44 protein-coding genes and 1 other annotated feature (1 of these 45 only partly in view) are annotated in these 57,671 nt (G+C 42.8%); of the genes, 36 read left to right on the forward strand and 8 right to left on the reverse strand.

Annotation, left to right across the window (positions count from 1 at the left end):
* The first annotated feature begins 170 nt into the window (after positions 1–170).
* From WKT01_RS07810 to WKT01_RS07825, 4 genes are all read left to right on the forward strand, one after another.
* Entirely contained in the window at positions 171–1,535 is a 1,365-nt protein-coding gene (locus WKT01_RS07810) for a hypothetical protein (RefSeq protein WP_059066460.1), read from the forward strand.
* Between the two features lie 99 nt (positions 1,536–1,634).
* Positions 1,635–3,551, forward strand: a complete 1,917-nt coding sequence (locus WKT01_RS07815; protein ID WP_270395019.1) for a sigma 54-interacting transcriptional regulator — start codon at positions 1,635–1,637, stop codon at positions 3,549–3,551.
* A 32-nt stretch (positions 3,552–3,583) separates the two neighbouring features.
* Positions 3,584–4,861, forward strand: coding sequence for a 3-oxo-tetronate kinase (otnK, locus tag WKT01_RS07820; protein ID WP_059066461.1), 1,278 nt, complete (start codon positions 3,584–3,586; stop codon positions 4,859–4,861).
* On the forward strand, positions 4,854–5,438 hold the full coding sequence (locus tag WKT01_RS07825) for a class II aldolase/adducin family protein (protein ID WP_059066462.1): 585 nt from the start codon (positions 4,854–4,856) through the stop codon (positions 5,436–5,438). Before otnK ends, WKT01_RS07825 begins: the two co-directional genes overlap by 8 nt.
* 100 nt (positions 5,439–5,538) lie before the next feature.
* On the opposite strand, the gene WKT01_RS07830 is transcribed toward WKT01_RS07825, so the two are convergent.
* From WKT01_RS07830 to WKT01_RS07850, 5 genes are all read right to left on the reverse strand, one after another.
* A complete protein-coding gene (locus WKT01_RS07830) occupies positions 5,539–6,495 on the reverse strand; it encodes a D-2-hydroxyacid dehydrogenase (protein WP_340311917.1) in 957 nt (318 codons plus the stop codon).
* Between the two features lie 87 nt (positions 6,496–6,582).
* Positions 6,583–7,425 carry a class I fructose-bisphosphate aldolase gene (locus WKT01_RS07835; protein WP_059066464.1) on the reverse strand — a complete coding sequence of 281 codons (843 nt, stop codon included), beginning with the start codon at positions 7,423–7,425 and terminating at the stop codon, positions 6,583–6,585.
* A 27-nt stretch (positions 7,426–7,452) separates the two neighbouring features.
* On the reverse strand, positions 7,453–8,805 hold the full coding sequence (locus WKT01_RS07840; protein ID WP_270395012.1) for a GntP family permease: 1,353 nt from the start codon (positions 8,803–8,805) through the stop codon (positions 7,453–7,455).
* A gap of 120 nt (positions 8,806–8,925) precedes the next feature.
* On the reverse strand, positions 8,926–10,437 hold the full coding sequence (locus WKT01_RS07845) for an FGGY-family carbohydrate kinase (RefSeq protein WP_340311919.1): 1,512 nt from the start codon (positions 10,435–10,437) through the stop codon (positions 8,926–8,928).
* A 50-nt stretch (positions 10,438–10,487) separates the two neighbouring features.
* A complete protein-coding gene (locus WKT01_RS07850; protein ID WP_059066467.1) occupies positions 10,488–11,345 on the reverse strand; it encodes a MurR/RpiR family transcriptional regulator in 858 nt (285 codons plus the stop codon).
* 425 nt (positions 11,346–11,770) lie between these two features.
* On the opposite strand from WKT01_RS07850, the gene WKT01_RS07855 reads away from it, so the two are divergent.
* The gene (locus tag WKT01_RS07855) at positions 11,771–12,736 is read left to right on the forward strand and encodes a 2-keto-3-deoxygluconate permease (protein WP_059066468.1); all 966 of its coding nucleotides are present in this window, start codon (positions 11,771–11,773) and stop codon (positions 12,734–12,736) included.
* Positions 12,737–12,791: 55 nt separating this feature from the next.
* Complete coding sequence (locus WKT01_RS07860; protein ID WP_059066469.1) at positions 12,792–13,949, forward strand: amidohydrolase family protein; 1,158 nt, start codon at positions 12,792–12,794, stop codon at positions 13,947–13,949.
* A 296-nt stretch (positions 13,950–14,245) separates the two neighbouring features.
* On the opposite strand, the gene WKT01_RS07865 is transcribed toward WKT01_RS07860, so the two are convergent.
* Positions 14,246–15,112 carry an MFS transporter gene (locus tag WKT01_RS07865; RefSeq protein WP_117974527.1) on the reverse strand — a complete coding sequence of 289 codons (867 nt, stop codon included), beginning with the start codon at positions 15,110–15,112 and terminating at the stop codon, positions 14,246–14,248.
* 282 nt (positions 15,113–15,394) lie between these two features.
* Here WKT01_RS07865 and WKT01_RS13750 point away from each other — a divergent pair, with 282 nt between their 5' ends.
* The 8 genes from WKT01_RS13750 (at position 15,395) to WKT01_RS07900 (ending at position 23,505) form a co-directional block, all read left to right on the forward strand.
* Positions 15,395–15,745 (forward strand): HAD hydrolase family protein, encoded by a 351-nt coding sequence (locus tag WKT01_RS13750; RefSeq protein ID WP_445299688.1) that lies wholly within the window; start codon positions 15,395–15,397, stop codon positions 15,743–15,745.
* Between the two features lie 155 nt (positions 15,746–15,900).
* Complete coding sequence (locus tag WKT01_RS13755) at positions 15,901–16,002, forward strand: HAD family hydrolase (RefSeq protein WP_331481478.1); 102 nt, start codon at positions 15,901–15,903, stop codon at positions 16,000–16,002.
* 117 nt (positions 16,003–16,119) lie between these two features.
* A complete protein-coding gene (locus tag WKT01_RS07875) occupies positions 16,120–16,359 on the forward strand; it encodes a hypothetical protein (RefSeq protein ID WP_059066472.1) in 240 nt (79 codons plus the stop codon).
* Positions 16,360–16,531: 172 nt separating this feature from the next.
* A complete protein-coding gene (locus tag WKT01_RS07880) occupies positions 16,532–20,005 on the forward strand; it encodes a DNA polymerase III subunit alpha (protein ID WP_117974533.1) in 3,474 nt (1,157 codons plus the stop codon).
* A gap of 125 nt (positions 20,006–20,130) precedes the next feature.
* Entirely contained in the window at positions 20,131–21,162 is a 1,032-nt protein-coding gene (pfkA, locus tag WKT01_RS07885) for a 6-phosphofructokinase (RefSeq protein WP_059066474.1), read from the forward strand.
* 20 nt (positions 21,163–21,182) lie between these two features.
* A complete protein-coding gene (gene murI / locus WKT01_RS07890) occupies positions 21,183–22,004 on the forward strand; it encodes a glutamate racemase (RefSeq protein WP_205408518.1) in 822 nt (273 codons plus the stop codon).
* 3 nt (positions 22,005–22,007) lie between these two features.
* A complete protein-coding gene (locus tag WKT01_RS07895; protein WP_059066476.1) occupies positions 22,008–22,475 on the forward strand; it encodes a DUF1934 domain-containing protein in 468 nt (155 codons plus the stop codon).
* Between the two features lie 352 nt (positions 22,476–22,827).
* Positions 22,828–23,505, forward strand: coding sequence for a GIY-YIG nuclease family protein (locus WKT01_RS07900; protein ID WP_059066477.1), 678 nt, complete (start codon positions 22,828–22,830; stop codon positions 23,503–23,505).
* Positions 23,506–23,616: 111 nt separating this feature from the next.
* Here the strand turns inward: WKT01_RS07900 and WKT01_RS07905 are convergent, their stop codons facing one another.
* Positions 23,617–24,714, reverse strand: coding sequence for a glycerol dehydrogenase (locus WKT01_RS07905; protein WP_340311923.1), 1,098 nt, complete (start codon positions 24,712–24,714; stop codon positions 23,617–23,619).
* Positions 24,715–25,003: 289 nt separating this feature from the next.
* Here WKT01_RS07905 and WKT01_RS07910 point away from each other — a divergent pair, with 289 nt between their 5' ends.
* The 8 genes from WKT01_RS07910 to WKT01_RS07945 all read left to right on the forward strand — a co-directional run bounded on the left by WKT01_RS07910 (position 25,004) and on the right by WKT01_RS07945 (position 38,148).
* The gene (locus WKT01_RS07910; protein ID WP_340311924.1) at positions 25,004–28,225 is read left to right on the forward strand and encodes a UvrD-helicase domain-containing protein; all 3,222 of its coding nucleotides are present in this window, start codon (positions 25,004–25,006) and stop codon (positions 28,223–28,225) included.
* Positions 28,200–28,946 (forward strand): YkgJ family cysteine cluster protein, encoded by a 747-nt coding sequence (locus WKT01_RS07915; protein ID WP_117974538.1) that lies wholly within the window; start codon positions 28,200–28,202, stop codon positions 28,944–28,946. The genes WKT01_RS07910 and WKT01_RS07915 overlap by 26 nt, the downstream gene beginning before the upstream one ends.
* A 104-nt stretch (positions 28,947–29,050) precedes the next feature.
* A complete protein-coding gene (locus WKT01_RS07920) occupies positions 29,051–29,905 on the forward strand; it encodes a YARHG domain-containing protein (RefSeq protein ID WP_059066481.1) in 855 nt (284 codons plus the stop codon).
* 82 nt (positions 29,906–29,987) lie between these two features.
* A complete protein-coding gene (locus WKT01_RS07925) occupies positions 29,988–30,821 on the forward strand; it encodes an N-acetylmuramoyl-L-alanine amidase (RefSeq protein WP_340311925.1) in 834 nt (277 codons plus the stop codon).
* A gap of 21 nt (positions 30,822–30,842) precedes the next feature.
* Positions 30,843–33,380, forward strand: a complete 2,538-nt coding sequence (locus WKT01_RS07930; protein WP_340311927.1) for an FAD-dependent oxidoreductase — start codon at positions 30,843–30,845, stop codon at positions 33,378–33,380.
* Positions 33,381–33,384: 4 nt separating this feature from the next.
* A complete protein-coding gene (gene brnQ / locus WKT01_RS07935; RefSeq protein ID WP_340311928.1) occupies positions 33,385–34,722 on the forward strand; it encodes a branched-chain amino acid transport system II carrier protein in 1,338 nt (445 codons plus the stop codon).
* A gap of 86 nt (positions 34,723–34,808) precedes the next feature.
* A complete protein-coding gene (locus tag WKT01_RS07940; RefSeq protein WP_059066484.1) occupies positions 34,809–35,957 on the forward strand; it encodes an AI-2E family transporter in 1,149 nt (382 codons plus the stop codon).
* 190 nt (positions 35,958–36,147) lie between these two features.
* A complete protein-coding gene (locus tag WKT01_RS07945; RefSeq protein WP_340311931.1) occupies positions 36,148–38,148 on the forward strand; it encodes a prealbumin-like fold domain-containing protein in 2,001 nt (666 codons plus the stop codon).
* A gap of 91 nt (positions 38,149–38,239) precedes the next feature.
* On the opposite strand, the gene WKT01_RS07950 is transcribed toward WKT01_RS07945, so the two are convergent.
* Complete coding sequence (locus WKT01_RS07950; protein ID WP_340311933.1) at positions 38,240–38,851, reverse strand: TetR/AcrR family transcriptional regulator; 612 nt, start codon at positions 38,849–38,851, stop codon at positions 38,240–38,242.
* Positions 38,852–39,009: 158 nt separating this feature from the next.
* Between WKT01_RS07950 and WKT01_RS07955 the strand changes: the two genes are divergently transcribed.
* From WKT01_RS07955 to WKT01_RS08020, 14 genes are all read left to right on the forward strand, one after another.
* Positions 39,010–41,103: an efflux RND transporter permease subunit gene (locus WKT01_RS07955; protein ID WP_340311935.1), complete on the forward strand. Its 2,094-nt coding sequence runs from the start codon at positions 39,010–39,012 to the stop codon at positions 41,101–41,103.
* A gap of 17 nt (positions 41,104–41,120) precedes the next feature.
* Positions 41,121–43,349, forward strand: coding sequence for a hypothetical protein (locus tag WKT01_RS07960; protein ID WP_059066488.1), 2,229 nt, complete (start codon positions 41,121–41,123; stop codon positions 43,347–43,349).
* 192 nt (positions 43,350–43,541) lie between these two features.
* Positions 43,542–43,691, forward strand: a complete 150-nt coding sequence (rpmG, locus tag WKT01_RS07965; RefSeq protein ID WP_059066862.1) for a 50S ribosomal protein L33 — start codon at positions 43,542–43,544, stop codon at positions 43,689–43,691.
* Positions 43,692–43,712: 21 nt separating this feature from the next.
* A complete protein-coding gene (gene secE / locus WKT01_RS07970) occupies positions 43,713–43,910 on the forward strand; it encodes a preprotein translocase subunit SecE (protein WP_059066489.1) in 198 nt (65 codons plus the stop codon).
* 27 nt (positions 43,911–43,937) lie between these two features.
* Positions 43,938–44,456 carry a transcription termination/antitermination protein NusG gene (gene nusG / locus WKT01_RS07975; protein ID WP_059066490.1) on the forward strand — a complete coding sequence of 173 codons (519 nt, stop codon included), beginning with the start codon at positions 43,938–43,940 and terminating at the stop codon, positions 44,454–44,456.
* A 55-nt stretch (positions 44,457–44,511) separates the two neighbouring features.
* Entirely contained in the window at positions 44,512–44,937 is a 426-nt protein-coding gene (gene rplK / locus WKT01_RS07980; protein ID WP_059066491.1) for a 50S ribosomal protein L11, read from the forward strand.
* A gap of 53 nt (positions 44,938–44,990) precedes the next feature.
* A complete protein-coding gene (gene rplA, locus WKT01_RS07985; protein ID WP_059066492.1) occupies positions 44,991–45,683 on the forward strand; it encodes a 50S ribosomal protein L1 in 693 nt (230 codons plus the stop codon).
* A 99-nt stretch (positions 45,684–45,782) separates the two neighbouring features.
* Positions 45,783–45,920 (forward strand) — a sequence feature (ribosomal protein L10 leader region).
* Between the two features lie 58 nt (positions 45,921–45,978).
* Positions 45,979–46,548, forward strand: coding sequence for a 50S ribosomal protein L10 (gene rplJ, locus WKT01_RS07990; RefSeq protein WP_059066493.1), 570 nt, complete (start codon positions 45,979–45,981; stop codon positions 46,546–46,548).
* Between the two features lie 66 nt (positions 46,549–46,614).
* Positions 46,615–46,989 carry a 50S ribosomal protein L7/L12 gene (gene rplL, locus WKT01_RS07995; protein ID WP_059066494.1) on the forward strand — a complete coding sequence of 125 codons (375 nt, stop codon included), beginning with the start codon at positions 46,615–46,617 and terminating at the stop codon, positions 46,987–46,989.
* A 367-nt stretch (positions 46,990–47,356) separates the two neighbouring features.
* Complete coding sequence (rpoB, locus tag WKT01_RS08000) at positions 47,357–51,214, forward strand: DNA-directed RNA polymerase subunit beta (RefSeq protein ID WP_059066495.1); 3,858 nt, start codon at positions 47,357–47,359, stop codon at positions 51,212–51,214.
* Between the two features lie 14 nt (positions 51,215–51,228).
* Entirely contained in the window at positions 51,229–54,858 is a 3,630-nt protein-coding gene (gene rpoC, locus WKT01_RS08005; RefSeq protein ID WP_059066496.1) for a DNA-directed RNA polymerase subunit beta', read from the forward strand.
* 255 nt (positions 54,859–55,113) lie between these two features.
* Positions 55,114–55,761: a GntR family transcriptional regulator gene (locus WKT01_RS08010; RefSeq protein ID WP_242866574.1), complete on the forward strand. Its 648-nt coding sequence runs from the start codon at positions 55,114–55,116 to the stop codon at positions 55,759–55,761.
* Between the two features lie 78 nt (positions 55,762–55,839).
* On the forward strand, positions 55,840–56,844 hold the full coding sequence (locus tag WKT01_RS08015; protein ID WP_330382126.1) for an asparaginase: 1,005 nt from the start codon (positions 55,840–55,842) through the stop codon (positions 56,842–56,844).
* A gap of 30 nt (positions 56,845–56,874) precedes the next feature.
* Positions 56,875–57,671, forward strand: partial view of a purine-cytosine permease family protein gene (locus WKT01_RS08020; RefSeq protein WP_059066498.1) — the 5' portion only. Its footprint extends 622 nt past the window's final position; only the first 797 of its 1,419 coding nucleotides appear in the window; its start codon is at positions 56,875–56,877; its stop codon lies beyond the right edge, outside the window.

Raw genomic sequence — 57,671 nt, forward strand, 5'->3', positions numbered from 1 at the left:
ACGCTGCAAGCGTTGCAACAAATGCGTTATATAATGTGTTTGTGCAACGCTTGCAGCGTTTTATGATAAGGCAGATATAAGCAAAAGGGGATGCGAAAAGTTGGCACACAAATTGCTATATATTTTAATGTAAGAAAAACACATTGTATATATAAAGGAGAGTGGATAGGATGGACTATACGAATTTGTGGGCAGGCTGTGCAAAGAAGAAGTCGATTGTAGGTATTATTGGAGCAACTCGTGGATATGGTTATACGTTGTTGGCGCAAATTCCAAAAGTAGAGTATATGGAACTGCGTGTCATCTGTTCCAGACATTCGGAAGAATGTTTTGATGTCCTCACAGAAATTGGCTATGAGAAAGATAATATGGTACTCTGCCGTAGCAAAGAGGAAATTTTACAGGCGGGAGAAAATAAGATCCTTATAGTGGAGGATTATAAACTCGTTATAGAGTGCGGTATTACAGCTCTTGTTGAATGTACCGGAAACACAGAAATCAGTTCTGCAGCTGCGATGATGGCACTTAAGCGAGGTATTAATGTGTACATGGTCTCAAAAGAGACAGACAGTGTATGTGGTCCTGTATTGAATAAAACGGCAGAAGAAAATCATGCGGTATATGCCTTAGTAAATGGAGATCAGCCGCGGAATTTGTTAGATCTTTATTCTTGGGGCCGAGCGCTTGGTCTGGAGATTATTGCGGCAGGAAAAGCAAGTGAGTACGATTTTGTCTGGGATTATGAGACAGGGGAACTGACGTATACAGACGGAACAGACAATATGAAGATTCTTCCAGAGATGAAGGAGTGCTGGAGATATGGGGGAATAGAGACTTTGCAGAAGAGAAAGGAACTCTTAAAGAGCTATACGGAAGTGATTTCTGCGGATCTCTGTGAGATGAATCTGGTATCTAATGTAACAGGGTTGATTCCATCTTCTGCTTTTTTGAGTTATCCGATCGCTAAGACCAGTGAACTGGCAGATATCTTTATTCCGGAAGAAGATGGTGGAATTTTGAAGAAAACAGGCGTGGTAGATGTCTTTTATAATCTGCGGGGAAAGGATGAGGCAAGTTTTTGCGGTGGAGAATTTATCATTGTAAGATGTGAAAATAAGAAAATGTGGGATTTGTTAAGGAGTAAAGGACATGTCATGAGTAAGAACGGAAAGTATGCGTGCATATATCTGCCCTATCATTATATGGGATTGGAGACGCCGCTGTCTATTCTGCTGGGAGATTTAAGCGGTCTCGGTACACATCCGGAATGCAGGCAGATTTCTGTGATGGCAGGAGTAGCTCAGAAAAATATAGAAAAGGGTACTGTGCTGAAAGTGGCAGGACATCATCACTCTATAGAGGGATTAGAGCCAGAGTTGATCGAGAGAAAGTCTGCGGATGATCTGGCGCCCTTCTATCTTTTGAATGGAGCAACACTGCTTAGAGAGGTGAAAAAGGGGCAGCCTGTTACTCTGAGGGATGTAGAACTGTCAGGAAATGCGTTTGAGATTTACAAGCAGGGATTAAAACTGTAGAATAGAAGGAAGGCAGCAGGGAGCACGCTTTGAGCCGGCAGAGGGGAGAAGGGGATCCCTGCTTTGTTGACGGCAGTATCTGGAGAGGAGGAATTTCTGGTGAATATATTATTGATCGTTCCATACCCGAAATTGGAAAAGACGGTGAAAAAAATTTATGAGGAATCTTTTAAACGGAAGAATCTACAGGTGGATATTCGCGTTTTAAGAGATAGAGAAGTGGAAGAAATAGATGCCGGCGGAAGATATGATCTGTTAATCGGAAGGGGCAATACGGCTGCGATTTTGAAGAAAAAATATCCAGATAAGTCTATTTTAGAAATTCCTATTACCGGGTACGATATCATGCGCAGTATTTTAGCAGCAAAGTCCCGTTTCGAGTCAAAACGGATTGCTATTATTGTTTCTTCTGCATATAATCATGACGAGAATGTATTAAGTATGGTGTTCGGTTCTCGCATTACAGTGCGGAAGGTATCGGATTACAGCAGGACAGCAGACTTAGTTGACGGATTGATACAGGAAGGATACGATACAGTAATAGGAGGCTATTCGGTAGAGTCGGCTGCAAAAGAGAAAAATATCCATGCGCTGACCGTTGAGACAGGAGAAGAGGCTGTTACACAGATTTTAAATGATGCGGTTAATATGACAGAGGTCATACAGACAGAAAGAGAAAAAAAGACGCTTTATGAAACGATCACACAGTCGTCTAAGGAAGGAATCATATATGTAGGAAGGACGGGGCTGATCGAGCTGGTGAATCAAAAGATGCTGCAGCTTGGAGGAAACAGTAAGAGGATGGTAAACGGAGAAAAATTGTCAGAAATTTATCCCTTCTTTAGAGAAGGATGCGAGACAGTGCTACAGAAAGGAACAGCGCTTAACAACGAAATAGCAAGAACAGGCTCCAGTGTCTTTTCGGTAGATTATATGCCTGTGAGCGTGGGAAATAAGGTGATGGGCGTTGTGATCACCTGCCAGAATGTAAAGAAAATCCAGCAGATTGAATCACAGCTTAGAAAAAAATTGTCTGAAAAAGGACTGGTGGCCAATTATACGTTTGCTGATATTATTCGAAAGAGCGAATTGATGGAAAAAACGATTAAAAACGCAGAAAAATATGCACAGGTTTCTTCCAGCATTTTGATTGTTGGTGAGACGGGGACGGGAAAAGAGTTGATGGCGCAGAGTATCCATAACGCCAGCAATAGACATGACGGCCCGTTTGTAGCTGTAAACTGTGCGGCGCTGCCGGAAAATCTTTTGGAAAGTGAATTGTTTGGTTATGTGGACGGAGCGTTTACCGGAAGCAGAAAGGGCGGAAAGATTGGTTTTTTTGAACAGGCGCATACAGGGACATTATTTTTGGATGAAATTTCAGAGCTGCCTTTAAGTTTTCAAGGAAAATTTTTACGTGCCCTGCAGGAAAAACAGATACGTCGTATAGGCGACGACAAAGTGGTAAATGTAAATGTGCGTATTATTGCAGCGACAAACAGGAACCTGGCTCTCATGGTGAAAGAAAAGAAGTTTAGGCAGGATCTGCTGTACAGGTTAGATGTTTTGAAAATATATATTCCTCCCCTCAGAGAAAGAAAAGAAGATATTCTTCCATTATTTTATTCTTTTATACAAAAGTATAATAAAAAATTTGACAAGGAGATCCGCTTTTGTACGAAGGAGGCAAAACATTTGTTGGAGAGTTATGCGTTTGAAGGAAATATTAGAGAATTGAGGAATCTGGCGGAAAGAATCGCCGTAATCTGTGAAGAAGAACAGATTACAGAGTATATGGTAAAGACAGCATTATATCCGGAGGATATATTTGCTGTGCAGGAACATCTCAGTCAGAAGGAAAAAGTAGATCCATATATACAAAAAGAAATGTCAGAACAGGAAAAAATTGCACAGGCATTGCATATCAGCGGCGGAAAGAAGAAAGATGCGGCTGCTTTATTGGGAATGGACAGAACAACGCTTTGGAGAAAAATGAAGTTTTATCATATGGAATAAAGAAGGACTTAAAGTCGGTTTGGAGGAAAGTGATGGATAAAAATCAAAATAGAATATTGCTAGGCTGTGTGGCGGATGATTTTACAGGAGCATCGGATGCGGCGAGCTTTTTGCAGGAGGCAGGAATGTGTACGCTTCTGACAAATGGAATCCCTGCAAAAGCAGAGATCCCTGCGGAAACAGAAGCAATCGTAGTGGCGTTAAAATCTCGTACCCAAAAGACGGCGCAGGCAGTGCAAGATGTGCTTGAAGTCATAAAGTGGTTGGAAAAGAAAGGGGCGGAGCAGTTTTATTTTAAATATTGTTCCACCTTTGATTCGACGAAGGAGGGGAATATAGGTCCTGTTACAGATGCTGTCTTAGAATATCTGAAAGCAGGATATACAATTTTGTGTCCGGCGCTTCCAGTGAACGGACGGACGGTAAAAAAGGGATGTCTCTATGTGCATGGAACACCTTTGCATGAAAGTTCCATGAAGGATCATCCGCTTACTCCTATGTGGGACAGCCGTATTAAATATTTGATGGAAGCCCAGGGAAGATATACTGCTTTCGAGCTTTATAAAGAGTCTATGGAAGATATTTATGCCAAGACATCCGGAGAGAAACATTTCTATGTAATTCCGGATTACGAGACAGAAGAAGACGGCAATACGATTGCGGCGGAATTTGGAGATTTGAAATTTCTTACAGGTGGTTCGGGACTTTTGAAACCTTTAGGAAAATATTTGCTGGATAAAAATAATAGAAAGCAGATGAAACGAGATAAAGAAAAGAAATACGATTTTACAAAAGCAGCGCTTTTTGCAGGCAGTTGTTCCGCGGCGACATTGGAGCAGATTGCTGATTATCAGATAAAAGGCGGAGTGTCTGTTCAGATTTCACCCTTAAAGCTGTTGGAGGGAACGCAGACAAAGGAAGACATTCTTAAGTTTATACGTACACACTCTGACAGAGACGTGCTGGTCTATTCTTCTGATACTGCTGATAAGGTGAGAGAAATACAGAAAGCTGGGAGGGAAAAAATCGCAGAGCTGATAGAAGATACCATAAGCGGTACAGCAAAAGAATTAGTGAGAGAAGGCTACAGCGGCATTATATCCGCAGGAGGAGAGACATCAGGAGCAATTATGAAAAAACTGGGATTTGATACATTTTTGATCGGAGACTCCGTTGCTCCAGGCGTGCCGGTCATGATGCCGCTCGATTGCCAAGAACTGAAACTTGTCTTGAAATCAGGTAACTTTGGACAGCCGGACTTTTTTACAAGAGCATTGAGAATACTGAAAGGGAAGGAAGAAAATGACTGAATTAGAGAAGAAGATAGAAGATGCCATATGGGTGGCGAAGGAATTATTTGAAAGGGGAAAAGCGACAGGGTCTTCTGCGAATTTAAGTTTTAAACATGACGGCTGCATTTATATTACAGGAAGCGGCACTTGCTTTGGGCGGCTGACGCCGGAGAGCTTTTCAAAAGTGGATGAAACCGGCGCATGGGAAGGGGAAAAGCCGAGCAAAGAACTGCCTTTGCATAAAATATATTATGAAAAATCAGAAAATATTAAAGCAGTCATCCATACGCATAGCTTTTATAGTGTCATGTATACATTTTTACAGCATAGCCAAACGAAGGATATTGTACCGGATCATACGCCTTACCTGAAAATGAAGGTAGGAACAATTGGGCTTGTGCCATATGCGGCTCCGGGAAGCGAGGAACTGTTTTCCTATTTTAAAAAGGCAGTGCCGTACAGTGATGCATTTCTCTTAGCGCAGCATGGTTCTGTAGTTGGGGGAAAAACAATCATGGATGCATTCTTTGGGATTGAAGAATTAGAAGAGAGTTGTAAAATAGCATGGACTCTGCGAGGAAATAAAATATTATAGGAACAATAAACAGACAGAAAAGGTAAACAGTACCCTAATATAAGATACAGAAAAAGAAATTGTGCTGAACTATTAGGGTACTGTTGAGTATGTTTGATTTTCATACCATGTTAATTGGTTCTCCGTTTAAAAAACTCTGTACATTGTTTATTGCTATATCCATCAAACGTTTTCTGCTTTCTTTTGCAGCCCATGCTATGTGAGGGGTAATAATACAATTCTCTGTTTGTAGAAGGGGATTATTTGCCAGTATTGGCTCTGTGGATACGACATCCACTGCAGCAGCATACACCTTTCCACTTTCGATTGCATGTGACAATGCCTGTTCATCTATAAGTGCACCTCGTGAGGTGTTTAAAAGAATAACTCCCTGTTTCATTTTTTTCAATGTAGATTCTCTTATTAAATTTTCTGTTTCCTTTGTTAATGGACAATGTAATGAGATGACATCTGAACACTTAAAAATAGTATCAAGATCTACATATTCTGCTATATCTTTTCCTTGCAGATTGGGATGTGCATCATGGGCATATACTTTCATACCAAATGCTTTCATTCGTTTCCCCACTGCTTGTCCAATTCTTCCGAAACCAATAATTCCGGCTGTTTTTCCAGCCAGTTCAATGAGTGGATAATCCCAAAAACACCAGTCTTTACATTGTTGCCACTTACCGCTTTTTACTGCTGCATTGTGATGACCGATATGATGACATATTTCAAGCAGCAATCCAATTGTATATTGTGCAACCGCATCCGTTCCATATGTAGGAACATTTGTCACCACAATACCTTTCTGATGGGCAGCTTCTACATCAATAACATTATATCCCGTTGCTAAAACACCTATATATTTTAATTTTTCACTATGCTCTATCACATAGTTTGAGATAGGTGTTTTATTAGTCAATACAATTTCAGCATCTTTCATTCTCTGTATAATTACCTCGTTATCATTTCCTGTCCGATCATATATTTCCAACTCTCCTATACATTCAAGCTCGCTCCATGAAAGATCCCCCGGATTTTCTGTATATCCATCCAAAATAACTATTTTCATAAGCCATATCCTCCAATCACTAATATTAAAAACTAGTAAAAAGTACTTCGAAGCGGATTCAACCATCCGCTTCGAAATATAAAATTTTTAAAATTTATCATAGTCTTTTTTATTTTCAAGGTGTTCTAACAATTCTTTTGCCTCTTTTACACTATATTTTTCATGTATGAGATATCTAAGTACAATGACAAGAGCTGTAACATCTTTATAATCCCAAATAAAGCGACCCATTGTAACACCTCCGACCCCACAATCCATAGCATCTCTTATCATATTAAGATAATCATCTAATGTATGACAAGCATCACCGCCTTGAATAACGACTCTAAACGATGACGGTACACAAGATATTGCCTTTGCCATAGAATCAGGATCACCTGTATAAGTTGTTTTTACAATATCCATGCCTAACTCACAAGCGCTTCTAACACAATATGCGATATTTTCCCAAGCTGTTCTCTCTTGCAATGGTACATTTTCACCTTTTGGATAAACATGTCCGATCAAAGGCATTCCTTTTCGCATACATTCCTCTGATATTTTTCCGATTTCTTCAAATTGTTTTCCCTGAAAATCTCCCATAGTGATCGCGCCAACGGATACTCCATCCGCTCCCATTCTAATGGCCTCATCTACAGTGCCAAATACCACATCTCTGGTTAGATTGGCTGGAGCCGGATTAGATATTTTCATTAATATGGACGCCTCTCCGACATGTTTCCACATACAATGTTCTGCGATTCCTTTTGTCATTGTAAGCGCATCTGGTTTTCCGCGTAATATCTTATCTATTGCGCTCTGAATATCTTGGATTCCTGTCATATTAGCAATCCCTCGTGATATTGCATGATCGACTGTAATAGCCATCATTTTATTACTTTTGGGATTCACCAATCTACTCATACGCACTTCTTTTCCAAGCATTGCCATCTTTTTTCCTCCTAACTTTATCATCTATTATGTTAACGGCATTAATGTAGCTCCGATTAAGCAAAGAATAAATGCCATTCCATTTAAAGTAACTGTATTTAATGTATATGTTTTAAATCCGCCAGTAACACTTGCCCCTGACATATTAGTTACAACCCAAAAACCGGAATCGTTTACATGTCCTATAAAATTACCTCCTGCCAATGCGGCAATCGCTATATACACGGGATGACATCCAGCTGATCCGGCTACAGATGCCATAATTGTCATCGCGGTAATTGAAGCGACTGTTCCTGACCCTTGAGCCACTCTGAACAAAACGCCAATTAAGAATGTTACACACAAAATTAAAATGGTTGATGTTTCCCCTTCTGTTAAGCCGGAGACAAGTACTTCTCCTATATTTGTTGCTTGGATAACAGATCCAAATGCTCCGCCGGCACCGGTAATAAGAAGAACAACGCCGGCTTGTTTCAATGACTTGCTTACAGAATCTCCAATGGAAGATAAGCCCATTCTCTTAACAAGAATTAAATAAGCAGCTAATAGTCCCACCAAAATAGCAATAGTCTTTTGCGCAAAGAAGGATACTAAAGCCGGTGCCTCATTTCCGGTTACAACTGGCCAAAAAGATCCAATTAAAATACATATTACGGGAAGAATAATTGGAATAAAGGCACTCCATGGTGAAGGCAGATTTTTGTCATCATTATTTGTTACCGTTATTTCTAACATACCCGTTTCATCTTTTTCGACATTCCAAAATTTGGGACGGTCCAGCAGTTTAAACCAGATAAACATTGCTACCATAGCAGAAAGAAGTCCTACGAGCATTCCCACAACTATAATATAAGATAAATCAAATCCCAAAATGCTTGCCGACGCCAAAGGGTTAGGAGTTGGCGGCACAAATGTTTGTGAACTTACTCCGCCTATCGCGATAGCTCCTGCGAAATAAGGCAATGGTTTTTTGGTTTTTTTGGCAACCGCTATTCCTAATGGGATTAAAATAACAAATGTTACATCAAAAAAGACTGGAATTGAAAGTAAAAATGCTGTAATACCTAAAGCCCAGGGTGCTTTCTTTCCTGGAAAGATTTTTAATATAAACCTTGCCAAAGATTCTGCAGCTCCGGAATCTTCTAATATTTGACCCATCATAATTCCAAATCCTATTGGAAAACCAATTCCTGTCATAAGGTTTCCAAAACCACTATTAATTGACTCTACAGTACCAACTAATCCCAGTTTACATGATAATCCCATATAAAGACTTGCAATAACCATGGAAATAGTCGGATTTACTTTAAATTTCAATATTAATATTAAAATGATCGCAATCGATACAATTAAATTAATGGTTAAAAATCCAGCACTCATTATACATACCTCCTCATGTTGTATTAACACACAATCAAGAAAGTATCATAAATCATCTGTTCACTCATTTTATATGTTTCATATTAAAATAAAATTTGACAAATATTTACATTCATTTTATTATGATAGAGTGCGGCTAGAGATTTTATGATTCACTTTCTTTAGTCCCTCATATATATCCTGATATTCAGATGCTCTTACCCCATATTCATTTAGCATCTGTTTATCAGGATAAAAAATTCTTTTTACATGTATCATATTACTTATTGCTTCTTTAAAATCTTTATAATATCCCTTTGCTACCGCTCCTATTATAGCTGCACCTAGCGATGCTGTCTCATCTGTTTGCAGTGTGACGATTTTTTTGTTAAATATATTAGCCTTTATTTGCACCCATTTGGCGGTTTTAGCTCCTCCACCTATCATTCGAATCTCGTTTATTGGGCAATCCGTTGATTTTTCTATGACTGCTAAATTCATTTTCATTTCATATGCCAAGGATTCTAAGACAGCTCGTGTAATATCTTGCTTCGTGTGTCCTACTCTCAAGCCTATAATTGCTCCTAATGATTTTGGATCATTATATGGTGTACCAGCTCCTTCTAAATGCGGAAGGACATAAATATCCGATGGAGTGTCTGTAGATTCTTCTATCATTTGTGTATATACATCTTTTCCATCTGCTGCACTTTTGCAATATAAAGTATTCTTATACCATTTTAAGAACAATCCGCCATTAATATTCATTCCCATCGTAATATAATTCGTATTATCTACATGACGATAGCAAGACAAACCATTCTTTTGCATTTCATGTTTCAATGTGACTTGAGGGAGAACTGTTACCATTGCATCAACCGTTCCGCATGCATCCATTAACATGCCTGGTTTTACAACTCCACTTCCAAGTGCTCCACATGCTTGATCATGCCCTCCAATCACAACTTCACAACGAGTGTCCAAACCACATAATTCTCTAACTTCTCTTGTCAGACTTCCTACAATAGTTATTGATGATACGGGGGTTGATAACTTGCTCTCACTAATATCGGCTGCGTCTAATACTGTTTTATTCCATTCAGGTTTCTCTACAGACAGCATCATGGTTCTGCCAGCCATTGAATAATCAATGTACGGACCTTCACCGGTTAACTTAAATGCGATATAATCTTGTACACAACAAAATTTCCATGCTCGATTATAGATATCAGGTTCATTTTGTTTGTGCCACATTATCTTATTAACTGTGTAAATTGAGCTAAAAGCATTTCCTGTTTGTTTATACAATTCGTTTTCCTCAAAATGCTCTTTCCAAAACATATATTGAGGTACAGTACGATTGTCCATTGTCACTATAATATTGTACAATGGTCGTCCTTCCTTATCGATAGGAAGCACAGCTTGTGCCTGCGATGAAATTGTAATGGTTTCCACTGACGCTTTTGAATCGTGAATCGCTTTCTTTATTGCGGCAAGCACTTTATCTGCATAATCATAAGGATTAAGTTCTGCCCATCCCGTTTTAGGTGTTATTAATTCACATTCATAACGTGCGCATGAAAGAAGAGTTCCCTGTTCATCATAAACTGCCGCCTTTATGCTTGAAGTTCCTAAATCAATTCCACAAAACATATCTATCACCCTCTTTCTACTTTTATAATAAAATTTTGTTATTTCACCTCCTATATTTTTGTTGAGTCAAGAGCTTTTCTCGTTTTTACGATGTTGTTATAAGCTTCATCGTATTTTTTAAATGCAACACCTACATATAACATATCAACAATAGCTAATTCGGCAATTCGTGATGAGAGTGCATCACTATTAAATGCAGTTTCGCTTGATGATGTATAAAGCACGATGTCTGCTTTTTTCACTATTGGAGATTTTCCATAATTCGTAATTGCAATAGTTTTAGCGCCTGCCTGTCGGGCAATATCCAATGCTGTCAAAATATCTTTAGAGGCACCTGAATGGGATATCGCGATCACGACTGATCTTTTATTCAGCACTGATGCCGCCATTGCCTGAAGATTGCTATCAGTAAAAGCCAAAGCTAAATAGCCTATTTTAATAAACTTATGCTGACAATCTAATGCAATGCTTCCAGATCCTCCTATACCAAAAAAAAGCAATTGTTCACTTTCTCGGATCATATTGATGGCACATTCTATCGCATCTTGATCTAAAATCTCATGTGTTGCCTTTAATGACTGAATATCAGACTCTATAATTTTATCTACTATAGCAGAAATAGTATCTGTTTTTGCCAGTCTGCTGTAAATTTGCTGCTCAGGTTCGATCGTTTCCTGCGCAATGCTGATTTTCATTGCCTGATATCCCTTGTACCCCAATTTTTGAGCAAATCTTACAATTGATACTTTGCTAACACCACAAGTTTCTGCCGCTTCATCAATAGACATATGGATAATCTCTTTTTTGTTTTTTTCAATAAACTCGTAAATCTTTTTTTCATTCTCCTTTGTGATACTAGAAAGCACTCCACGAATTCTAACTTGGTAACTTGCATTTATTTGGGTCATCGCTCTTCCTCCTTTAACCAGATTATACATGATTTGAAATATATTTTCAATATATTTTTTAAATAATGAAATTTTTATTCAAACCTGCATGCTATATTTACTGTCTGTAAAATTTTATGAGTACATAATATTAATTGTTATAACAAATTTTTAAATGAAGCAAGTGGATGTTGTGAAAATAGAAAGCAGGCAGAAATGTTGCAACAAATACAACGAAATGCAGCAATTGTGCAGCACAACAGGAGATACTTTTAAAATCAAGTTTTAAACAGCTGGTAAAAAGTGCATAAACAGAAGGTTTTACTGATACACAGCAGAGAGTTCCGGAAAAAATAAATTGGCATGAAGTTTGCTTATACATTATATAACAAAACATATGCTGCGCGGCTGTGAAAATATAGTAGGACGAAAGAGAGGTAAAGGATATGAAGATATGTGCGACAATGAAGAAATTTCCAGGAGGGATGATGGTAATTCCATTGTTGATCGGATGTCTGGTTAATACATTTATTCCGCAGTGTCTGGAGATCGGAGGATTTACGACGGCATTATTTAAGAGTGGACAAGCGACGCTGGTAGGGCTGTTTATCTTCTGCAGCGGGGCTACAATCAATGTGAGACAGGTAGGAATGCCGCTTTATAAAGGTGTGGTACTGACTGCTCTGAAGCTGGCCATTGGCGTGCTTATAGGGTATTTGTTGAATATGGCATTTGGGCCGGCGGGAATACTGGGGCTGACGCCATTTGCAGCAATTTCGGCGATCACGAACTCGAATGGAGCAATCTATACTGCATTGGCAAAGGAATTTGGTGATGACACAGATATGGGAGCGATCGCGGTATTGTCTTTGAATGACGGACCATTTCTTACTATGATTGCATTAGGGACCACAGGGCTTGCGTCCATTCCTGTTATCGACATTGTAGCGGCCATCATACCGCTTATCATAGGGATGATACTTGGAAATCTAGATTCGGATTTCAGAGAACTTCTTTCCAAAGGTTTAAATATGATACTTCCAGTTAATGGTTTTGTATTCGGAGCAAATATGAGCTTGATCACGATTGCCAAGGCAGGGGTACCGGGAATTATTCTAGGGATTATTACAGTTCTTTCAACGGGAGTACTCACGTATTTTATTTACAGCGCCATCAGAAGAAAACCTGACCCTATGGGAATGGCAATTGGAACAGTAGGCGGTAATGCAGTTGCGACACCTGCTGCTGTAGCTGCGGTAGATACGAGCCTTGAACCATATGCGGCATCCGCCACAGCACAGATAGCGGCATCTGTCGTTATTACAGCCATTCTGACTCCTTTGCTGACTGGTTTCGTAGCAAGGCGAAGCCAGAAAAAATTACAAAAGAAGGCAGAACAAAAGAACGAGTAAGTGTAAATCATATACGGATTAAAATAACGTTACATGAGGAAGAAGGAGGATGAAGATGGAACAGTATATAGTAAAAGCAAAGAATATAATAGCAGGACGTAAGCTACAAGTACTTCAAAATGCGGCCGTAGAAGTGAAAGATGGAAAGATCGAAGAAATTTATGAGTCGGAGACACAGATACCGGAAGAACTCAAAGACAAAGTGACGGATTTGGGAGACGTTACCTTGATGCCGGGGATGATCGACTGCCACAACCATCTTGCTCTTGATACTCGTTTAGAAAATCATCTCATAAAAATGAATGACTGCGAATGTGAACAGACGATCCGGGCATTGAAGACCATGAAAGACGATCTGGAGGCGGGTGTGACAACGTCCAGATGTATGGGAGACAGATACTATATAGATGTCACCTGCAAAAAAGCGCAGCAGGATGGAAGAATAGCAGGGCCGAAACTGGTCGTAAGCGGAATCGGAATGCGGGCGTCACACGGACACGGGTATGTGGGAATGCCTTTTGACGGACCAGAACAGTTCAGAAAGCAGGCAAGAGAAAATATTGCACATGGAGTCGATTTTTTGAAAGTTTTTACGACCAAGGTTATCAATGCGACGCCGTTTATTTATCATTTTATGAGTCCGGAAGAACTTAAAGCGGTTGTACAGGAGGCAAAGAGTGTAGGAATTACGACTGCCTGTCACTGTTCAGGAGGGCAGGGGCTGGAAGATTGTCTGGAAGCAGGTATTGACTGTCTGGAACATGTGTATTATATCACGCCCGAGCAGGTAGAAAGAGTAAAAAAAGCAGACAAATGGGTGGTATATACGCCAAGCTATGCTTTAAATGATACCTTATTGTTTAAGTTTTCGCCTCAGGGTAGAGAAGGAAGTCTGAAAGAAAAAGAAATTATCTGTCGCTGTCTTGAGGGAGCTATTTCGGGTGGATTAAAGTTTGGGATTGGAACAGACGGAATTCATACAGGTCTTCCCCAAGAAGCAGAATATATTGCTTCTTTAGGCGCATCGAATGAGCAGGTTCTTGCCGGTATTACAGTGAATGCAGCAAAGCTGTGCGGTGTGGATGATAAGACAGGGGCGATTGAAAAAGGTCTAGCAGCAGATTTTGTGGTACTTGCAGGAAATCCACTGAAGGATATAAGTGCATTAAAACAGGTAAGATCTGTATACCAGGATGGGAAGAAGATACGGTAGAAAAAAGATATTTAAAATGTAAGATTTTGGAGAAATGGCGTTTGCTCTTTATAAAGGAGTGAACGCCATTTTTTGTGAGATATACTGTTTTGTCTTGATGACAATTTTAAATTAAATTCAATACAGCTTTTTTCTGTGTCTTAGTATTAGGGTACAGCTTACCTCTTTCTTAACTGATAATAGAAAAATTAGTCTTCTCTTTCAATATTGAGTTCAGTTCGAAAGGCTCTGATTGATAATTTGTTGGAAAGATAAAACAAAAATGTTAATATTACAGCAATAACAGCATAAATAAACTATGCGGCACGATAACTGCCGGTTATATCGAAAATTCCAGCGCAAAGAGGAATTCCGAAAGAACTTCCGAGGAATAGGATAGTTGTGAATAAGCTGACATTTGCAGCATAATCAATTCTGCCAAATATGCGCTGTGTTGTAAATGTTGGCAGGATTACAAGTTCAGCAGTTACGATACCAAATAATACGCTTGGAACAAAAGCACTTATATCCCCGAGGCATAATGCGAGTGAAACGAAAGCTACAGCACATATAACACCACATACGATAATGGATTTAGAACTTCCAAGGCGATCAAAGACATTTCCAAGCATAATTTTGGCTACGAGTCCAATGATCATAACAAGGGAGTATAAAGCAGCAGCTTTCTCGGCAGAGATCCCTTCAGAAGTCCAATATGTTACAAGTTGCTGAGATGTACCAGATACAATTAATCCAATCAAAAAGATACCAACTGTATAGAGCCAAAACCAGGATTTTTTCATGGCATCTCTGCGCATAAAACCGGTAGGTTGTATCTCAGCCTCTGTCTTACCAGCAGTGCCATAAGGTTTTTGTCCAATGTCTTCTGGTTTTAGACGAATTAAAAGTATTGTAATACATACGATGACTATGATAGATATAGCAAGAATACGATAACTTGCGCGCCATCCAAATTCAATAATCAACTTCGATACAATAGGAGAAAGCAGGGAAGTGATTAAGCTGGACCCGGTATAGGCGATTCCGGTCATAGTTCCACGTTTGTCATAAAACCAGTTAGAAAGTAATAAATTCATTGGAATTGTTCCAAATAATCCAGAAGAGGCACCGGCAAGAATTCCGCCAATATAGAAAAACCATACATTAGGAGCCGATGAATAGATTAAATGTGCACAAGCTTAAACCAATGACAGAAGAGGATATCAGAGAGATATTGAACAATTGTTGCAAATAGAAGAAAGAGTCGGAATCTAGTGTCTGTTTCACATACGTCTGGAATTTTACAAGATAAAAAGTGGGGTATTGCTGTAGATTTGAGCAATACCCCATTCTATACAGGGAAAAGAAGGAATAAAATGAGAGATAAAATAAGAATGGTAGGATGAGATTTAGATGGTACACTGTTGAACGGCGAAAAGAAGCTGACATCTTATACACGGAAGATTTTGGATAGAGCAATAGCAAAAGGAACGGAGATAGTGATTGTAACGGGACGAAATTGGGAAGAGGTACCGGAAGATATTAAAAATTTTTCGGGAATACATTATATGATCACTGCGAATGGTGCCAGAATTACAGAAGTAGAGACAAATAAAATATTGGGGAACATTTACTGTCCTATAAGAAAGCAAAAAAAGCATTGGAAATGGTCCAAAAATACCAGTCTATACAGGATCTATATTATAAGGGGGAAGGTTATGTTTCGGAAAAACAATATTGGGAAATCGAAGAATATTATCAGGACCCGAAAATATGTCAGTATCTGCGCGCGACAAGAAAACGGGTACCGGATTTAATTGCCTTTTTGGAAGAAAAAAGATGTGAACTCGATAAAGTGGAAATTTTATTTAAGAGAAAAGAAGAAAAAGAACAAGCATGGCAGGAACTGAAGACTATAAAAGGAATTCGTCTTCTTAGCCTGCCGCAATTTAATAATATAGAAGTCAATGATATGGAGAATGCAGTCAAAGAAGTAAAAGCTGCCTCAGATTATGTTACAGATAGTAATGAAGAAGAAGGGGCGGCTAAAGCAATAGAAAAATTTGTTCTGTAATATACTTGCAATCCCTTTCAAATAGGGTATAATAGCAATATAGGCGTAGTGGCAGAAAGTGTTTGCCTTGTACAGCGCCGAGTAAAACCCAATGAAAATATGAAAGGAGTTTAAGAAATGAAAGTACAAAATATTACAGACATAGACGCGTTCTTTAAGGTAGTAGATTCTTGCAAGGGAAGAGTAGAGTTGGTAACAGGAGAGGGAGACAGACTGAATCTGAAGTCCAAACTTTCCCAGTATGTATCTATGGCGAATATCTTTTCTAATGGTGAGATTCCGGAACTGGAAATAATCGCATATGAAAAAGAAGATACAGATAAATTGATCAATTTTATGTTAAACGGCGGACAATAGAAGTACGCGTTAACAGGAAAAGGCTGGTTCGGTTTTTGAAGCAGGTATGTTATAAGGGCAGTTCCCCGACGGGACCGCCCTTTTTGTATCGTAGGATCTAAACGGGGAAAAGGAGTTTGCTTTTTCGTACTCCCGGATGATCTGAGTCAGGAAGAATGGCAAGGGGTGAAACATGAATTTTACACATTTACATGTCCATACAGAGTATAGTCTGCTGGATGGTTCTAATAAGATAAAAGAATATGTAGCCAGAGTCAAAGAGTTGGGGATGGACAGCGCTGCGATTACAGATCATGGTGTGATGTACGGTGTGATCGATTTTTACAGAGAAGCGAAAAAGCAAGGCATTAATCCCATACTTGGGTGCGAAGTCTATGTGGCGCCGGGTTCCAGGTTTGACAGAGAAATTTCCGGTGGAGAGGACAGATATTATCATCTGGTACTATTGGCGGAAAATAATACGGGATATGCAAACTTGATGAAGATTGTTTCGAAAGGCTTTGTGGAGGGATATTATTATAAGCCCCGTGTAGATAAACATCTGCTGCGCGAATACAGCGAGGGGATCATTGCCTTAAGTGCCTGCCTGGCGGGGGAAGTACAGCGCTATCTGACTAAGGGGCTGTATGAAGAAGCCAAAAAAGCGGCGTTTGAATACAAGGAAATTTTCGGAGAGGGAAATTATTTCCTAGAACTGCAGGATCATGGAATACCGGAGCAGAAAATGGTAAACCAGCGTCTGCTGAAAATGTCAGAAGAGCTGGGGATCGAATTGGTAGCGACAAATGATGTCCACTATACCTATGCGGACGATGCACAATCCCATGATATCCTTCTGTGCATACAGACGGGGAAGAAGCTGGCTGATGAGAACCGGATGCGCTACGAAGGCGGACAATATTATGTGAAATCTCCGGAAGAGATGCGTGCCTTGTTTCCCTATGCCGTACAGGCGTTGGAAAATACGCAGAAGATTGCAGACAGGTGCCATGTGACGATCGAGTTCGGAGTGACAAAACTCCCCAAATATGATGTGCCGGATGGATACACGTCCTGGGAATATTTGCAGAAACTTTGTTATGAAGGGCTGGAAAAGCATTATGCGGATCCTTCAGAGGCATTGAAAGAGCGTCTGCAGTATGAGTTGACTACCATAAAAAATATGGGGTATGTTGATTATTTTCTGATCGTGTGGGATTTTATCAAATATGCTAAAGATCATGGCATCGCGGTGGGACCTGGCAGGGGAAGCGCGGCAGGAAGTATTGTGTCTTACTGTCTGGAGATCACGACGATCGATCCGATCAAATATCAGCTCTTGTTTGAACGTTTTTTAAATCCGGAGCGGGTATCCATGCCGGATATAGACGTGGATTTTTGTTACGAGCGCAGACAGGAAGTCATTGACTATGTGGTGCGAAAATATGGCAAAGACCGGGTCGTTCAGATCGTTACATTCGGTACTCTTGCCGCACGGGGCGTGATCCGTGACGTAGGCAGAGTGATGGATCTTCCGTATGCGTTTGTAGACACGATAGCCAAAATGATCCCTACAGAATTGAATATCACGATTGACAAGGCACTGCGGGGAAATCCGGAATTAAAAAGAACATACGAGAGTGATGAACAAGTCAAATATCTGATCGATATGGCAAAACGTCTGGAAGGACTTCCTAGGCACAGTTCCATGCATGCGGCAGGCGTTGTGATCTGTCAGAAGGATGCGGATGAATATGTGCCTCTTTCCCGTGCTTCAGACGGAACGATCACGACGCAGTTTACGATGACAACGCTGGAAGAACTGGGACTTCTCAAGATGGATTTCTTAGGGCTTAGAACGCTTACAGTTATCCAGAATGCAGTGCAGATGGCGAGGGCGAAGACGCCCGATCTGGATATGACGAAAATCGATTACAATGACGCAGATGTATTAGAGTATATCGGAACAGGCAAGACAGATGGGATCTTCCAGCTGGAAAGCGGGGGGATGAAAGGGTTTATGAAAGAATTAAAGCCCCATAGCCTGGAAGATATCATTGCCGGGATTTCTTTGTACCGCCCGGGACCTATGGACTTTATCCCACAGTATATCAAGGGGAAAAACGACGCGTCGTCGATCACTTATGATTGTCCGCAGTTGGAGCCAATCCTGGAACCTACCTATGGCTGCATCGTATATCAGGAACAGGTCATGCAGATCGTGCGGGATCTGGCTGGTTATACATTGGGAAGAAGTGATCTTCTCCGTCGTGCGATGTCAAAGAAAAAAGGGGACGTGATGCAGAAAGAACGCCAGATCTTCGTACATGGTGATGAAGAGACGAACGTGCCGGGCTGTATCAAAAATGGGATAGATGAAAAGACGGCGAATAAGATTTATGACGAAATGATCGATTTCGCGAAATATGCTTTTAATAAATCTCATGCTGCCGCGTATGCGGTTGTAGCATATCAGACGGCATATTTGAAATATTATTATCCGGTGGAATTTATGGCGGCTCTTATGACATCGGTGATTGAAAATCCTTCTAAAGTGGCAGAATATATTTATGCATGCCGGCAAATGAATATCCAGATACTTCCGCCGGATATCAACCAGGGAATTGCGCGTTTTTCCGTGGACGGAGGAAATATCCGATATGGGCTGGCGGCGATCAAAAGTATCGGAAAACCGGTGATCGAACTGATAGAGCAAGAAAGAAAAGAGTTTGGATCTTTTAAAAATCTGGAAAACTTTATCAGCCGTATGTCGATAAAAGAGACATTGAATAAGAAGGTCATTGAAAACTTTATTAAGTCTGGGGCTTTAGATTGCCTCGGAGGAACGAGAAAGCAGTTCATGAGTATCTATATACAGATCATGGAGCACGTCAGTCAGGAGAAAAAGTATGCTATGACAGGCCAGATGACTCTGTTTGATCTAGTAGATGAGGAGCAGAAGAGTGAATTTGAGATCAAACTGCCGGATGTAGGAGAGTATACAAAGGAAAATCTGCTCGCCTTTGAAAAAGAAGTGCTCGGAATCTATATCAGCGGTCACCCATTGGAAGAGTATGAAGAAAAGTGGAAAAAAGTAATTTCTGCAACCACATTGGATTTTCAGCCGGATGAGGAGACTGGAAGGACAAAAGTACACGATGGGGAGAAGGAGATCATTGGAGGGATGATCACAGACAAAACAGTGAAACATACGAAGACAAACCAGATGATGGCATTCGTCACGGTAGAAGATCTGCTGGGGACGGTAGAAGTCGTAGTTTTTCCTCGTGATTATGAGAAAAATAGAGAATATCTGGAAATAGATAATAAGGTCTTTATACGCGGGAGAGTGTCAGAGGAGGACGAGCGTGCCAGTAAGTTGATCTGTGAGAAAGTGATCCCTTTTGAAAAAACAAAGAAGGAACTCTGGATCCAGTTCCCCGACAAAGCGTCTTATCTGGAAAATGAACAGATCGTCTACGGATATCTGGCTGATACAGAAGGAGAAGATGAAGTGGTGATCTATTGTGCGAAAGAGCGTGCTGTGAAACGTCTGCCTAAAAATCGTAACATTCAGATCAGTCAGGAAATCTTAGGGAGACTGATGAACCATTATGGCGAAAACAGAATAAAAGTGGTAGAAAAAGCTATTGAAAACCATTTCTAAATGGGGTAGAATATTACCCAAAGTGTTAAAAAATAATCAATGAAGCCAATGTATATAGACAAAGGCTGCTTTTAAAGCAAAAAAATGGGTTTAGGTTATTATTTTGGGAAAGGTGGAATTGAAACATGGCAGAGACAAAAGAAAACAAAACAGCAGCGGATAAGGCAAGAATGTTGGATGAGATCGAAGACAGGATCCGTACCATCGGCGTATTGACAAGTGGGGGAGATGCGCCGGGGATGAATGCAGCTATCCGCGCGGTAGTCAGAACAGCGTTGGCAAGAGGTCTCAAGGTACGTGGTATCCGCAGAGGCTATCATGGGCTTTTAAAAGAAGAAATCATCGATCTGTCTGCCCGTGATGTTTCCGATACGATCCAGCGAGGAGGAACGATCCTGCAGACAGCCAGATGTCAGTCTATGAGAACAGAAGAAGGGCAGCAGAAAGCCGCGGCAATCTGTAAAAAATACGGGATTGGCGGATTAGTCGTTATTGGAGGTGACGGCTCTTTCGCAGGTGCGCAGAAGCTGGCAAATCTTGGGGTAAATACGATCGGGATCCCGGGGACGATTGATCTGGATATCGCATGTACAGATTATACGATCGGCTTTGATACAGCTGTTAATACGGCGATGGAAGCCATTGATAAAGTGCGTGATACATCCACTTCTCACGAGAGATGCAGTATCATTGAAGTTATGGGAAGAGATGCGGGATACCTTGCATTGTGGTGTGGGATCGCAAACGGTGCAGAGAGGATCCTTATGCCGGAAGAGAAAGATTTTAATGAAGAAGAATTGATCGCTGATATTATGGAAAATAAAAAACGCGGCAAAAAGAATTATATCATCATCAATGCAGAAGGCATTGGAGATTCTATTAATATGGCAAAAAGGATTGAGGATGCAACCGGGATCGAGACGAGAGCAACGATCCTCGGACACATGCAGCGCGGCGGAAGCCCTACATGTAAAGACCGAGTGTACGCGTCTACAATGGGCGCCATGGCGGTGGATCTTCTGTGCCAGGGAAAGAGCAACCGTGTGGTAGGCTACAGAAATGGACAATTCGTGGATTTTGATATGGAAGAGGCGCTGGCCATGAAAAAGAATATTCCAGAATATCAGTATGAGATTTCAAAAGTATTGGCAATCTAGGAGAGAAAAATAAAGTGAAGGTGACAGGAAAGAAGGCGGCGCCGATCGGTGTATTTGATTCCGGAGTCGGCGGCCTGACGGTAATGCGGGAAATCTCCCGTCAGCTGCCCAGTGAGAATATTATATATTTTGGAGATACGGCGCGTGTGCCTTATGGGAGCAAATCCCAAAATAATGTGATCCGTTTTTCAGAACAAATCATCCGTTTCTTAAAGGCGAAACAAGTAAAAGCCATCGTGATCGCCTGCAATACAGCTAGTGCGCTTGCGTTGGAAACAGTGCAGAAAGAGTTTGATATTCCCATTATGGGGGTGGTGATCCCAGGAGCTCGCGCGGCAGTTGAAGCGACACAGAACCGGAAGGTAGGCGTTGTAGGGACAGATGCGACGGTGCAGAGCCGGATGTATACGAGGATCATCCACGAGATGGCGCCGGATATTACGGTATTAGAAAAAGCATGTCCGCTATTTGTTCCGCTTGTGGAGGAAGGCTTTAAAGAACACGTTGTGACAGAAGAAGTTATAGAGTACTATCTGACTTCTATGCGAAATACGGAGATCGACGCCATGATCTTAGGGTGTACGCACTATCCGCTGCTTCGCTCTAAAATTCGCGCTTTTATGGGAGAGAAGATACAGATTGTAAATCCGGCCTATGAAACGGCTATGGATCTGAAAAAACTTTTGAAAGAGTCGGGATTGGAAAATGACGGAACGACAGAAGAATGCAGACATTATGAGTTTTATGTCAGCGACGCGGCAGAAAAGTTCCGAAAATTTGCCAATACGGTGATGCCGTTTGATGTCCCGACGACAAATGTAGTAAATATTGAGGAATATTAAGATATGACAAAAGATGTAATCGTAAGTATTTCTGGTCTTCATATGGATATGATGTCCACTGCGTTCAAAGACGAGGAAGATGCAATTGAAGTTGTAACTCCGGCAAATTATTACTGTAGGAACGGAAAACACTATATCCTCTATGATGAAGTGCTGGAAGGTATGGCGGGAACGATTAAAAATAAAATAAAAATCACCGGTACGGACAGCCTGGAGATTATGAAAACAGGCGTGTCCAACACGCATATGGTTTTTGAGAGAAATAAGAAAAACCTTACTTATTACCGTACTCCATATGGTCAGATGCTGGTGGGAGTCAATACCCGCGATATGGAAATTAAAGTGACAGATGAAAAAATAGATATATTCGTAGATTATGAGCTGGATGTCAATCATGAGCCAATGGCAGACTGCCGGATTAAAATGAATATCATGCCTAAAGAAAGTAAAGATTTCTCCGTGTTGAGTTAAGAGAGCACGGAGAAATCTTTTTTTCATAGGAAATTACTCTGTAATGTTTCTATGAGAGAAAAATGTTCTGCAAGGATCACGTTGCAGCGTAGAGGTATTGCATTAGTTGAAATGAAGAGGATATAATAGAAAAGATTTGTGATAAGTGTTTGTATATGGACACAAATACCATAGCGTATATAAAAAATTAGAAAAACAGCATGCCAGAAAGTGCGGTTTCTTCTGAAAAATAGATTCTTGTACAGAAGCCCTTTTGCATGTTAGAATATAAAAAAGATATTGCAAAAGTTTTCTTTCCTCCGGGGATTGGCGTATGATCTGCTGTCGGAAAGAAACGTGAGGGAGATTTCAGATGGCAAAAGGCTTTGTTTATATACTTACCAACCCTTGCCTTGATGGATGGGTTAAAATTGGCATGACAGAACGCAATGATATTGAGAGCAGGCTGCGCGAGCTGAACGCGCCGCCCAACATCCCTCTTTCGTATCGCTGCTATGCTGTCTATGAAGTGGAAGATCCACTGGAGGTAGAAAGAAGAATACATAGTATTATTGACAGAGTAGATGATTCTTTGCACGCAAGGGAGCATCTGGAAAACGGCAGAGTCAGGATACGTGAGTTTTTCAAGATCTCCCCGGAAACGGCCTATGGCATATTTAAGGATATAGCAAGTTTGCGTGGAGATACAGATAAGCTGCAATTATATACACCGACTTTAGAACAATCGCAGGAACAGGAAATAGCAGAGAGAAAGACAAAGCGCTCCAACAATTCATTTAAGCTGCTGAATATCGCTGTTGGGGAAGAAATTTTCTTTTTGTATGATGAACAGGTCGCGGCAAAGGTGGTAAATGACAGAAACCAGATCGAATATGAGGGCGCAAGGTATTCTGTTACCGCTCTGGCTCGTAAGCTGTTGATCGAGAAACATGGATGGTCTGAAAATTTACATGTCAATGGTTGGATGTATTTTATAAAAGACGGGATTTCTTTAAGCGATTTGCGTGATCGTATAGAGAATACAGAGTAAAATTCAGCGTGAAGCCGATATTTCAAATGAAAGATCAGCCTCACGCTGTTGCTTTTTCCTGACGGAAGTCAGTTTGCCATTTGCATTTTATCCTAAGAAGAAATCCAGGTATTATTCTCCTAAGAAATATCTGCCGTAGGCGTCAGCCGCTTTAATGGCAGCACATACGGAATCTGGAGTTACAGGGAAAGGCATATTGTGCAGGGTATCATTCTCGGCACATGCCGCTTCTGCGACTTGCATGAGCTTTTCGTCTGTGACTTCTGTGATACCTAATTCTTTTAATGTGACCGGAAGTCCCAGTTCGATGCACCAGTCGATGATGTCTTCCAATTCCTCAGCAGGGATATTTTCCAGGACAAGCTGTGTGATCGTGCCAAAGGCTACTTTTTCACCGTGATACATATGGTGACATTCCTCCAGCACAGTGAAACCGTTGTGGATCGCATGAGCTCCGGCAAGACCGCCGCTCTCAAAACCAATGCCGCTTAATAGTGTGTTGGCTTCGATGACTTTTTCTACTGCGGGAGTTAAAGCGCCGGTTTCCAGTGCGAGTTTTGCCTTTATGCCTTCTTCCATGAGCGTGTCAAAACAAAGCTTTGCCAATGCGATCGCGGCGGAAGTGATCTGCCCACCGGCACATGTTGTAGCGCTGCTTGCCTGACAAGCCCTTGCCTCAAAGTAGGTTGCGAGTGCGTCTCCCATGCCGGATACTGTCAGTCGGACAGGAGATTTTGCAATGATGTCGGTATCCATAAGCACCATATTTGGATTCGCCGGAAGGAAGAGATATTCTTCAAATACACCGTCATCTGTATAGATCACAGAAAGCGCGCTGCAAGGTGCATCTGTAGAAGCGATCGTAGGACAGATCAGCACAGGCAGGGATTTATAATAGGCGACAGCTTTGGCTGTGTCCAGAATTTTCCCTCCACCGATACCAATGACCATATCACAGTTTTCTTTTTCAACAATAGCTGTTAGTCGGTTGATCTCATTTTTACTGCACTCTCCGTTGAAATAGTCAAATACGATCTGTGCGCTGCTGTCTTTAAAACCTGCCTCTACTGTGCCGCCGCATCTTTTGTATCCGGAAGCAGTGATGAGGATCAATGCCTTTTTGCCGTATTTTTCAGCGTATGCTCCCAGTTTTTTCAGTTCTCCTGCACCCTGCACATATTTGCTGGGGCTGATTAAAATATTTGCCATAACAGGCCCTCCTTTGTGGACAAAATAAGCTTTCTGAGAAAAGGATCGAGATTGCTTATATTGTCATTTTTATAACAATGATTTTATTTTAATCCCCGCTTGCTCTGCTGTCAAGCGGCAGTGAATTGCTATGCAGGATAAATCTGCATAGTAAGCGGGTCTGCAGCAAAATCAGAAGCTGAACGTGTAGGACAACATGTAGGATAAAGAGAAAAATGATATACACAAAAAAGAAAAATAGTTTATAATAAGAACAGGATTTTATCCATACAGGAGAGAAGGAAATAAGATGTTGATTGCTGATCTGCATATACATTCCAGATATTCCCGTGCTACCAGCAGGGAGTGTACGCCGGAACACTTGGAACTATGGGCAAGGAAAAAGGGGATACAGATTGTCGGAAGCGGCGACTTTACACATCCGGCATGGCGGGAAGAATTAAAAGAGAAGTTAAAACCTGCGGAAGATGGAATGTATGTATTAAAAAAGGAGTACCGGCTTCTGGATGACGCAGCGACAGACGCCTTTGAGCCGCGGTTTGTGATCACTGGAGAGATCAGTTCGATCTATAAAAAGAACGGGCGTGTGCGCAAGGTACATAGTCTGCTTATACTGCCGGGATTGGAGGCGGCGGAAAAAATAGCGGAAAAGTTGGAGGAGATTGGAAATATCCATTCTGACGGCAGACCCATACTGGGTGTAGACTGCCGAGATTTATTGGAAATTGTCTTGGAGATCTGTCCCAATGCGATGTATGTTCCAGCTCACATATGGACACCGCATTTTTCATTGTTCGGAGCATTTTCCGGGTTTGATACAGTGGAGGAATGCTTTGAAGATTTGTCTGCCCATATCCATGCGATGGAGACCGGTCTGTCCTCTGATCCGCCGATGAACTGGAGGATTTCCGCATTAGACGGGTATCAGCTCCTTTCGAATTCGGACGCGCATTCTCCCGCAAAGCTGGGAAGAGAGGCAAATATGCTGGATATAGAGTTGTCTTATGCGGGGTTGTATAAGGCAATCCAGCAAGGAGAAGGTCTGGTCGGAACAATCGAATTTTTCCCGGAAGAGGGGAAATATCATATGGATGGGCACCGGAAATGTAATTTGTGTCTTACTCCTTTGGAGACGGAGAAATATAAGGGGATCTGCCCGGTATGCGGAAGGAAGATCACGATCGGAGTTTCGCATAGAGTAGAGCAGCTGGCAGACCGTGCGGAAGGATTTATAAAAGAAGGAGCAAAGCCTTTTGAAAGTCTTGTGCCGCTTCCGGAAGTAATCGGAGCGTCCATGGGATACTCTGCGGCAAGTGTGAAAGTGCAGAAAGAATATCAGCATATGCTGCATTGTCTTGGACCGGAGTTTGAGATCTTGCGGACGATCCCGGCAGAGGAGATCATGCGAGTATCGGGACGGCGGCTTGCAGAGGGGATTAAACGGCTGCGAAGCGGCAAGGTAGAGAGGATTCCGGGATTCGATGGAGAATATGGGACGATACAGCTTTTTGATGCACGGGAAATAGAAGAACTGGATGGACAGATGAATTTTTTTGACACTCTTGGCATTGGATCGGAAAAGCCAAGAAGAGAGCGGATGACGCCTGTGAAGGCAGATAAAAACGGCAGAAAAGCAGAGCCAGAAACGATACAGGCACAGACGATACCGGCAGATAGGACAAAAGGGCTGAACTCTAAGCAGAAGAAAGCTGTAGAAACGTCGGGAAGAGATATTGCCGTGTCGGCAGGACCGGGCACAGGGAAAACAAAAACCTTAGTTTCCAGGATCGTCTATCTGTTAAAGAACAGAAAAGTAAAACCGTCGGAGATCACAGCTGTGACATTTACTAATCTTGCGGCAGCACAGTTATATGAAAGAGTACAGAAAGAGATGGGGAAAAACAGGCGCCTTTCTCATTTACAGATCGGAACCTTTCATGCAGTGTGTCTTACGCTTCTAAAAGAACAGGGAATGGAATTTACACTGATCGACAGAGCGGAGGCGCAAGAAATCGCTGAACAGGTATTAGAGGCACAGACATATCCGATGTCGGCTCGTGAATTTTTGGAAGCAGTCTCCAGACAGAAGGCTGGTATAGAGCAGCGCGTGACAGAAGAGGAAGAATGGCAGGCAGTATATAAGAGTTATGCGGAGGAACTTGAGAACAGGCGGCTTTTGGATTTTGACGACTTACTTGTAAAGACAGTGGAGAAGATACGAAGTAAAGAGATGGTTCCGGGATGGGAAAAAAGGTTTTCTTATCTGTTGATCGATGAATTTCAGGATATGAATCCTATACAGATGGAATTGATGTGGCTATGGAGAAGTGCGGGCAGAGAACTATTCGTGATCGGAGACGCGGATCAGTCGATCTATGGATTTCGGGGCGCAGATGCAGGCTGTTTTGAGAGGCTTAAGAAGGCAATGCCAGATGTATGTGTGATAGAACTGGAAGAAAATTATCGGTCATCTCCTGAAATCTTATCGGCAGCATTTGCGGTTATTTCGGAAAATCCAGGCGGCAGACAGGCGCTGCGCGCAAATTGCCCTTCCAATATCCCGGCGCGTCTTGTCCATGCGCAGTCCGATATGGCAGAAGCGATTTTTATCGCAAAGGAGATCGGAAGCCTTACAGGAGGGCTTGGTATGTTAGAAGCGCAGAGGCATGCGGAACATAGGCAGGAGAGAAAAGTGAGGGGGTTTGATGAGATTGTGGTACTTTACCGTACGCACAGACAGGCGCAGCTTTTGGAAACCTGTCTGAAAAAGGAAGGGATTCCTTATATTGTAGCAGGAAGAGAAAGTTTTCTTGAAGAAGAAAATGTGCAGGGAAGTATCCAGTTTTTTAGATATATACAGAATCGTGAGAATCTATGTGCCAAGGAGCAAAGCCTTGCCTGGCTGTGGAAATTGGAGAATTCTGTGTTGTCTGAGGAGATCGTGGATAAGACGGCACAGAGATTTGCCTCGCTTTATGCGCAGAAATCTCCACAGGAGTTTATACAGCTCTGGATAGAGGAGATGGGGCTTGTGGAGAATGCAGCTATGAAAAAACTGGCCAAGATGGCTGTGTTCTATGATAAAATGGATGATCTTATGCAGGCGCTGACTTTTGGCGTGGAGAGTGATCTAAGACGCTGTGGTGATAAAGAGTACAGCGCCGGCGCTGTTACGCTTATGACCTTACATGGCGCGAAGGGGTTGGAATTTCCGGCGGTATTTATCTGCGGAGTGAAAAAAGGGTGTATTCCGCTGGAAAACGGAAAATATCCTGTAGATGTAGAAGAAGAGAGACGTCTGCTCTATGTGGGAATGACAAGAGCAAAAGAGGAATTGATCCTCACATTTGCAGAGGAAGAGTCTGGATTTTTAAAAATACTTGATCCAGGTATGCTTAAAAAAGAAGAGGCAGTCAGACGCAGAAAAGAAATCGGTTATCAGCAGTTAAGTCTGGCCTTGCCCGGTGGAGAAAGTGAGGGGAACAATGAAAAGACAGGTGGAATTGTCTGAGATTTCAGATGGAAGGCTCTATACGGCCAATGACATGGTAAGGGCAGACTGCCGGGGATGTGAAGGCTGTTCTGCATGTTGCCGCGCAATGGGAACGTCGGTCGTATTGGATCCGCTGGATATCCATAGGTTGTGCAGAGGACTGCATGTTAGCTTTGCGCAGCTTCTGGAGACTGGTGTAGAGCTGCATGTAGTGGATGGGCTGGTCCTTCCAAATCTGAAAATGACAGGGGAGACAGAGGCGTGTACATATTTGGATGCACAGGGCAGATGCAGTATACATGCGTTCAGACCGGGTATATGCAGGCTGTTTCCTCTGGGACGCTACTATGAAGAAGATGGATTTAAGTATTTTCTGCAAATACATGAATGTAAAAAGGGTATGCGGGGCAAGGTAAAAGTGAAAAAGTGGCTGGAGACGGAACAGATAAAAGACTATGAGTCATATATTTTTAAATGGCACAATTTTTGTCTGGCATGTGAACAGGCACTGCAAACATTGGATGAAGAAAATGCCAGGATCTTGACGCTGTATATCCTGCGGACATTTTATCAGACGCCTTACGGGCAGCAGGACCTAAAGGAAATGCCTATAGACGGCGGTTTCTATCCTGAATTTGAAGAAAGGCTCAAAGAGACGGAAAGGAAACTGGGGCTGTCAGCACAGGTAAATAGGATGAACTTAGGGCAGGACAAGAAAAAATCACCCGGGAGATCCTAAGCAAAAGAAAATTGCAAAATATACTCGAATTGTCTCGTGTAATATGAGACAATAGATGTATATGGTATAGCAGCATTTAAAGAAGGAGTAGGAGGAACAATCAGATGAAATGTCCAAATTGTGGCAGTAAAGTAACAGAAGGATCTGCGTTTTGTGAGAATTGCGGAGCAAAGATCCCGCCAAAAGAAAGCAAAAAGAAAGAGAAAGGGAGTTTTTGTCCTTTCTGCGGTGCATGGAATGAAGGAGACGACCGGTTCTGCGCAGAATGTGGAAGGGATCTGGCAGAGATAGAAGATGAGATACAAGATTTTCAGGAAGAACAAGTTACAGGAAAAGGCGGAAAGAAAAAATCGCGCGGTCCGTTGATTGCCGTAATCTGTATCCTTGCGGCGTTTATCATAATCGCCGGCGTGGGCGGCGGTGTGTATTATGTACACATGAAGCAGGAAAAAGCAGCTGAAGAAGAACGTAAAGAAAAAGAGGCGAGGGAAGCGGAAGAAAAGAAAGAACAGGAAGAAAAAGAGAAAGCGGAGAAAGAAGCAGAGGAAAAAGCGGCTGAAGAAAAGGCGGAGAAAGAAGCAGAAGAAAAGGCAAAGGAAGAACAGGAAAAGAAAGATAAGACGAAAGATAAAAAAGAGACGGCGGACAGATTGGAAGCAGACTATATCTTGCCGGATAGTTCTACGAAATTGCTGACCCAGTCTGACATTTCTGATCTGACATTACAGGAGCTTAATTATGCCAAAAATGAAATTTTTGCCCGCTATGGAAGAAAATTTAGCTCTCCGGAACTGCAGGAATATTTTAATAGTAAGAGCTGGTATCACGGCACTATCAGTCCGGAAGAATTTGACGCGAATTATGCGGATTCTTTGAGCGAGACGGAGAAGAAAAATATAGAACTTTTGAAAAGTGCAGAGTATGCAAAGGATGCAAACGGTTACCAACTGGATCAGTAAGAAGTAAAAAGCGGCAGTATGGGAAAGAGGGAAGGAAAAGACAGTGGAAGTAAGAAGAAAACGGAGAATAAGGGGAGGCATTTTGTGTGCGGTATTGTGTGCTTCCCTTGTGCTCTTTGGATGCCATAAAGCAGAAGAAACTTCTGAAAAGGAGAAGGAAGAAGAACAGCAAAGGGAAGCAGAACAAAAGGCGGCGCAGGAGGAAGCGCGCAGAAAGGCGCGAGAGGAAGAACAGGAGAAAGCAGAACAAGCCAGAAAAGAAGCGGAAGAAGCAGCAAAGAAAAAAGGAATCACGATCGTTATAGATCCAGGGCATTCCAGTGTGGTAGAAGAAAAGCAGGAACCGGTGGGACCTGGCGCGCAAGAGTATAAGGCGGGAGACACATATGGAACAAGCGGCATCAGCACAGGTATGCCGGAATATGAACTTACGCTTGCTTTGGCGCAGCAGCTGAAGGCGGAATTGGAAAACAGAGGGTACACGATTGTGATGACACGGGAAAACAATGAAGAACCGCGAAGCTGTGTGGAAAGAGCAGAGATCATGAATAATGCCGGAGCTTCTGCATGTGTACGTATACATGCCAATGGTTCGGAGGATACATCGGTACAGGGAGCGATGACGATCTGTACGACACCGGATAATCCATATGTACCGCAGTTATATCAGTCTTCCAGGTATTTGTCAGACTGTGTACTTAACCATCTGGTAAATGCAACCGGATGTATCAGTCAGGGGGTATGGGAGACAGATACTATGAGTGGAAATAACTGGAGCCAGATACCGGTTACAATCGTAGAGGTAGGGTATATGACGAATCCAGATGAAGACATGCGTATGTCACAGCCGGATTACCAGGCACAGATCATACAAGGAATCGCAGACGGAGTCGAAGAATTCGCAAATACTATTTGAAGATGATAAAAGGAGGATTCTATGAAAGCGGTAAAATTAAGAGATGATTTTTATTGGACAGGAATTGTGGATGATCAGTTAAGAGTATTTGACATCATCATGTATACAGAATTTGGTACGACGTATAATTCCTACGTGATGAAGGCGGGAGATAAGATCGTTTTATTTGAGACGGCAAAGGCGAAATTTTTTGAGGAATATCTGGAAAAGTTAAAAGAAGTGATCGATGTCACAAAAATCGATTATCTGGTAGTCAGCCATACAGAACCGGATCATGCCGGCAGTGTGGAGCGGCTTTTAGATTATAGTCCGCAGATGAAGATTCTTGCTACAGGATGCGCGATCGGATTTTTGAAGGAAATCGTGAACAGAGATTTTGTCAGTATCGCAGTAAAAGACGAACAGACAATGACGATTGGCAATAAGACGCTGCGTTTTATGTTTGTGCCGAATCTGCACTGGCCAGATACAATGTATACTTTTATTGAAGAGGAGCAGATATTGGTAACCTGTGATTCTTTTGGCGCGCATTACTGTCTGCCGGAGGTCGTATCCACAAAGAGCACAAAAGAGGCAGATTACCAGAAGGCACTGAAATATTATTATGACTGTATCATCGGACCATTTAAGCCGTTTATGTTAAAAGCGTTGGACAGGGTGGAACATATGGATATTACAATGGTCTGCACAGGACATGGTCCTGTGCTTGTAGGCGAACGTATCAAAGCAGTGATGAAGCAATACAGAGAATGGTCCACAGTTGTCAATCCTAATCCTAGAAAGACAGTCATCATTCCCTATGTAAGTGCATATGGCTATACGAAAACACTGGCAGAGAAGATAGCGGAAGGGGTGAAAGACAGCGGAGACATTGATGTACGTTCTTATGATATGGTGGAAGCGGACGAGGTAAAAGTAAATGAAGAATTGTTGTTTGCAGATGGTATACTGTTCGGGACACCGACAATCGTAGGTGAAGCGCTCAGACCGATCTGGGAACTGACCTTGAATATGTTTGCGGGTACCCACGGAGGTAAACATGCCTCAGCGTTTGGAAGCTATGGATGGAGTGGAGAAGGAGTTCCCAATATCATACAGCGGCTAAAGCAGCTTAGGATGAAAGTGTGTGAAGGCTTTCGGATACGTTTTAAGCCGTCGGAGGCCGATCTGGTAAGTGCTTATGAATATGGATATCAGTTTGGGTGTCTTGTGCAGGAAAAAGAACCTGTGCGTCCGCAGAAGAAAGGGACAAGGAGTCTTGTGAAATGTTTGGTATGCGGTGAGATATTTGACGCTTCTCTGGAGATCTGTCCGGTATGCGGAGTGGGAAAGGAAAATTTCGTTCCGGTTGAGGCAGAAGAGACTGGGTTTGAGAACAATACAGAAGAATATTATGTGATTCTTGGAAATGGCGCGGCAGGCTTCAATGCGGCCAAAGCTATCCGGGAGAGAGATAAAACAGGCGCGATCACGATGATCTCGAATGAGCCCTATCTTTCCTATAACCGGCCTATGCTGACAAAATCAATCGTTGCGGGACTTACTGCAGAGCAGATCGCCATAGAGAGTGCAGGCTGGTATGAGGAAAATAAAATATACCAGATACTGGGCAGACAGATCGTATCGGTAGATACACAGAAAAAGGAAGTCTGCCTGGACGATGGGAGCAGGATACATTTTACGAAGTTGATCTATGCACTTGGAAGTGAGTGCTTTGTGCCGGATATGAAAGGAAGCAATCTTCCGGAAGTGGTTGCTATCCGACGCCTGGCAGATGTAGATCAAGTAAAAGAATTGATGAAGGAAGCGAAAAACGCAGTAGTGATTGGCGGCGGTGTTCTGGGACTGGAAGCAGCCTGGGAATTGAAAAAGGGCGGTTTGCATGTAGAGGTGCTGGAGGTGGCTCCGGTACTCATGGGACGTCAGCTTGATGCGGGTTCGGCAGAACTGCTGAAGAAGGTCGCAGAGAAAAATGGGGTGCGGATCCATACGGGCATTTCTGTGGAGGCGATTGAAGGAAGCGAGCACGTGACCGGTGTACGTACAGCAGACGGCATGTCTTATCCGGCAGATCTGGTGATCGTATCGGCAGGTGTGCGTGCAAATGTGGAACTGGCAAAGGAAATCGGACTGGAGACAGAACGTGCGGTGGTCGTTAATCAGCAGATGGAAACAAATGTGCCGGGAATCTATGCGTGCGGCGACTGTGCGCAGTATCAGGGGACAAACTACGCAATCTGGCCGGAGGCGTCAGAAGAAGGACGTGTTGCCGGGGCGAATGCGGCAGGAGAGGCAGTAGAATATACACCGGTATCAGCGGCGCTTACATTCCACGGAATGAATACAGCAGTATTTGCGGCAGGAGATAACGGCAAGAATCCGAATCTGCTGTATAAAACGGTAGAATTCCAGGATATGGGAAAAGGACAGTACCACAAATATTACTTTTTAAATAATCGACTGTGCGGTGTGATCTTACTGGGAGACTTAACGGATATGGCAAGACTTACTATGGCTTTGGAAAAAGGCGCTTCTTATAAAGAGGTCATGGAAGGGTGAAGACGTGAAACTGCATTTGAAAAATAAAATACTGATTGGGATTACATTGTTTTCTATGTTTTTTGGGGCGGGAAATTTGATTTTCCCGCCATTTCTTGGCAATATGGCGGGCAGAAGCATAGTGCCTGCATTTTTAGGCTTTGCTTTAAGCGCAGTGTGTCTTCCTGTATTAGGGGTGATCGCTGTGACGAAATCCGATGGGTTAGAAGCTCTTGCTTCCAAGGTGCATCCTCTATTTTCCAAGGTATACATACTGCTTTTATATTTGGCGATCGGCCCTTGCCTTGCAATCCCCAGGACGGCAAGTACGTCGTTTTCGATGGCGGTTCCGCCTTTCCTTTCAGGAGGAAACATGATCTGGCTGATCCGGAGTATCTATACGATATTGTTTTTTTCGGCGGCATTTGCCGTGGCGCTCCATCCTGAAAAACTGACAGAATATCTAGGGAAAAAGTTGACACCTGTACTTCTTATTTTAATCGTAATTGTATTTGCGGCAACCGTGTTTTCGTGGGACGGAAGTGTGGCTGTACCGGCAGCAGACTATATCAAACAACCTGCCGTGAAGGGCTTTTTAGATGGGTATCAGACAATGGATACACTGGCAGGGCTGAATTTTGGTATGATCGTTGTTATGAACCTGCGTGAAAAGGGGGTAAAAAAAGAAGAAGATCTAGTCAGGGAAACCGTGTCAGCCGGCTGGATAGCAGGAGGCATACTGTTTTCTGTGTATGCGATGCTGACATTCATTGGCGTGAATGCAGGATCGTGGTTTGGGGCGGCGGCAAATGGAACAGAGACATTGACGGAGATGGTTTCCGCCTTGTTCGGACAGGCGGGAACGGTACTGCTGGCTTTGATTTTTGTGATTGCCTGTTTTAATACTTGTGTGGGACTTTTAAGCTGCTGCGGGAAATATTTTCAGGGGGTGTTTCCGCGGATCAGTTATAGAAAATGGGTATTTATCTTCGCTTTTGTCTCTATGCTGATCGCCAATGCAGGACTGGATACTATATTGAAATTGTCTGTACCTGTATTAAACGCGATCTATCCACTGGCGATACTGCTGATCTTTCTCTCTTGTATGCAGCGTCTGCTTGGAAGATACCGGGCGGTATATCCGAGTGCGGTTTTGTTGTGCGGAGGCGCCAGTGTGATTACGGTAATGGATATGCAAGGACTTCAAATCCCACTGCTGACACCACTGGTTAGAAATCTGCCGGCATATGACGCAGGATTTGGATGGCTGGTTCCGACTGTCGCAGGGATCGGTCTTGGTATACTGCTCTCCACCGTACATAGAAAGAGACCGAAAAACGGAGATCAATACAGGAAAGTCTAAAAAGAAAAGGAAGTACCTTGTGGCGTCAGGTATGCTGTGGTAGAATAAGGCAATACTGAAAGCAGAAAGTTATAAAGGAGATAAGAATGAAACTGGACAAAGAAACAATAAAAAAACTCAGAGGACTGATTGTGTTTACGATCGTTATCTTGATCTTGCTTTGGAAATATGAGGCAGTGCTGGAATGGATCGGTTATTTGTTTGGGATTGTATTTCCTTTTTTTCTGGGCGGCGCTATTGCATTTATTTTAAATGTGCCTATGAGTTTTCTGGAGGAAAAGATCTTCCGCAATAAACGATGGAAAGAAAATAAACACGTGAAAAGGATGGCGCGTCCGGTCAGTATGGTACTGACGATCCTTTTAGTATTTGGGATCATTGTGCTTGTTATGTTTGTGGTTGTGCCTGAATTAGGAAAGACATTTTTATCTCTTGGAACGAGTATCAGTGAATTTGTGCCGCGAGCACAGAAATGGTTGGAGGAATTATTTGTTGATAATAAAGAAGTGCTGGCGTGGCTGGAAGAACTTAATATGGATTGGGATAAAATCATCAACAGCATAGTCGGCTTTTTTCGCAGCAGTGCGGGGAATGTAGTGAATTCGACTGTATCTGCCGCCACAGGGATCATAAACGGGGTGGCTACCTTTGTGATCGCCTTTGTATTTGCCTGCTATATTTTGCTGCAGAAAGAAAAATTAAGTATACAGATCAGAAAGGTTATGTTTGCCTATCTTCCTCAATCCCGTGTGGAATGGATGCTGGATATTTGTTCTTTGACTTACCGTACATTTTCCAGTTTTCTTACGGGACAATGTCTGGAAGCGCTGATTTTGGGGGTTATGTTTTTTGTTGTGATGACAATCATCCAGATGCCGTATGCATTGTTGGTGGGAGTCTTGATTGCGTTTACAGCGTTGATACCGATTTTTGGAGCATTTATAGGCTGTTTTATAGGGACATTTCTGATCCTTATGGTAGATCCTTTGCAGGCGCTGATTTTTGTAATCATGTTTTTGGTCCTGCAGCAGATAGAAGGAAATCTGATCTACCCCAAAGTAGTTGGAAGTTCAGTGGGTCTGCCGTCTATCTGGGTATTGGCGGCAGTCAGCATAGGCGGCAGTTTACTGGGAGTGGTAGGTATGCTGATCTTTATTCCGCTCGTATCTGTGGTCTACAGCCTGCTGCGCAGAGATGTATATAAGAGGCTGGATAAAAAACAGATCAAGATTTAAAGGGGTATGGCATATGAAGATGGGCTGCCTGTACTTGTAAATATCTTTTATTCTTTGTAGAATTCACGCAAAATAGGTATAAAACTGTGCGGATTGATAGACGCACAGTTTTATTTTTGTAAAAATAAAGATTATAAAAGTGTGCTTGTGTACTTTTATAAATAAGTGCGAAAGGATAGAAGTAAGGGGTATGTTTAAGAAAGTAAAAAGAAGGTATAGTGCCGCTGCTTTGGCGGTGATTTGTTTGCTGTTTGTTTGGGGAACAGCAGTTTTTGCTCAAGAAGGAGCGACTGCTGAAGAAAAGGATTTGTCTGTGCTTCTGGAGGCGGCAGCAATGACAAAGGATGGCGCAGATTTGTTTGACGGGGTGACACGCCCTTTTGATGGGGGAAATTTAGAAGTTAAGCTTATGTATGATGTGGATGAAGAAGATGCTCCTGTTATTTCGGAAGGAGATGTGCTGTCGGTTCAGTTAGTTCCGACAGATACCCAAAAAGATTTTATCCAGATCGATTATCCTACAAGTCAATTGAGAATATTGGAAGATGAAGGAATAAAACTGGCGGATTTGGATCTGACAGGGAGAAAAGGAGTTGTTTTTACATTTGCTGATATACAGGCATCTTTTACAGCAAAGCTGAATATGCCTTTTGTGGTAAATAAAACACGTCTTGTAAAATATTTTCAGGAACATCCCGATGAGGAAAACGTAGAATTTCAGTATACACTGCAGTATAACGATTCTGACACCGGCAAAATGGCAAGGTTTTCTTTGCAAAAACCTGAGATACAGCCGGCCCAAGCCAGATTTGTCAAAACAAGAGGCATTTATGAGCAGTCTGGTGATCTGGGACAGGGAAATATATTATATAATATATTTCTAGGTACAGAACTTAATAGGATGAATGAGTTTGTTATTTATGATACGCCGGATGTCAATATAGGATTTGATGGAAACATGAAAGTGTATATTCCCACAAATTATGGAAATCTGGATAATGTAGTTTTGCAGAATGGTAATTATTATGCGGAACCAGGGAATATGGATGACGAAGGCAAGATGGAGATTTATATCTATGATCTGTATTATCTGACAGAAGAGGCAAATGCTGTTTCGATGCCAAGACAGGCCGGGTATACAGAAGAATATGTGACATTTTCGCGCAGGGACATTACAACAGGCGCAGATTCGATCAAAAGTATGGAGGCTGTAACAGTACCTAAAAATATCCTTCTTGAAAAACTGGCGGGAGAGGAACTGACAGAGGCGGAAAAACAGCTGATAGATGCCAATGGGGGCTTGTATAAGAAAGTGGGCAAAGGCTTTAAAATACGGATCAAAAACTTTAAAGGGAATCAGCAGGATCCGGGAGGGTATTTGACGTTTGTCTATACATTGAATATAAAGAATAATTCTCCGAAAGTAGATGAGAACAAGTTTCCGATCTATCTGAATACTGGCAGTTATTATGCGCAGGAGATTCCGACTTGTACAGCGGATGATGAAAACTGTGTCCCGATCAAAAATGAAAAAACACAGCTTGACGCAGTACTCAGCGGAAATTATACAACAGAAGGTAAAGTGACACCGGGTAATGTCAGCGCAGAGGTAGATAAATTCAGCAGAGTGGAGTTTCAAAAAGTGGCAGAGGACGACAAGGGACTTCCGAATATGAGCAAGCCATTGGAAGGAGCTGTCTTTACTATATATAAAGTGGATGAAGATGGAAGCAAAGAGGTGGCGCATAATAAAGATCATATAAAAATGGAGAATTTAGTCACAAATAAAGACGGAATTCTCTGTGAAGATGTGCCGGAAAAGACGGTCATAAATTTACAGCTGGAACGAGGAAATTATATCTTTGAAGAAATATCCGCCCCCGCAGGCTATGAGATAGAGACACAAGAGACGGCGATATCTGTGGGACTTTTAAATAACCGGATTACGGTAGCAAACAGACCTAAAGAAGAGCAGATCGTTCCTCCTTCAGGCGGAAAGGATAAATCTACTGCCGATAGAACCACTACCGATAGAACCACTGCCAATAGGATAAAATTGACAGACAATGCAGATGGAAAAGCCGTTAAGACGGGAGATAACACGGATATATATGTATGGTTTATTTTGGGGATCGCGGCGGTGATCGTTTTTATCATATTGTATATCCTCAATGGAAAGAAAAAGAAATAAACAGATATAAGCTGTATAAAACAGAATAAAGGGATATACGAAAAAAGCACTGTTTATGAAAGCAGTGCTTTTTTCATAGCAACCCCGGTTTTTATGGCTGTTCCTGTGTTGTAAACGTACGAAAAATCTGCAGGATTGTCTTGCGCAGCCAGGGAAGATACTTGTCCATAGAAACGGGCTGCTCCAGCAGGATGCAGTTATAGCATGTAGAACCAATCAGTTCGATGATGGTAAAAAGCAGAAGCTCCGGTTCTTCACAGTGGATACCATTTTGCTTCATAGACTTTAAATAATAGTCGTAAAATTGGATAGACTCCTGAGGGACATTGCTGGAAAAAGCATTTCTGAAAATGCCCCAGGATAAATTTTTAGAAATAAATTTCAGAAGATTATGCTGTGCCTGGAGGCGTTCAATGATATAGTCCATGACAAATAAAAGCTGCTCTTCAAAGGAAATATTCTGATAATTTGCAATAGCATTATGGGCATCTGCAAATAGCTGACTGGCTTTGTACACGACCAGTTTATCTCTTAGATCATATTTGTCTTTAAAATAAAGATAAAAAGTTCCCTTTGCCAGTCCGGCACGTTCTGCGATATCCGCAATAGTAGTTTTTGCAAATCCTTTATCTGTAAACAGATCAAAGGCATTTTGAAATAAGGCGTTTTTTTTCTCTTTCTTTTTTACTTCGATTTTTCCCATTCCTATACCTTCCTTTATCCTAATGGTAAGTATTGCTATTATTATGCTCCTGAATATAAGAATTGTCAATAAAATGACCAAAGTTCATTTTCTATATTGACTATTGGTCATTTTTGTATATAATGATACTGTGAAGAAAAAAGTCAGGAGATGATGAAATGATAAAGGCTGGAAAATGGATAGCCAGACATCGGATCTTTATTTTGTTTTGCGGGATCCTTTTGTTGGTGCCCTCTATACTGGGTATAACAAAAACACGTATCAACTACGATCTGTTAAGTTATCTGCCGGAGGAACTGGAGACGGTAGAAGGTCAGGATATCTTAGTAGATGAATATGGAATGGGCGCCTTCTCTATGGTAGTAGTAGAAGGCATGGAATCGAAAGATGTACAGAAGCTGGAGAAGAAATTCAGTGAAGTTGAGCATGTCAAAGATGTGCTTTGGTATGATGATGTGGCAGATATTTCTCTTCCGGTAGAAATGTTGCCGAAAGATTTAAGAGAAGCTTTTTTTCATGGGGATGCAACAATGATGTTGGCGTTGTTTGATAATACGACGTCCTCAGATGAAGCAATGGATGCATTGACGCAGATGCGAAAGGCTGCAAATGAGCAGTGTTTTATCAGTGGCATGACAGGAATCGTAACAGATATTAAGAATCTTTGTTTGAAGGAACTGCCGATTTATGTATTGATTGCCGCGGCGTTGGCATTTTTGATATTGGAACTTACGGGAACCTCCTTCCTGGTCCCTGTATTTTTCTTATTGAGCATCGGCGTGGCAATTATATATAATCTGGGAAGCAATGTCTTCCTAGGGCAGATCTCCTATGTCACGCAGGCATTGACTGCGGTGCTTCAGTTAGGAGTTACGATGGACTATTCTATTTTCCTGTTGAATAGTTATGAAGAAAATAAGCTGCGGTTTCCCGGAGAAAAGGAGCGTGCGATGGGGCATGCGATCGCAAATACTTTTAAGTCTGTAGTCGGCAGTTCCGTAACTACAGTGGCAGGGTTTGCCGCACTTTGTTTTATGACATTTGCCCTCGGTAAAGATCTGGGGATCGTTATGGCAAAAGGAGTCGTGATCGGTGTTATCTGCTGTGTGACGCTGCTTCCTTCTCTGATCCTGATCTTTGATAAATGGATAGAAAAGACAAAACATAGACCTCTTGTTAAGAATGTGGATAAATCTTCCGCCTTTATCACAAAACATTATAAAGCTTGGATCCTCTTGTTTTTAATATTGCTGTTTCCGGCGATCTATGGGAATAACCATACCGAAATTTATTATAATATCGCACAGTCACTTCCGGAATCTTTGCAGTCTAATGTTGCCAATGAAAAATTAAAAGAAGATTTTGACATGGAAAACGTCCATATGATCATGATGGACAAAAATATAAGCGCAAAAGAAAAAGCAAAGATGTATGAAGAAATCGATAAAGTGGATGGAGTGAAATGGACATTGGGATTAAACTCGTTGATCGGTCCGGCGGTACCTGATTCTATGATACCGGATGACGTAAAGAGTATGCTGCAGAGTGATAAATACGAACTTGCCTTTATCTGCTCTAAATATGCGTCGGCAACGCCTGAGGTCAACGCGCAGATAGCACAGATCGACAAAGTGGTGAAATCATACGATAAGGGAGCGCTTGTGATCGGAGAGGCTCCGATGATGAAAGATCTGCAGGATGTAACGGACATTGATCTGAAAGTAGTCAATGCCATATCGATCATCGCGATTTTCCTTATTATCATGATCGTGTTCAAATCGCTGCTTCTTCCAGTAATCCTTGTATCGGTCATAGAATTTGCGATATTTGTAAATATGGCAGTTCCATATTATCAAGGCGTCAGTCTGCCGTTTGTAGCAAGCATTGTTATTGGAACGATCCAGCTGGGCGCAACCGTGGACTATGCCATACTGATGACAAGCCGTTACCAAAAAGAACGCAGACGCGGAAGAAAGAAAAAAGAAGCGATTTCTATTGCGCATAAAACAAGCATGTTATCTATCTTAAGCAGTGGGCTGAGCTTTTTTGCCGCGACATTTGGAGTGGCATGCTATTCAAAGGTCGATATGATCGGATCTATCTGTACCTTGCTTGCAAGAGGAGCGATCATCAGTATGTTTGTTGTAATCCTGGTGCTACCCGCTATGTTTATGGTCTTTGATAAACCTATCTGCAAATTGTCGATAGGATTTCTTGGAAAAAAGGAAGAAAAACCAGCAGTGACAAATTGATATAGGAGGTAATCGATATGAAAAACAGAGAATTTAGAATGTTAGTTGCAGGAACACTCCTTGCGGCGCTGACGGTCGGAAGCCTGGCAGGTTCTCCGGTATATGCGAAGGAAAAAGAACAGACAGCACAGACAAGCGAAAGTACTTCCGTGCAGACAGATAAAAAAGACAACACAAAAAAAGAAACCGCAAAAAGCAGCACGAAACCAGTAAAAGACGAGACGGTGTATGCAAAGATAGGCGCAAATGGAACCGTGAAATCTGTGATCGTGTCCGACCAGCTCAACAATGTGGAAAATGTATCGGAAATAAAGGATATGTCTGTATTGAAAGAGATACAAAATGTCAAGGGAGATGAGAACTTCTCGAGCAGCGGACAGAATCTGGTATGGGAAGGAGATGGCCAAAATATCGTCTATCAGGGGACGACGGATAAAACGCTGCCCGTAGGACTGGACATTACTTATACGTTAGATGGAAAAGAAATCAGCGCTGAAGAAATGGAAGGAAAGAGCGGTCATCTTGTCATGCGCTATACGTATAAAAATACATCAGAAGAGGAAAATGGCACCTATGTTCCTTTTTTGATGGCTACGGGAATGCTGTTGGATGAGGAAGTGTTTTCTAATGTCAGTGTGATAAATGGAAAGCTTATATCGGATGGGAGCAAGAATATGGCTATCGGGCTTGGTATGCCCAATATGCAGGAAAAATTAGGGACAGATATCCTGGAGATCCCCTCCTATTTTGAAGTAGAGGCGGATGTAACTAATTATCAGACACCGGAAGCGATCACAGTGGCAACGAACGATATGTTTAATGAACTGGAGGCGGATCAATTTGACAGTGTTTCTGATCTAAAGGGATCTATGTCAGAACTGCAGAATGCGGCAGATCAGCTTGTAAGTGGTTCTGGGGAATTAAAAGCAGGACTGGATACGCTTTTGTCCTCCTCCGGTACGCTGACAAGCGGTATCCAGGCTTTGGCAAATGGCGGGACTGCGCTGGAAACTGGAACACTTACATTGACAGAGGGGGCACAGCAGGTTGCTGCCGGATTGGGCACGGCGTCTGATAAGGTAACGTCGGTTCTGGTCCCGGGAGCAGAGGCACTGGATACAGGCGTTTCACAGATGCAGCAGCAGTTGGAAACACAGCTTCCTGCTTTATCCGGCGGCATCGAGACATTGTATACAGGAATCAATTCCGTGGCGCAGGGAATGGAAAGCTTAAATGGGAATATGGGTACTATAGCGGCAGGCGCCCAGTCTGTGAGCCAGGGGATCAATGCGATTGCTGCAAATACAGGGACGCTCTATGGCGGAGCAGAGGCTGTGTATACGTATTTAAGCGGAATATCGACAACAGACGCAGGCATAGCGGATACAACATCCAGTCAGGATGAGATCACAACACTTCAGAATTTGATCGCCAGTGGGACAGTTACAGGGGAAACAGCGGAAGAACTCGAAGCGGTGATTGGAAGCCTGTCTGCAGACCAACAGACGAGAGATACTGTGAATTCGCAGAGAGCGGCGCAAACTTCCGGTGTACCGCAGGAAGTATTGGGAGCTGCAGAAGCTGTGAAAAACGGATTGTATACGTTTGACCAGTCATTCCAGGGAGAAAAGGGCTTGGCTGCAGGCGCGCAGAATTTAAGTACAGCATTAAGCGCGCAGGGGGCAGTAGGCAGCGGAATTGCTCAGCTTGACGCAGCTTTAAATAAGGGGGAACCTTCAACAGGAACGCCCAGTATTGTGGCGGGAATGGAGTCTTTGAAAACAGCAGTCAGTGGAGACAACGGGCTTGCTGCACAGGTTTCTGCCGGAATGGCGCAGATAAAGGGAGGTACCTCCGGTATTTTGGAAGGCGTGGCAGGCGAGAATGGACTGTCATCCGGATTATCCGCGTTGTATGCCGGTGCAGGGCAGGTTTCAGCGGGAGCAGAAAGCTTATACGCCGGAGCGGGCACATTGACAGACGGATTGGGAACTTTACAGACAGGTTCTGGCACGCTTATAGATGGTGTTACGCAGCTGGATGAGGGCGCAGGTACACTAAATGACGGTATGATCCAGTTCAATGAGGAGGGGATCGAAAAACTAGTCGATGTATTTAGCGGTGATGTAGGAGATCTGCTGGATAAAATGAACGAAATGCTGGAGAATTCCAGAGGCTACAATAACTTTAGCGGTATTGCGGATGGAATGGACGGCAATGTGAAATTTATCTTTGTATCGGAATAGAAAAAGTGATAATGATTGGAAAGCAGTAACTGGAAAGAGTTGCTGAAAGCAGGAAAAAGGCTTGACTTCCATGCTATGCTATGATACAATTTTCTAGCGAATGGAAGTAGGTCTTTTTTTTATGCCTAAAAATGGATGGTTTCGCAGCCATCAGTAACACGTAGTGAATATGTTAAAAGCGAGGTGGAAGTTGTGCGCACAAGAATCACATTGGAATGTACGGAATGCAAGAATCGTAATTACAACATGATGAAAGACAAGAAAACGCATCCGGAACGTATGGAGACAAAGAAGTACTGCAAATTCTGTAAATCACACACACTGCACAAAGAGACGAAGTAGTCGCTGAAGGGAAGTGGACGTATGAGTGAGAAAACAAAAACTCAGAAGAAAAGCTGGTTCAAAGGACTTCAGGCAGAATTTCGCAAAGTTATTTGGCCAGACAAGATAACACTTGCAAGAAAGACGGCGGCAGTAGTTGTAACTTCTGTATTTTTAGGGGTGTTGATCACGGTGATCGATATCATCCTGAAATATGGGATAGACTTATTGGTGAAATAGCCGGACCTAAAGCAGAAAGGTGATTTTATGTCAGAGGCAAAATGGTATGTGGTTCATACTTATTCAGGGTATGAAAACAAAGTAAAAGCGAACATTGATAAGACCATTGAAAACCGTCATCTGGAGGATCAGATTTTAGAAGTACGAGTTCCGATGCAGGAAGTTGTAGAATTGAAAAATGGCGTCCAGAAAGCAAGCCAGAAAAAAATGTTTCCGGGTTATGTGATGATCCATATGATCATGAACGACGACACTTGGTATGTTGTGCGAAATACGCGCGGCGTAACCGGGTTTGTTGGTCCTGGATCTAAGCCGGTTCCTTTGGAAGAAGGAGAGATGGCAGGATTGGGGATCAAGCAGGAAAATATCGTGGTGGATTTTGCGGTCGGAGATACTGTCTCTGTGTTAAGCGGAGCATGGGAAGGCACTGTGGGTGTGATCCAGAGTATGAATGAACAGAAGCAGAGCCTGTCGATCAATGTAGAGTTGTTTGGCCGTGAGACTCCGGTTGAACTTAGTTTTTCAGAAGTAAGAAAGATGGATTGAAAATGCGTGGGAGGGATACGCTGATCCCGCCAATACCACAAGGAGGTAATGAACAATGGCAAAAAAAGTAGAAGGTTATATCAAGTTACAGATTCCTGCTGGAAAAGCAACTCCGGCACCACCGGTTGGTCCTGCACTTGGACAGCATGGTGTAAATATCGTGGAATTTACAAAACAGTTCAATGCCAGAACTGCTGATCAGGGAGATTTAGTTATTCCTGTTGTGATCACGGTATATAATGATAGAAGTTTCAGCTTCATCACAAAGACACCGCCGGCAGCAGTACTGATCAAAAAAGCATGTAAGCTTAAATCTGGTTCAGGCGTGCCGAACAAGACAAAAGTTGCTACGATCACAAAGGCACAGTTGCAGGAGATCGCTGAGACAAAGATGCCAGACTTAAATGCGGCAACTGTTGAGGCGGCAATGAGCATGATCGCAGGAACTTGCCGTTCCATGGGTGTAACTGTAGAAGAGTAAATGCAAAAGTGGGAGGGGTTCGTTCCCGCCAATACCACAAGGAGGTTATATAAATGAAACGAGGAAAGAAATATATTGAAGCTGCTAAACTGATCGAAAGAGGAAATCTTTACGACAAAGAAGAAGCGGTAGCATTAGTGAAAAAGGCAGCAGTAGCAAAATTTGATGAAACAATCGAAGCTCATATCAGAACAGGATGTGACGGACGTCACGCTGATCAGCAGATCCGTGGTGCAGTCGTACTTCCTCACGGAACAGGAAAGAAAGTGCGTATTCTTGTATTTGCAAAGGATGCGAAAGCAGAAGAAGCAAAAGCTGCGGGAGCAGACTTTGTAGGTGGAGATGAATTGATCCCGAAGATCCAGAATGAAGGATGGCTGGATTTTGACGTTGTTGTCGCTACACCGGATATGATGGGTGTGGTAGGACGTCTCGGACGTGTACTCGGACCAAAAGGTTTAATGCCAAATCCGAAGGCGGGTACTGTTACAATGGACGTGACAAAAGCGATCAATGATATCAAAGCTGGTAAGATTGAATACAGACTTGACAAGACAAACATTATCCATGTGCCGATCGGTAAAGCATCTTTTACCGAAGAACAATTAGCGGACAACTTCCAGACGCTTATTGATGCGATCAATAAAGCAAAACCGGCAGCGGTGAAAGGACAGTATTTAAAGAGTATCGTTCTGACATCTACAATGGGACCTAGCGTGAAGGTAAACCCACTGAAGCTGGCATAGATTTTAAAAAGAAATACAGGGGCGGCAGAGGGATGTTTTCTGCCGCTTTTAAAATTGCTAAAATGAAGAAAATGCTTGACAGTATGTAGATAACGTGCTATTTTATATTAGTAACTGCCAAAGACAGCAGGTGCCGTAAGGCATAAGTTGAAAACGCCTGCCGAGGATGAGTGAAATTCTTGTAAGGAATTTAGAGCCTTCTGTGTCTTTGTGCGCAGAGGGTTTTTATTTTTATAGTAAAACCCCTCCGGGTATAGGCAGTATACGCAAATAAAATAAGGAGGTGTACCAGAAAGTGGCAAAAGTTGAATTAAAACAACCAATCGTAGATGCAATCGCAGAAGAAATTAAAGATGCTGAGTCAGTTGTTCTTGTAAATTATCGTGGTCTTACTGTGGCACAGGACACAGAACTGCGTAAACAGCTCAGAGAAGCAGGTGTGCTTTACAAAGTATATAAGAACACAATGATGAAAAGAGCTTTCGAAGGAACTGTATGTGAAGGTCTGGAAGAACATCTGGAAGGACCAAGCGCATTGGCAGTTTCCAAAGATGACGCTACAGCACCGGCAAGAATCCTCTGCAATTTTGCTAAGACGGCAGACAAGCTGGAATTAAAAGGCGGTGTCGTAGAAGGAACAGTTTACGATACAGCGGGATTGACAGAACTTGCTAAGATTCCATCCAGAGATGAATTACTTTCCAAGTTGCTTGGAAGTATACAGTCACCGATCACAAACTTTGCTCGTGTTATTAATCAGATCGCAGAAAAAGGCGGCGCAGAGAATTGTGAAGCGGCTCCGGCTGAAGAAGAAGCACCGGCAGAAGCTCCTGTTGAAGAAGCAGCGGCACCGGCAGAAGAATAAGAGCCTGGTACAAGTAAGACAGGCAGTTGTATAAAAAATAAAAGAAATGATATGGAGGAAATAAAAATGGCTAAATTGACAACAGCTGAAATGATTGAAGCAATCAAAGAGTTATCAGTATTAGAATTAAATGAATTAGTAAAAGCTTGTGAAGAAGAATTTGGTGTATCTGCAGCAGCAGGTGTTGTAGTTGCAGCAGCAGGCGGAGAAGCAGCAGCAGCTGAAGAAAAAGATGAGTTTGATGTAGAACTTGTATCTGCTGGTTCTTCTAAGGTTAAAGTAATCAAGGCTGTTCGTGAGATCACAGGACTTGGATTAAAAGAAGCAAAAGAGCTTGTTGACGGAGCTCCTAAGGTAGTAAAAGAAGCTGTTTCTAAGGCAGAAGCTGAAGAGATCAAGGCTAAACTGGAAGGCGAAGGCGCAGAAGTAAACCTGAAATAATCGTCTCCAAAAGAGAGATTAAGACCGCAGAAGATAAAACTTACTTCTGCGGTTTTTTGCATATACAGAAGATATAAATGTGAGTGGCTGCTATCACATTTGAAATAAAATGTCAAGAGAAAAATGAAAAAACAAGAGAAGAATGTTGACAATAAAAAGTGTTTTGTGTTATAGTAAAAAATGCGCTATTATGGAAAGGTATGCCATATAGAGGCAGAAACACTGCCGCAGAGCACTTTTCCTGTAAGTTAGTCAATTTAAACTGTTAAGGAAGACTTAGCAGTTTATAAATGCTGTTGTCCGGAGAAAGAGTTTCTGTGGAAAAAACGGGCGGCAGTGCAAATAATAAATGAGGAGTGAAACGTCAATGGAGAAAAACAGAATTCGTCCCATCACAAATGGAAAAAGTTTTCGCATGAGCTATTCCAGACAAAAAGAAGTATTAGAGATGCCGAATTTGATCGAAGTCCAGAAAGATTCTTATCAGTGGTTTCTGGATGAAGGGTTAAAAGAGGTTTTTGATGATATTTCCCCAATTGCTGATTACAGCGGCCATTTAAGCCTGGAATTTGTGGATTTTACGCTCTGTGAGGATGACGTAAAGTACACGATCGAAGAGTGCAAAGAGCGTGATGCAACGTATGCGGCGCCTTTAAAGGTGAGAGTGCGGCTTTACAACAAGGAAAATGATGAGATAAACGAACACGAGATCTTTATGGGAGATTTGCCGTTGATGACAAAGACAGGTACGTTTGTGATCAATGGCGCAGAACGTGTTATCGTAAGCCAGCTTGTACGTTCACCGGGGATATATTATGGGATCGCTCATGATAAGCTTGGGAAAGAGCTGTATTCAGCGACTGTGATCCCAAACCGCGGCGCATGGCTTGAATATGAGACAGACTCCAATGACGTTTTTTATGTACGTGTAGACAGAACAAGAAAAGTCCCCATCACAGTACTCATCCGTGCTCTGGGAATCGGTACGAATGCAGAAATTCTGGAATTATTCGGGGAAGAGCCTAAGATCCTTGCCAGCTTTGGAAAAGATACGGCAGAAAACTATCAGGAGGGTCTGCTAGAGTTATATAAAAAGATCCGTCCGGGTGAGCCGCTCGCGGTGGACAGCGCGGAAAGCCTGATCACAAGTATGTTCTTTGATCCAAGAAGATATGACCTGGCAAAAGTGGGCCGTTATAAATTTAATAAAAAATTGCTGCTGAAGAACCGTGTAAATGGTTGTATCCTTGCAGAGGATGTGGTGAGTCAGATAACCGGGGAAGTAGTAGCTGAAAAGGGGACAAAGATCACCCGGGAGATCGCGGATGCGATCCAGAACTGTGCTGCTCCGTATCTTTGGGTAGAAGGGGAAGATGAGAGCCGTAATATTAAGATCTTATCCAATATGATGGTGGATCTGCAGGCTGTAGTAGACATCGATCCGAAAGAAGTTGGCGTGACAGAACAGGTATATTATCCTGTACTTGCAGGAATACTGGAGGAGTCAGCAGGAGACATCGAGGAACTGAAAAGTCTGATCCGTCGGGATATACATGATCTGATTCCGAAACATATTACAAAGGATGATATTCTTGCATCCATTAACTATAATATCCATTTGGAATACGGCATGGGAAATGACGATGATATCGACCATTTAGGAAACCGCCGTATCCGTGCGGTCGGAGAGCTGCTCCAGAATCAGTACAGAATCGGTCTGTCCAGATTAGAGAGAGTTGTCCGAGAAAGAATGACAACACAGGATCAGGATGGTATCTCTCCGCAGTCATTGATCAATATTAAGCCGGTTACTGCGGCTGTGAAAGAATTCTTTGGTTCTTCCCAGCTGTCACAGTTCATGGATCAGAACAACCCGCTCGGCGAGCTGACACATAAGAGACGTCTGTCTGCATTGGGACCGGGTGGTCTGTCCAGGGATCGTGCCGGATTCGAGGTGCGTGACGTACACTATTCCCACTATGGAAGAATGTGTCCTATCGAGACGCCGGAAGGTCCGAATATCGGCCTGATCAACTCTTTGGCTACGTACGCAAGGATCAATGAATACGGTTTCGTGGAGGCGCCATACCGCAAGATCGACAAGACAGATCCGGAGAATCCGGTCGTGACAGAAGAAGTTGTCTATATGACAGCTGATGAAGAAGATAATTACCATGTTGCACAGGCGAATACGCCATTGGATGCAGAAGGACATTTCATAAATAAGAATGTATCCGGTCGTTACCGTGAAGAGACACAAGAGTATGAGAAAAGCAAATTTGATTACATGGATGTGTCTCCGAAGATGGTATTTTCTGTGGCTACCGCATTGATTCCTTTCCTGGAAAATGACGATGCGAACCGCGCTTTGATGGGATCTAACATGCAGCGTCAGGCAGTGCCCCTTTTGACAACGGAAGCACCAGTCGTAGGGACAGGTATGGAAGTAAAAGCAGCGGTAGACTCCGGTGTATGTATTGTCGCAGAGCAGGCAGGAACAGTAGAACGTTCTACTTCTAAGGAAATCATTATACGGCATGAGGATGGAACAAAGAAAACATATAAGCTGACGAAATTTTTGAGAAGTAACCAGAGCAACTGCTACAATCAGAGACCAATCGTAGAAAAGGGCGAACAGATAGAAGCAGGACAGGTTATCGCAGATGGTCCGTCTACAGCAAACGGAGAAATGGCGCTCGGTAAGAACCCATTGATCGGCTTTATGACATGGGAAGGCTACAACTATGAGGACGCAGTTTTGCTCAGTGAGAGACTGGTGCAGGATGACGTTTATACTTCTGTGCATATTGAAGAGTATGAGGCAGAGGCAAGAGATACAAAGCTGGGACCGGAAGAGATCACAAGAGATATTCCGGGTGTAGGCGATGATGCGCTCAAAGACCTGGATGAGAGAGGAATCATACGTATAGGTGCGGAAGTGCGTGCAGGGGATATTCTGGTCGGGAAAGTAACTCCAAAGGGAGAGACAGAACTGACGGCAGAAGAACGCTTGCTGCGTGCGATCTTCGGTGAGAAGGCAAGAGAAGTCAGAGATACCTCTTTGAAAGTACCGCATGGTGAATATGGTATTGTCGTAGACGCAAAGGTATTTACAAGAGAAAATGGGGATGAACTGTCTCCGGGCGTAAATCAGGCAGTTCGCATTTATATCGCGCAGAAGAGAAAGATCTCTGTAGGAGATAAGATGGCGGGACGTCATGGAAACAAGGGTGTTGTTTCCCGTGTGCTTCCGGTAGAGGATATGCCGTTCCTTCCGAATGGACGTCCGCTTGATATTGTTCTGAATCCTCTGGGTGTGCCGTCACGTATGAATATCGGACAGGTATTGGAGATCCATCTAAGTCTTGCGGCGAAAGCACTGGGATTCAATATCTCTACACCTGTATTCGACGGTGCGAACGAGATAGATATTATGGATACACTGGATCTGGCAAATGATTATGTCAATCTGGAATGGGAAGAATTTGAGAAGAAACATGGAGAAGAGCTGCTTCCGGAAGTATTGCAGTATCTTTCTGACAATAGAGAGCACAGAAAATTATGGAAGGGTGTTCCGTTGTCCAGAGATGGAAAAGTACGCCTGCGCGACGGACGTACCGGAGAGTTCTTTGACAGTCCGGTTACGATCGGACACATGCATTATCTGAAACTGCATCATCTGGTTGATGATAAGATCCACGCACGTTCGACAGGTCCTTACTCACTGGTAACACAGCAGCCTCTGGGCGGAAAGGCTCAGTTCGGCGGACAGCGGTTCGGAGAGATGGAAGTATGGGCGCTGGAAGCATATGGAGCATCCTATACACTGCAAGAGATCTTGACTGTGAAGTCTGATGATGTGGTTGGCCGTGTCAAGACTTACGAAGCCATCATTAAGGGAGAGAATATTCCGGAACCAGGTGTTCCAGAGTCTTTCAAAGTATTGTTAAAAGAGCTGCAGTCACTTGCTTTGGATGTACGTGTGCTGCGTGATGATAATACAGAAGTAGAAATTATGGAAACTGTAGATTATGGTGAGACAGATCTGCGTCATATCATTGAAGGCGATAAAAAGTATCGCGATGAAAATGAGTCATTTGGCGCACATGGATTCACCGAACAGGAATTTGTCGGAGAAGAACTCGAAGATGTAGAACCGGAAGAAGAACCGGATGAGGAAGAACTGAATCTGGAATTTGACGAATACCTGGATGACGAAGAATAGGAGGAGCCGATCATATGCCAAACAGTAATGAACAACAGTATCAACCATTAACTTTTGATGCAATCAAAATCGGGCTGGCTTCACCGGAAAAAATCATGGAATGGTCAAGAGGCGAGGTTACAAAACCGGAAACGATCAATTACAGGACCTTAAAACCAGAAAAAGACGGGCTTTTCTGTGAACGTATTTTCGGACCAAGCAAAGACTGGGAATGCCATTGTGGAAAATATAAAAAGATCCGCTACAAAGGGGTTGTGTGTGACCGCTGCGGCGTTGAGGTCACTAAGGCAAGTGTACGCCGTGAACGTATGGGGCATATCGCCCTTGCGGCTCCGGTCTCACATATTTGGTATTTTAAAGGAATTCCAAGCCGCATGGGACTGATCTTAGATATATCGCCAAGGACACTGGAGAGAGTACTGTATTTTGCGTCTTATATCGTATTGGATAAGGGGGAGACAGATCTGCAGTACAAACAGATCTTATCCGAGGCAGAATATCAGGAACAGAAAGAAAAATGGGGATACGGCTCCTTCCGTGTAGGAATGGGCGCAGAGGCGATAAAAGAACTTCTGGAATCCATTGATCTGGAAAAAGAATATAAAGAACTGCAGGCAGGACTGGAAAATGCAACGGGACAAAAGCGTGCAAGAATCGTAAAACGACTCGAAGTAGTAGAGGCTTTCCGCGAATCCGGCAATAAACCGGAATGGATGATCCTCACTGCGATCCCGGTCATCCCACCGGATCTGCGTCCTATGGTACAGTTGGACGGAGGACGTTTTGCAACCTCTGATTTAAATGATCTGTACAGAAGGATCATCAACCGGAACAACCGACTGAAAAGATTGTTAGAGTTGGGAGCGCCGGATATTATCGTAAGAAACGAAAAGCGTATGCTGCAGGAAGCGGTAGATGCGCTGATCGATAACGGACGCCGTGGCCGTCCGGTAACAGGACCTGGAAACAGAGCTTTGAAGTCTCTGTCTGATATGCTGAAAGGGAAATCCGGACGTTTCCGTCAGAATCTGCTCGGAAAACGTGTTGACTATTCCGGACGTTCGGTTATCGTCGTAGGACCGGAACTGAAGATCTATCAGTGCGGTCTGCCTAAAGAAATGGCAATTGAGCTGTTTAAACCATTTGTTATGAAAGAACTAGTAGCAAATGGAACAGCACACAATATTAAAAATGCAAAAAAAATGGTAGAGAGACTTCAGCCGGAGGTATGGGATGTTCTGGAAGAAGTGATCAAAGAGCATCCGGTTATGTTAAACCGTGCCCCCACACTGCACAGACTTGGTATTCAGGCATTTGAACCGATCCTGGTAGAGGGTAAGGCGATCAAGCTGCATCCGCTGGTATGTACTGCGTACAATGCCGATTTTGACGGAGACCAGATGGCCGTACACGTACCGCTGTCCGTGGAAGCACAGGCAGAGTGCCGTTTCCTGCTTCTCTCACCGAACAACCTGCTGAAACCATCGGATGGTGGTCCGGTGGCGGTGCCTTCACAGGATATGGTACTTGGTATTTATTATCTGACACAGGAAAGACCAGGCGCTAAAGGGGAAGGCATGTTCTTCAAGAGCGTCAGCGAAGCAATCCTTGCATACGAGAATGGATATATTACTTTGCACTCCAAGATTAAAGTACGTGTTTCTAAGGAGATGCCGGATGGAACGCTGAAGTCTGGTACGATCGATGCGACTTTGGGACGGCTTTTATTCAATGAGATCATTCCGCAGGATCTGGGATTTGTAGACAGAGAAGTTGAAGGCAACGAATTGTTGCTTGAAGTAGACTTCCACGTAGGAAAGAAGCAGTTAAAGCAGATCCTGGAGAAAGTTATCAATACCCATGGAGCTACACAGACGGCAGAAGTGCTGGATGATGTAAAAGCGATCGGATATAAGTTTTCTACGAGAGCGGCCATGACGGTATCTATCTCTGATATGACTGTACCTCCGCAGAAACCGCAGATGATCGAAGAAGCGCAGAATACGGTAGACAGGATCACGAAGAATTACAAACGTGGTCTGATCACCGAGGAAGAACGCTATAAAGAAGTTGTAGAAACATGGAAAGCAACGGATGATAAGCTGACAGAAGCATTGCTTTCTGGTTTGGATAAATATAATAATATCTTTATGATGGCAGACTCCGGAGCCCGTGGTTCTGATAAGCAGATTAAACAGCTTGCAGGTATGCGTGGTCTGATGGCAGATACGACAGGACGTACGATCGAGCTGCCGATCAAGTCCAATTTCCGTGAAGGTCTGGACGTACTGGAATATTTCATGTCTGCGCATGGTGCTCGTAAAGGTCTGTCTGATACGGCGCTGCGTACAGCCGATTCCGGTTACCTGACAAGACGTCTTGTGGATGTTTCTCAGGAACTGATCATACATGACAGCGATTGTGTAGAACCGGGCAAAGAAATTCCAGGTATGTATGTAAAAGCTTTCATGGATGGCAATGAAGAGATCGAAAGTCTCCAGGAACGTATTACCGGACGTTTCTCCTGTGAGGATATTAAAGATAAAGAGGGAAATGTACTTGTAAAAGCAAATCATATGATCACACCAAGACGTGCTGAGAGAGTTATGAAAAAAGGTGTGGACGAGAATGGTGAGCCGCTCCAGAAAGTAAAGATCCGTACGATCCTTACCTGTAAGTGTAAAGACGGCGTATGCTCTAAGTGTTACGGTGCTAACATGGCGACAGGAGAGGCGGTACAGGTAGGAGAAGCAGTTGGTATCATTGCTGCGCAGTCTATCGGTGAGCCGGGTACACAGCTTACTATGCGTACTTTCCACACGGGTGGTGTTGCCGGTGATGATATCACACAGGGTCTTCCTCGTGTCGAAGAACTTTTCGAGGCGAGAAAGCCAAAGGGTCTTGCAATCATTACAGAATTTGCAGGAAAGGCAACGATCAGCGATACAAAGAAACGGCGTGAGATCATCGTGAATAATGATGAGACAGGCGAATCCAAGGCATATCTGATCCCTTATGGCTCCAGGATTAAGATTCAGGATGGAGCAGAGTTAGAGGCCGGAGACGAATTGACAGAAGGTAGTGTCAATCCGCATGATATTCTGAAGATCAAAGGCCTGCGTGCAGTGCAGGATTACATGATCCAGGAAGTACAGCGTGTATACCGTCTGCAGGGAGTTGAAATCAATGACAAGCACATTGAGGTCATCGTGCGCCAGATGCTGAAAAAAGTGCGTGTAGAAGAAAAAGGCGACAGTGATTTCCTTCCAGGCATGATGGAAGATGTCTTGGAGTTTAACGAGGTAAATGAACGTCTGGAGGCCGAAGGCAAAGAGCCTGCTACAGGAGAGCAGATCATGCTCGGTATCACAAAGGCATCTCTTGCCACGGATTCCTTCCTTTCAGCAGCTTCTTTCCAGGAGACGACAAAAGTCCTGACAGAAGCGGCAATCAAAGGAAAAGTTGACCATCTGGTAGGCTTAAAGGAAAATGTCATCATTGGTAAGCACATTCCTGCCGGAACAGGTATGAAGAAATACCGTGACGTCAAACTCAGTACAGAGTTAGAGCAGGAAGAGGACATCAGTTTCGAGGAAGAAGTGGAGTTAGAAGAGGAATTGATGCCTGCAGAAGAGACAGAATAAAGAGAATTTCATAAAAGAAATAAGTATTTTATAAGAACCGTTGTCAAGGGTGAAAATTCTAAAAAATCTAAGACAACGGTTTTTTATGTCTATATTTTCGGGGATACTTGTAAATAGAAAAAAATAATTGTATATAATACACAAAAAGTATTGACAATAAAAGATGTATTGAGTAATATAGAATAAAAATACATTAGTGATATATCACTGATGTATAAATAGGATTTTATAAATATATCATAAGGGAGGGAAGAAATGGCAAAGAGACAGTCTATGACCGAGCGAGTTCTCCAGGAGCTGAGGAATGATATTATCAATTGGAACTATGAAGAAAATGATATGATCACAGAGGCAGAAATATCGGAGAAATTTGGTGTTAGTAAGACACCATCCAGAGAAGCTCTGAATTATCTATGCATGGAAGGATTTCTTGAGAAAATTCCAAATAAAGGGTATCTGGTGAAGGGAATATCTGTCACTGAGCTGCAAAGCCTTTTTCAGTTTAGAGGTGTACTGGAAAAAGCCTCTGCCGAGATGGCGATTCAATATGCTACAGATGAGGAACTGAAATTTTTGAAAGACTATACGAAAGAACAGATCGCGAAAATTGAAGGAAGCACATATCAGGAATATAGTGAGATGAATATGCAGTTTCATATGTCTGTTGCATATTTATCGAGAAATCCGTATTTGATGTCATCTCTTGAAAGCATATTGAATAAACTAAGGCGTGTACTGGTGAAAGACTGGAAAAGTTCAAAAGCTAAAAGCCTTATGGAGGAGCATTTAAAGCTGATCGATGCTCTATGCGCAAGGGATGTGGAGAAGGCGAAACAATATGTGGAAAGAGAGATGGGAGGTGTAGAATATAGACTATATTTTAGAGAAGGAAAGAATTTTTAAATATGTTTCCGTGGAGTAAATGTTGGGCTGTTTCCAAAATCTTCGCTGCATATCAAAACAAGAAGAGGGGAGGAATGCATGATGAAAAAGGTACTGCTGCTTACGACAGGCGGGACAATTGCAGCGCGAAACGGAGAACAAGGGCTAGTTCCGGATATAAAATGCCAGGATATTTTAGAAATGCTGCCGGAAATAAAAGGCTGCTTTGAAGTAGACAGCCAGGATATCCTGAATCTAGACAGTTCAAATGTACAGCCTGAGGAATGGCAGTATATCGCAGAAATTGTTACAGAGAATCTGGCTCTATATGATGGGATTATTATTACACATGGGACAGATACGATGGCATATACAGCTTCTGCGCTCAGCTATATGCTCCAGAATCTGGATAAGCCGGTTATCTTGACCGGAGCACAGATTCCGATCGAGAAAATGTTTACCGATGCAAAGCGAAACCTACAGGCCGCATTTGCTGCGGTGAATACGGACATAAAAGGAGTAGCGATTGCATTTGATGATAAAATTATAAACGGATGTAGGGCAGTAAAGGTTAGAACATTGGGATTTAATGCTTTTGAAAGTATTTCTGCGCCATACGTGGGAGAAGTATATGCGGACGGTATGCATGTGTATAGAAAAGATATGCATCCAGCGAAAGAGCAGAAGCCATTCTGTCTGAAAAAGGAACTTTGTACAGATGTATTTCTGTTAAAACTGATACCCGGAACGAATCCGGAAATATTTGACCGGCTGCTGGATATGAAATATCGAGGCATTGTAATTGAAGCTTTCGGAGCCGGAGGCACACATTTTGAAAGAAGAAACTTAATTCCTAAGCTGCATAAACTTGTAGAAAATGGAATCAGTATCGTGGCATGCAGCCAATGTCTGTACGAAAAAAGCGATTTTTCTATGTATGAAGTGGGACAAAAGCTTTTGGAGTGCGGCGTCATACCGGGAAGAGATATGACGACAGAGGCGATCGTTACAAAGCTGATGTGGGCATTAGGGCAGACAAAAGATCCGCAGAAGATCAGAGAAATATTCGACACAGATTATGCGGGTGAAGTAACATTAGGGTAAAAAGGGACAAAGACTAGAAGGAGGGAATTTATGCAGGAACAAGAAAAGAAAGTGAATGTTGAGGAAGTAGTAGACACAGAGTATATGCTGGAACCAGTTCCCATGGATAAGAGAAGGTCCACGTACAGTCAGATCATGGTATGGGTCGGTTTTGGTTATTGTGCAACAGGATTGTTTGTCGGAGGTACACTTGCAGGATACGGGGGAGCGCCAGGCTTAAATCCTATGGATGCACTCCTGGCAATTATATTGGGAGAAGGCTCCTTGTTGATCATGACAGCGCTTCTCGGAATTGCAGCCCATAAAACCGGATTAAATCTGTCTTTGATATCCAAATATTCATATGGGAGTAAGGGCTTCATTATTCCCATGGCTGTAATGGCACTTTTGACGTTAGGATGGTTCTCCAGTATTGTAGGAATGATTGCTGATATATGGGGTGGATTTATAGGAAATCCAAGTGGTATTACAGTATTTAGTCCTGCAGATTGGGGGTATCAAGGAGTACCGGATATTACATTGGAAGTATTGATCGCTGTAATATTCTGGGGTGTTGTGTTTACGATCAGTGCGATCCGAGGGATCAGTGCTATAGAAAAAATCGCGAAGGTAGTATGCCCGCTTATCCTTCTGGTCGCGATCATTGCCGGAATCGGCATGATCAATGAAGGCGGCGGAGTCAGCAGTTTTATAAATAAGGCAAGCGAACTGGACGGCTTGGGACTGGGAACCGGAATCACAGCGGTCGTAGGTAGCTGGGTAGCAGGAGCAGTAATGGGAGTAGATATGTTCCGCTTCAACAAAAGTGTGAAAGCAGTCTGGTGGTG

Origin of the sequence: Mediterraneibacter sp. ICN-202921 (genome assembly GCF_037890075.1) — a bacterium.
Lineage (GTDB): Bacteria > Bacillota > Clostridia > Lachnospirales > Lachnospiraceae > Mediterraneibacter > Mediterraneibacter massiliensis.

Coding starts and splice junctions, on each gene's coding strand:
- WKT01_RS07810 (WP_059066460.1), top strand. CDS start 171: ATGGACTATACGAATTTGTGGGCAGGCTGTGCAAAGAAGAAGTCGATT.
- otnK (WP_059066461.1), top strand. CDS start 3,584: ATGGATAAAAATCAAAATAGAATATTGCTAGGCTGTGTGGCGGATGAT.
- WKT01_RS07825 (WP_059066462.1), top strand. CDS start 4,854: ATGACTGAATTAGAGAAGAAGATAGAAGATGCCATATGGGTGGCGAAG.
- WKT01_RS07830 (WP_340311917.1), bottom strand. CDS start 6,495: ATGAAAATAGTTATTTTGGATGGATATACAGAAAATCCGGGGGATCTT.
- WKT01_RS07835 (WP_059066464.1), bottom strand. CDS start 7,425: ATGGCAATGCTTGGAAAAGAAGTGCGTATGAGTAGATTGGTGAATCCC.
- WKT01_RS07840 (WP_270395012.1), bottom strand. CDS start 8,805: ATGAGTGCTGGATTTTTAACCATTAATTTAATTGTATCGATTGCGATC.
- WKT01_RS07845 (WP_340311919.1), bottom strand. CDS start 10,437: ATGTTTTGTGGAATTGATTTAGGAACTTCAAGCATAAAGGCGGCAGTT.
- WKT01_RS07850 (WP_059066467.1), bottom strand. CDS start 11,345: ATGACCCAAATAAATGCAAGTTACCAAGTTAGAATTCGTGGAGTGCTT.
- WKT01_RS07855 (WP_059066468.1), top strand. CDS start 11,771: ATGAAGATATGTGCGACAATGAAGAAATTTCCAGGAGGGATGATGGTA.
- WKT01_RS07860 (WP_059066469.1), top strand. CDS start 12,792: ATGGAACAGTATATAGTAAAAGCAAAGAATATAATAGCAGGACGTAAG.
- WKT01_RS13755 (WP_331481478.1), top strand. CDS start 15,901: ATGGAGAATGCAGTCAAAGAAGTAAAAGCTGCCTCAGATTATGTTACA.
- WKT01_RS07875 (WP_059066472.1), top strand. CDS start 16,120: ATGAAAGTACAAAATATTACAGACATAGACGCGTTCTTTAAGGTAGTA.
- WKT01_RS07880 (WP_117974533.1), top strand. CDS start 16,532: ATGAATTTTACACATTTACATGTCCATACAGAGTATAGTCTGCTGGAT.
- pfkA (WP_059066474.1), top strand. CDS start 20,131: ATGGCAGAGACAAAAGAAAACAAAACAGCAGCGGATAAGGCAAGAATG.
- WKT01_RS07895 (WP_059066476.1), top strand. CDS start 22,008: ATGACAAAAGATGTAATCGTAAGTATTTCTGGTCTTCATATGGATATG.
- WKT01_RS07900 (WP_059066477.1), top strand. CDS start 22,828: ATGGCAAAAGGCTTTGTTTATATACTTACCAACCCTTGCCTTGATGGA.
- WKT01_RS07905 (WP_340311923.1), bottom strand. CDS start 24,714: ATGGCAAATATTTTAATCAGCCCCAGCAAATATGTGCAGGGTGCAGGA.
- WKT01_RS07910 (WP_340311924.1), top strand. CDS start 25,004: ATGTTGATTGCTGATCTGCATATACATTCCAGATATTCCCGTGCTACC.
- WKT01_RS07915 (WP_117974538.1), top strand. CDS start 28,200: ATGAAAAGACAGGTGGAATTGTCTGAGATTTCAGATGGAAGGCTCTAT.
- WKT01_RS07920 (WP_059066481.1), top strand. CDS start 29,051: ATGAAATGTCCAAATTGTGGCAGTAAAGTAACAGAAGGATCTGCGTTT.
- WKT01_RS07930 (WP_340311927.1), top strand. CDS start 30,843: ATGAAAGCGGTAAAATTAAGAGATGATTTTTATTGGACAGGAATTGTG.
- WKT01_RS07940 (WP_059066484.1), top strand. CDS start 34,809: ATGAAACTGGACAAAGAAACAATAAAAAAACTCAGAGGACTGATTGTG.
- WKT01_RS07945 (WP_340311931.1), top strand. CDS start 36,148: ATGTTTAAGAAAGTAAAAAGAAGGTATAGTGCCGCTGCTTTGGCGGTG.
- WKT01_RS07950 (WP_340311933.1), bottom strand. CDS start 38,851: ATGGGAAAAATCGAAGTAAAAAAGAAAGAGAAAAAAAACGCCTTATTT.
- WKT01_RS07955 (WP_340311935.1), top strand. CDS start 39,010: ATGATAAAGGCTGGAAAATGGATAGCCAGACATCGGATCTTTATTTTG.
- WKT01_RS07960 (WP_059066488.1), top strand. CDS start 41,121: ATGAAAAACAGAGAATTTAGAATGTTAGTTGCAGGAACACTCCTTGCG.
- secE (WP_059066489.1), top strand. CDS start 43,713: ATGAGTGAGAAAACAAAAACTCAGAAGAAAAGCTGGTTCAAAGGACTT.
- nusG (WP_059066490.1), top strand. CDS start 43,938: ATGTCAGAGGCAAAATGGTATGTGGTTCATACTTATTCAGGGTATGAA.
- rplK (WP_059066491.1), top strand. CDS start 44,512: ATGGCAAAAAAAGTAGAAGGTTATATCAAGTTACAGATTCCTGCTGGA.
- rplA (WP_059066492.1), top strand. CDS start 44,991: ATGAAACGAGGAAAGAAATATATTGAAGCTGCTAAACTGATCGAAAGA.
- rplL (WP_059066494.1), top strand. CDS start 46,615: ATGGCTAAATTGACAACAGCTGAAATGATTGAAGCAATCAAAGAGTTA.
- rpoB (WP_059066495.1), top strand. CDS start 47,357: ATGGAGAAAAACAGAATTCGTCCCATCACAAATGGAAAAAGTTTTCGC.
- rpoC (WP_059066496.1), top strand. CDS start 51,229: ATGCCAAACAGTAATGAACAACAGTATCAACCATTAACTTTTGATGCA.
- WKT01_RS08010 (WP_242866574.1), top strand. CDS start 55,114: ATGGCAAAGAGACAGTCTATGACCGAGCGAGTTCTCCAGGAGCTGAGG.
- WKT01_RS08015 (WP_330382126.1), top strand. CDS start 55,840: ATGATGAAAAAGGTACTGCTGCTTACGACAGGCGGGACAATTGCAGCG.